The organism is Desulfuromusa ferrireducens, assembly GCF_055389805.1.
In genome coordinates this window covers 1,206,803-1,262,978 of the sequence record NZ_AP042415.1, presented here as the reverse complement: position 1 = coordinate 1,262,978, position 56,176 = coordinate 1,206,803, and the positions used below count along the sequence as shown (strand labels likewise).

Sequence of the window (56,176 nt, the reverse complement as noted above, 5' to 3'; positions counted from 1 at the left end):
CCAGATGAGTCGATTAATCTGCTACTGCTATAGTCACACTGAAGACGAGATTAAAAATGATGTGCGGCAGAACAACGGCCGTTCCCTGATTCTGGAAAAGATTGTACTGAAAAAGCAGCAGAAGGCCTGCCGATGTTCAACGACACATCCCGAGGGCAGATGCTGTCTCGCCGAGGTTCAGTCTATCGTCAACCAAACGAAAAGGGTTCTCAATGACTAAAGGACAAATCTTCCTTATTCTGATCATTGTCGTGCTGCTCGGTGCGATCATGGCGTTTACTCAGTACGACATGCTGCTGGGAATGCCTTGATCACCAGTCCTTGAACGGGTGTTTCACCAGACTGGCATTGTAATAACGCCGCTGATCCGAGACCTCAGTACCGACCCAATCAGGTAGCGTCACTTTTTGATCCTCCGCAGTTAACTCAATTTCGGCCACCAGCAGTCCTTCGTTGTCGCCGTGAAATTCATCAACCTCCCAGAGCTGGCCGGCATATTCAAGCCGATAACGGGTCTTCTCAATCAAAGGCTTCAAGCAGAGGCTATCGAGCAGCTCTAGTGCTTCATGCTGTGGAATTTCATATTCATATTCGCTGCGGCTGATCCCTTCCGTCTGCCCTTTGATGGTCAACTTGCCGATCTCTCCTTCCAGGCGCACCCGCACCGTCCGCTGCGGTTCGGTGCTCAAATAGCCCTGCCGGAACTGGGTACCAACGGCATTATTGCGCCAGGTATTATTGCGCAACAAATATTTTCGCTCTATCTCTACGGCCATAGCTCCCTCAGTATTTAACTGCAGTCAATTTCACCATCAAAATAATGCCAGCGGCCATCAAAACGGCGGAAGCGTGATAGTTCACGCATCTGCTTTATTTCTCCGTATTGACGATAATAGGCAATAAATTCTACCTTGCCGAGCTTATCATTAGACTGCCCCTGACGGCAGCCAAGGACTTCCAGCTTGACGAATTCCGCCCGCTGCGCCCAGGCGGACATCTGTTCTTTAAGATCAAAGGTCTGTTTATCGGGATGGGTGGTGGCATAGAGATAATCGATCAACTTCAGGAAATAAGCGGTATAGCGCGAACGCATCAGTTGTTCGGCGGTTTCGGCGCTGGCTTTCCCTGCGTGTAGCGGGGCACAACAATTTTCGTACTCTTTGCCACTCTGGCAAGGACATTTACTTGGCTGAAATAGCATAATTTTAGCGACTCTTAGCAGTCAGGCTGATTTCACCTGATTTCTTGACGGTGATTTTGGGGATGAACCTACCCACATCCAAACGGGCAGCGAAATTATATTGAAATTTTTCCCGCGGTTGATTCAGCAGATCAGTAAACAGCGTAATGGTGCTGAACAAATCGGGAGAGGCTTGCAACAACACATCCCCCTCCCCGTAGGCTCCAATCAACGGCAGCTCACTGGCAACACCGCTAAGGATGCGATGGCCCTCCAATTCGACGCTGTAAGCCATGCCAAGCAATTTCAACGGCGTTCGGTTGGGATTAATCACATGCAAACCAATCTCAAATTTTGGCACGACACTATTCGACGGCAAAACCCGAAAGCTGGTGACAGTGACACTTGGCGACTCAAAATCGGGACTCAAGGTCGCACAGCTCGGCAGTAAAAAGAGCAACAAAGCCAACAAAATATACCTGGTAAATGTCTGCATCAACAACCCTTTTACAGTTAATAAATGGTGGCTCTCCGCAGCCTTAGCTCCAAGCGACTGGCCAGCCACGAACAGCTATAGGTGAGGATAAAATAGAGCAGAGTCACAACAATCCAGACCTCAAAAGTCAGATAGGTAGCGGCCATCAGCTCCATGCCCTGAAAAGTCAGCTCCTGAATCGAGATCACCGAAACGATCGCCGAATCTTTGATCGTTGAAATCGCCTGTCCGGTCAGCGGCGGAATCATCCGCGCAAACGCTTGTGGCAGAACAATATGTTGCAACAATTGCCAGCGCCGCATGCCCAACGCCCGAGCGGCTTCCCATTGGCCCGATTCGATAGAGTTGATCCCGGCGCGGACAATTTCGCCAATGTAAGCGCCTTCAAACAGAGCCAGGGTGATGACGGCGGCGATAAAAGCTTCTAGCTGATCGGGCGCAGCCAAACTCCAAAAAACCAGCCCCCGTACCGTTTCTGGCAGAAAAGCCAACAGTTGGGGGATCTTCAGTAAGGGTAAAATCTGGTCACTGATGAAAAAATAGAAAATCAGCACCAAAACCAAGGGCGGCAGATTGCGCAACAGGGCAACGTAACTGCTACCAAGCAGACGATTTAACAGGTGCACGCTGGTACGCAACAGCCCAGCCAGCAAGCCAATCGGCAACGCTAGAAGGAGGCTCCAGAAACTTAAGCGAATGGTAGTGAACAGCCCCCGCAAGAGTAGATTCGGCACCCAACCGGCATTCTCATCAAAACGGAGTAAGTATTGAGGAATGACCTGCCAATTCCAGCGATACTCAAGACCGGATTCGACCCGGTAAGCGAGAAAACCGACCGCAGCAATAACCAGCAACAGCAACAGACTATCGAGTCGCCCCCAGCGCGTGCGCCGCTCCATGATCAACGGTAAAACTCCTATTCGACCTGGCTCTTCCACTCCTCAGTCGTAAACCAATAATTATAACGAGCCTGTAACCAACCATCGGCGTTACGCACCCGAATCCAATTGTTCAAAAAATTAAGAAAATCGGCATCCCCTTTGCGCAAGGCGAAACCGATTGGTTCCTTGGTAAAGGTTTTGCCACTTAAGGGCAAGAATAACTTTTGCGGGTATTTCTGTGCCTGAACCTTGGGAAAGGGCTGAGAAGAGACCATTGCCGCGGCGCGATTATTGAGAAGTTCCTGTAATGCCTGCCCTTCATCATCAAACAGTCGAACCTGGGCTTGCGGCAGAAAGTTTTTCGCGGCGGCAGCAGCGGTGGTGCCAATCCGCGCGACCACGGTAACTGCAGGATCATTAAACGCTTCCAGCGTCGACTTACCTGCGGCCAGTTTACTATTGGCAACGATCGACATACCGGTAAATTCATAGGGGTCGCTAAAATTAACCTTGAGATTACGCGCCGGTGTAATGCCCATCCCACCGATAATAATGTCAAATTTCCCAGTCAGCAGTGCCGGGATAATTCCCGACCACTTGGTCGGCACAAACTGAATATCCACCCCCATATCTGCTGCAAGCTTTGTTGCGACATCAATTTCAAAACCGGTGTAACCGCCCTTTTTGTCTTTCATCGCCCAAGGTACGAAAGTGGAAAAACCGACCCGTAATTTATTTTTATCGATCACTTGTTCCAGAGTGCTCTGTTGAACAAGCTCCCGGCGAACATCACTCGCCCACAAAGGCGAAACGAAAAGGGCAACGACCAGCAACAGGGAAAGTCCGATCCGCAATTTCATAAAGTCTCCTTTTATCATTAGATAACAGATTAATCAGTCGAGAGCGAAAGTTCCAGAAATTTTACCAGAAACGATAGGGATATGGTGACGACCAGATAAATGGCGGCAATGGTAAACCAGATTTCGAAGGTCAAAAAGGTCTCGGCGATAATCTCTTGTCCCCGCATGGTCAAGTCATAGATGGCGATGGTCGAAACCAGCGCCGAATCTTTTATCAACGAAATGCCCTGGCTGGTCAACGGCGGAATCATTTGGTGGAGCGCCTGCGGCAGAATAATATGGCGATAGCCCTGCGATTTTCTCAAGCCAAGGGAAGCCGAGGCCTCCCACTGGCCCATCGGAACCGCCAGAATACCGGCGCGAATGATCTCCGAAGCATAGGCCCCTTCAAACAGACTCAAAGCCAAAACAGCAGAGCTGAAACGGCCAATATCGAGGATCGGAGCAAAGACAAAGTAAATGATAAAAATCTGGATCAACAGTGGCGTATTGCGAATCGCTTCCAGGTAAAAGCGCGCAAGACCACACGCCATCGGGCTGCTCGACAAGCGCATCAGGGCACTCAACAGACCGATCAGCATCGAGAGCAACAGGCTGACCAAGGTGATCTCCAGCGTCAACCACAGGCCCTGCAACAGCGGCCCCGCTTGCCAGCCACTTTCCGTGCTCTGGATCAGGTAACGCGGTACCCGGTTCCACTGCCAGTTATAGCCGAGATTTTCCGCTCCCTGCAGTAAGCCCCAACAACAGCCGCCGACCACCAACAAGAAGGCCAGAATCTGCAGCAGATCGGCCAGGCGTGGTTTTTGTAGCGATGGTAATAGGCGGATCGCTCTACTCCTTTAAAGCCCGCGGCAAGCCGGTTTGTTTTTCAGCACGTACTGTTGATGGTGCTCTTCAGCCCGCCAGAATGACTCTTTAAGTGTGATTTCAGTCACAATGGGGTCTTCAAATTGTCTACTTACAGCAAGCGCTGCCTTTGATTGTTCGGCCTGCTGCCGCTGCTCATCGTTATGATAAAAAATTGCACTGCGATATTGGCTGCCGATATCCCAACCCTGACGGTTCAGCGTAGTCGGGTTGTGTTTGCGCCAAAAGACCTCCAACAGCTGCCGATAACTGATTCGTTGCGGATCAAACTGCACCTCGACCACTTCGGCATGCCCGGTCTCCCCACTGCAAACCTGCTGATAGGTCGGATCGGCCGTAGCACCACCCATATAACCGACGCTTGTTTGTAACACACCATCCAAAAGCCGGAAGGCCTCTTCGATTCCCCAGAAACAGCCCGCCGCAAAAGTCGCCTTCTCCATAACCTAGCTCCGTTTCAACAACTGCTGACCGACCCAGTAACGCGAGAACTGCAGCGCGGTTCGGCCGCAACGCTTACTCTTATCATGCGCCCACTTAAGAGCCGCTTTGTGTAACTCCCCGTCCCATTCTAGTGTAATTTTGCTCTCGGCAGAAAGGCGGGCCACAATCTGACGCACCAATTCCAAATACTGATCCTGACTAAACAGATGAAAAGGCACCCAAAGGCCAAAGCGATCGGAGAGCGAGCTCTTCTCTTCAACTCCTTCGCCGACATGCAGCTCGTTCTTAACCATCTTGAAGCCAAGATTGTCGGTTTCGTACTCGGGAAGCAGATGGCGACGATTAGACGTAACATAAAAGCGCACCGCTTCCGGGGCCGCATAGACCGATCCATCGAGGGCACTTTTGAGCATCTTATAACTCGACTCACCCGGTTCAAAAGAAAGATCGTCACAGAGAAAAATAAAGCGGTAGGGCTGTCCCTTGATGGCAGAAAAAATATCGGGCAGGTTGATCAGGTCGTCTTTATCGACCTGCACCACCCGTAAGCCCTGCGGGGCATAGGTATTGAGCAACGCCCGCACCAGGGTCGACTTGCCGGTGCCGCGGGTTCCCCAGAGCAGCACGTTGTTGGACGGATAACCAGCGACAAACTGGCGGGTATTTTCATCGAGAATCTGTTTTTGTTGATCAATGCCAAGCAGATCTTCCATTTGCACCGGATCGAGTTCGTCGACCGGTTCCAGATAGCCGGCAAAAGAATGCCGCCGCCAGTTAGCCGCGATGGTTTGACTCCAATCAACCGTGCCGATTGCTTTTGGCAACAGCTGTTCCACCGAAGCCAGAACCCGCCGTAACTGCCCCTTGAGATCTTCGTCGTTCAACATGATGGCCCTCCCTCCACGAAAGATTACATGACACGCAGCGCCAGCAGATTGATAAACCCGATCAGAAAACCGAGCAAGGCACCGAACAGGTTGATGTACTTAAATTGCTCCTGCATGATGCCCATCAGCAACCCTTCGACCTGCAGGATATCGAGACTGTTGACCTTCTCCTCAACCATCTTGCGCACATTCAGGGTTTCCACCAGCCGCGGCGCTTCCTTCTTCAACATCTCTTCGACCAGCTGACAGATGGCGCCCTCCAATTCCTGACGCAGATCACCCGGCAGTTTGGCCGAGAGCAGGCCGAGCGGCTTACGGTAGATCCAGTTTTCGCTCTGCTCTGTCAAAATTGTTTCCAAAGCCTTGCGAGCCTCAGGCGAGCGGATCACTTCCAGCAACTTGTCAGCCAATTGGTTACGGCTGCGCTCTAAGCCATCCTCTGGCAGCACGGTGCGCAGCAGATTGTCAAAAGAGCGATCCTTGATCCGGTCGATGGCACTCTCGGTCAGAATCAGTGCCGTATCGATGGTGCGGCGAGACTGGATGGTTTCAACCACCTGATTGCGGACAAACTGGCGCACCCCTGTAACCTTTTCGTAGGGCATCTTTTCCAGGTAACTGGACAGGGAACGATCGAGCAGACCATCGACCCGCTCACGCAACATTTTGGCCAACTGCTGCTGGGTCTTCTCTTCCTTCAGCCAGCCAGCGATCTCGTCGCCGGCCTTATCGAGAAAATCGGGGATCTTGTCGTAAATCTTGTTCAGATCTATAAAACCGCTCAGCAGACCGGTCAGGCCACCGAGCGAATCGAGGAAGGAGTCGATCGCCTTCTTACCCTTGGACACCAGTCGCTTGCGGAATTGGGGATCATAAAGCATACCGCCGAACTTTTCCACCAATGGTGGCAGCTCTTTTTCCAGTTGCGACAGCAGCATTTCGACCATATCGGCCGGCAACAGTTCGCGCAACGGTCGTTGACTGGCGAACAACTTGTCAGTTTTCTGATCGACGTAACCACCGATCGCCGCCGCAACCTTGGGCGAGCTGAAAAATTCAGCGTATTTGCCATCCAGATGCAGTTGCAGATCACGATAGCGTTCCGGAGTCAGGAAGCTCGATAAATCACGAGCCAGCAGCTGATCCCCCTGTCGCTGCAGGTATTCGCGAAGCTTAACGGCAAACGCCTCACTGTGCAGGTAATCAAACACCAGCGTAACCGACTTGCCACGCAACAGATCGACCAACTCACGAAAGCGCGGGCGAAAGCGTTCCGGCACCAAACTTTCCAGAGGTCCTAGTTGCCGATCAAGAAAATAGCCGAGTTTATCGGTGACCGCCAAACGCAGTTCGCGCTGGATCGAATCCTTACCGAAGGCACGACCGACATCGTCGACGGTCAGCAGATGTTCACCGACCATCTCGCCCATTTTTCTCGCCAGCTCATCCCGCTTGGAAGGGATAATCCCCGGCGTCAGCGGGATGCGCAAGCCGAGTAAGCGCCAGGCGCGTAGCGGTCGAAACAACATGCGGATGGCGATGTAATTGGTCACATAGCCGATCACCGCACCGAGCAGCGGCGGAATCAAATATGGGAGGTAGTGCGCATAGTCCATAAAAAAACTTTTCACTTATAAAACCAAAGTTACTGGGGCGGCTCAAAAGCCTGCAGATACGAGGCGCCCGAAAGTTTTGCCGCGAGGCGTAGCAAAGCTGCGTCGCAGCGACAAAAATTGAGGGGAACGAAGTAGATGGAGGCTTTTCAGCCGCCCCCCTACTGATCCATTTCGATGAGGGAATGATCACCTATATTCATCCGCCGCGGCGAACCAGCCAGGGTCACCGAATCGCCGAGCAGGGAATGATCGAGGATCTGATTGCTGACCTTATTATCGGCATTGATGATCGAATTACGGATCACACTATTTTCGATAACACTGCCGGCAGCAATCGAAACATAGGGGCCGATAATCGAATTTTTAACGCTCGCGCCACGGCCGACATGAACCGGCTCGATCAACACGCAATCGACCACTTCACCGTGACTATGATGCCGCCCCTTTAACAGGTAACGGTTGGTTTCAAGCAGGGTCTCCGGCTTGCCACAATCAAGCCAGGCATCAATTTCCGGTGCCTTCAATTTGAAGCCTTCAGCGATCATGCGCATAAACACGGAAGGCAGATAATATTCGCCCTTGACCGTTTCTCCCGCCTCAATGGTCTTTTCGATAGCGCGCAGAAAACCGGCGCCATCCTTAAGATAATAAAGCCCAACCTGCGCCAGCCGGGAAATGGGCGTATCCGGCTTTTCCACCATGTCGACAATATAATTATCACGCATCACGTTGACGCCGAAACGCTGGTAATCCTCAACCTCTTTCGAATAAATCAGGCCATCAGCATCGGCACAGAGTTCTGGAATTTTGCCCAGGTCGGTGACGAAAATGGTGTCGTTAAATACCACCAGCAGATCATCGCCGTCCTCAATCTGCGTTGCCGCCAGCCCCACAGCGTGGGCCGGACCAAGCCGCTCTCGCTGCACCAGGTAAGTGCATTTTAGCTGCGGAAATTTAAGATCCATGAAATCGGCAATCTGCTTGCCGTTATCATCGGTAATAAAGATATACTCTTCGACCTCAATCCCCTGCAGGCGTTGGATAATGTGTTCCAACACCGTCTTGCCAGCGACATTTACCAACGACTTGGCTTTGGTATGGGTGTGCGGACGTAGTCTGGTCCCTTTGCCGGCAACAGGTAGGATAACTTTCATTTTTAGCTCCGTTTTAAAGGCTATTGCTGCGCCGCTTGTTGCGGCTGATTGAGGGTAAAAACCAGCGCGTCCCCTGCTGCTGCCAGCGGGTGGAACTGTAAACCTCTCAAATCGACCTCTTTACTCAGCAGATAGGTGGCAAGCAGTTCACTCCGCTTTTCCGCCAGCGTCTGATCGTAATCAGGACCGTACTCGGTGTGCGTCTGAACATCAATTTTCCAGACCAGGCCGGGACTGCGCAAAAAGAAGTCCGCCAAGGGGTCAAGTAACTTAATCCCCCCCGGCAGCGGCAAAACGGCACCTTCGCCGAACATCGACTGATCAGGATAACTGAACTTGATCCCGCCCTCCTCGTCCACCACGGCACCAGGCAGCGAGGCAAGTTGTGCGGGCAAGGAGCCAAGGTCGAAGGTGGCGGGCTGCGGACGGCTTGCCGGCGCGCAAGACGCCAGCAACAGGAGAAACCATAAGCTCAGAACTCTCTTCATAACGCCTCTTTGCCAAGCATGCTACGTAAACGAGAAAACGCCGGATGTTTGAGCAATGATTCGATTAAATAATCGGCGGCTAATCCGTTAACCATACCACTGATCAGGGAAAAGAGCAGAAAGAACGGCAACATCATCCAGATCGCTGGATGCCGGACAATCAGCAGCCAGGCGACTAACAACTGCCCTCCGGCGTGACCGATGGCACCGAGCAGCGAAACCCCAACCGGCCCAATTTTGGGCCACCAAAGACGATAAGCGACGCTCATCAATAAGGTCGCCAACAGCCCGCCCGAAAGGGAAAGCAAAAAAGCCGGTGAAAACAGATTACCAAGCAGCAAGCTGCCGACCAGAATCCGCGCTAGGCTGACAATCCACAGGGCGCGAATTCCGTAGATAAACAGCGCTGTCAGAGCCAGAATATTGGCTAGGCCGAGACGAAACCAGGGCAAAGGATTCGGCAGAAACGCCTCAAAGGTATGCAGGGCAACCGCCAGAGCGATAAACAACGCGAGAAAAACGCGTTGCCGGACCACCTCTAACTCGGCCGGGTTAACGACTGATGAGGTCATAGTCGCGCTCCTTGTCCACGCCATCCCCATCGATTCTGATCACCAGACGGTTCGGCACACAGGCCAGCAAGTCGCCACGGTGGCGCGCCTTCCCCAGACCGATACAGATCTTCTGCCGACACGGCGAACTGAGCACCTGAGCAGCACCATCGGCAATCTGCAAAACGGTCGTCCCCAGCGGGCCACTTAACTCAACCTGTTGGTCCTGATTGAGAGCGGCGACAAAAACCGTTTTTTCACCCGAGGAAACCAACACCCGCGCCCCCATCCCCTGGCGCAGCGGCAATAAAAAAGAGAGTAAAACAACCAGCGTCAGAATGACGACCAACCTGCGGTCGAAAGGGGTCAAACGCTGCAACCAGTGACCCGGCTTCATCACTCGCTCCCCTGCAGACCGCTGGTCCGATGCAGGGTGCCATCGATGCCGACGATCAGGCCCTCGACATCCGCCAGGCGTTCAAGAAACGCCAAACCGGCCTGCGGACCAAGCACAAAAGCGGCCGTCGCCAACGCATCGGCACTGGCGGCATCTTTTGCCACCACGGTAACACTCTGACTCAAGCGCGCCGGTTGACCGCTTCGCGGATCGAAAATATGGTGGTAACGTCTGCCACCCTGTTCGAAAAAGCGCTCATAATCTCCAGAAGTGACCACTGCTCGGTTAACCACCGGCAGGGTGGTCAACAGTTCATCCTTTTGCCGGGGATGTTGAATACCGATGCGCCACGGCTGCCCCTGCCGGTCGCCCAGCAGGACAATGTCACCACCGGCATTGACCGCCGCCGAAGTAATTCCGCCCAGGCGCAAAACCTCCACCGCCCGATCTACTGCGTAGCCCTTGGCAATACCACCAAGATCGACCTCTAGCGCCGGGATGCTTTTTCGCACCCGCAGACCATTGATTTGCAAGGACTCGGGGCCGACGCCTTCAAGCGCAACCTGCAACTGCCCGGCCGTAGGAATCTGTGGAGTATCGCTTTCGATCGCCCAGAGCCTTTTCACCCCCCCAAGAGTCAGATCAAAAGCACCGTCACTCTGGCGCGCAATCTGCTGCCCGAGCGTCAGTAACTCTGCCGTTTCAGTGCTGACGTTGAGGGCGGTCGCCGCCGCCGAAAGGTGTGAGACTTCACTCTGCGGCAGATGCCGGGAGAGCAGCCGTTCCAGGCGGGACATCTCGGCAAAGGCGTCGTTGACAGCTATTTCTAGCTGCTTCTGGTCAGCACCGAGGGCCTTGATTTCGACCAGGGTTCCCATCACCAGTGCGGTGCGGGAAAACTGCTGCTCACCGGTCGGCAGACGCCACCAGACCAGCGCCGCAACCAACAGCAAAAGCAGAACAACCCATTGCGGCCGCCCAAGCATCTGTTACTCCTCGACGATTTCGCCGATCAAATCGTACTCGGAAGAATCGGTAATCTTCAACTGCACCAGCTGTCCGACATCAGCCTGCCCATCGGTAATGAGATAATGCCCATCAACATCCGGAGCTTGACGGGCACTGCGCCCTTTTAACAACAGGTCAGTCTCTTCGCTGTAACCTTCAACCAATACCGTTTCGACACGACCGATCAGAGCGCGATTCTTGTTAAAAGAGACAATCGCTTGCGCTTTCATCAACCGATTAAGACGACCCTTTTTGCTCTGCCCCGGCACCTGATTTGGCAGCTTAGCCGCTCCAGTTCCCTCTTCACGCGAATAACGAAACACCCCGACCCGTTCGAAATGCCCTTCTTTGACAAAATCGAGCAGCTTATCGTATTGCTCGCGTGTCTCGCCGGGAAAGCCGACGATAAAAGAGGTGCGCAGGGTCAGATCGGGAATTTTTTCTCGTAGTTTTTTGATCAGCGCCCGGATCTTCTGTTCACCAACCCGACGATTCATTTCAGCCAGAATCTGGTCATCGATATGCTGTAACGGGATATCCAGGTAGTTGCAGATTTTCTCTTCGGTGGCGATCAAATCGATCAGCTCATCGGAAACTCCGTCGGGATAAGCATAAAGCAGGCGGATCCAGTCGATCTCATCGACCTTAACCAGCTCCTTCAGCAATTTCTCGATCGTCGCGCCATCAGCTCGATCCATCCCATAGGCGGTGATATCCTGGGCAATCAGATTGATTTCCTTCACCCCCTTGCCAGCCAAGATCCGCGCTTCTTCCACCACCGAGTCGATACTGCGTGAACGCAGCGTGCCACGTAACTGCGGGATAATGCAGTATGAACAGTGGTTGGCACAGCCATCGGCAATCTTGATATAGCTGCTATAAAAGGGGGAGGAATTAACCCGTGGCGTGTCGTGATCATAAAGGTAGTCAGGCTCACCGATCTCGTGACTGGGAGTATCGAGTTGTAATTGTCGCTCAATCAGTTCAACAATCCGCGGCGCCTCGGCGGTGCCCATAAACAGGTCAACCTCCGGCAACTGCTCAGCCAACTTTTCTTTATATCGTTGTGGCAAACAACCGGTGACCACCAGCAGTTGACAGTTGCCGTTCTGCTTGTAATCGGCGACCTCAAGGATGGTATCGATCGACTCTTCCTTGGCGTCATTGATAAAGGAACAGGTATTGACCACGATGATATCGGCCTGACTTTCGTCGGTGGTGATTTCATAACGATCGAGGGGCAGATGACCGAGCATGACTTCAGCATCGACCAGGTTTTTCGGACAGCCGAGGCTGACCAGACTGACTTTAAATTTATCCACGAATTGTTTTCCTGATATAAAGAATTCTGTTTACGCCAACAGCTTCGAGGAGCGAGCCATTTTTTACGAGATCAAGGAAAACAAGAATCGGCAGCGGAGGCATACATCAGTATGCCGCACAAAGCAGATTCGCAGTTTAACGCCGAGCTCGTGAAAAAGGGCCGCTGCCTAAGACCTCATGTTTTCGAATTGTAATTCGATATCCAAATCTTTCCCTTTAAGAGTCTGCATCACTTCCTGCAGATCATCAATTTTCTTGCCGGTCACCCGCACCTGATCTTCCATGATCTGCGCTTGGACCTTCAATTTGGTTTCCTTGATCGCCTTGACGACCTCTTTGCCCTTTTCCTTGCTGATCCCCTGCATGATCGCTGCCTTGACCCTGACGGCACCACCGGAGGCTGGTTCTTCTTTGCCATAAACGAAGCACTTGGGCGAGACATTGCGCCGCACCAACTTGGCAATCAGAATATCTTTGATCGCCTGCAGCTTGTAATCATCAGCGGCAAGGATCGACAAGGCGTCATTTTCCAGCTTCACCTCGTTTTCGGTCCCTTTGAAATCGTAGCGCTGATCAACCTCTTTGATCGCCTGATTAACGGCATTGTCGACTTCCTGCATATCAACCTTGGAAACAATATCAAAACTGGGCATCTTACAACTCCTTATCAACAATCTAATTGGCGTGAGAATCCTCAGAGAATCAAAGCCTTATAACACAAAACCGCTCCGGCATCAAAGCACCGGAACGGTATAATCTGTTGTTGCAATCAGGCTTCGGGTCTGAATGCTTAAAAACCCATCGCTTCGCCTGTCGGGCGCACCACTTCAACTCCGGCTGGACGGTTGAAGTGGAAAAAACGTTCGGAGATATTTCGATTGACGCGAATGTCCTGAAACTCGATGGTCGTCCGGTTTCCGTTTGGATCGTTGACCGTGGTGGCCAGAATCGGAAAGATATCGCCAGTGCGGTTGTTTTCCACGTAGTCGCGGACCGCATCACGGTCGACAACGATTTGCAGCGTGTGGATCATCTGTGAAATCCGCCGCGGCTGTAGTTCGAGAACATAATTCCCCTGTCGATCGTTGTTGGGATTGGCCCAGCGGATATTGAAATCACGGGACAAATTGCCGAGACCGCTCAAAAATGTAACCGGATTGTCACTTTGCTGACGGCTGACCTGACTGATATCACTTTCGATCACCTGCCGGTTTTCCGGCAGATAAACCCACATGGTGCTGCCATCGGAAACAATTTCCTGGATGGTCGGCTCCCGGTATTCCCAGCGGAACATGGCCAGTGGGGTATCGGCAATACGCACCCGTTGAAATTTAAAGCTCACTTCACCGCGGCCGCGCTGGATCCGATCGATAGAAGCAATCTCCGACTCCTGAAAAAAGTCAGCCTGAAAATCGTAAATCCCCGAGGTCGCAGTCCCACGGTCCTTGGTTGCCGTTGACTTGAAGGGAATTTCCAACGTATTGATAACATCGTTTAAGCCGATAGTCGCCGCGAACGACAAGCTTGGCAGCAAACAGAATAGAAACAAAAGCAGAAATCTTGATCGCATGACAGAAACTCCCAAAATAGGATCGTTTTAAAAAGCTGATTTTAACAGTTTTTTGCTGGCTGGGATAGCGCACTCTTTAAACGGGCTTGATTCGGGCAAGCAGACTTTCCAGTGCCGCAGCCTCGGGAAACAGATAAATCGCGCCTTGCAGATTGCCTGCCGCATCGCCCGCTCCTTTGAGACGGGTCCGGACAATCAGGCAGGCATCGTCACAACTGGCGGGAAAACGCTCCAACAGTTCGTCAAGAGGAGCCCGACAAAGCAGCGGCGGAGCAGGCAAAGCACGCAAGCCAAGCTGAGTATCCAGGCTGGCCAAAAAAGATGATGCCATAATATTTCCGACCTCTTTGAGGGTCGAACTGGCCGGTTCCACCAGCAGATCTGCGATGACCGTTGTCCTCAGCAGCTGCTCGCTCAACCACTGTCCACAGGCATCGGAGAGCACGAGCAACAGACCACCGTTAATATCGCCACTCACCCCCATATAAATACCGAGACTGGGGTCGCCGGTCAACGGTTCCGGCGGCACCCGATCGGACATCCAGGCATCGGCCACCTCAACACTGACCGGTTGACGCAGCAAACGGGATAACATCTCCGCCGCCTGGATCATCCCTTGTTGGGAAATCCGACACAGCTCATCACGATACTGCAAGGCAACCTTATCTAGAGTCATGCGCGGTTCCTTTAGTCCGTCGTTTTTCCAACAACGACTGCAGATCAAGCAAAAACATGATCCGTCCATCCCCCAAGATGGCCCCACCGTTGTTCCCCCGCAGGCGATCAAAGGGGCTTGGCAGGGTCTGGACAAAAACTTCTTGCTGCCCTACCAGTCGATCAACAACCAGTCCAACCTTGCGACCGAAGACCTCGGTAATGACCAGTGGCAACGAGGTCGGAGCAGGCCCTTTCGGCTGCCGGAGGATCTTCCGCAGCGACAACATTGGCAGCAGCTCTCCATTTAAGGAGATCACCAGTTGCTTGCCGCTGGTCTGAACATCTTGCGGCGCAATCTCTACCGTCTGCAGCACCCGGGTGATCGGCATGCCCAATAAACTTCCGGCGCACTCAATCATCAGCACCCGGATGATGGCCACCGATAACGGCAGCTTCATGGTCATCCGCGAACCCTGCCCCGGCGTCGAATCGATGAGCAGCACACCGCCAAGTCGCTCAACGGCCGTCTTGACGACATCCATCCCGACCCCCCGGCCGGAGGTTTCGGTCACCTGTTCGGCAGTCGAAAAGCCGGGCTGGCAGATCAATTGAAAAATGTCATAATCACGCAGCGTCTGGCTTTGAGCCGGACTTATCAGGTCTTTTTTTAACGCCCGCTGGCGTATTTTCTCCGGATCGATGCCGCATCCATCGTCAGCCACCTGAATCAGCACCTGATCGCGCTCACGCCAAGCCTTAACCCGCACGCTGCCGCGCTGCTCTATCCCGTGATCAATGGCATTACGGATCATATGGATCAGCGGATCGGCCAGAGCTTCGAGAATCGTTCGATCCAGCTCTATTTCCGCCCCTTCGATATCAAACTGGACCTCTTTTCCGCTGCTGCGGCAAAGATCGCGAACCGCACGTGGCAAACGCCCGGTGACCGTCGCCAGAGGCATCATCCGCACCTGCAACACCTGATGATGGAGGTTTTTCACCAAGCGCGCCAACTGCCCCAAGCCTTCGTTCAGCTCCGACCAGTTTTTCTCGCTGGCGGCGCCCTGCAACATGTAACGATTGGTAATCAACTCACCGGTGAGATTAATAAACCGATCGAGCAGATCGGTATCAACCCGTACCGTCGTTGCTACCGAAGGGGACCGCTTGCGGTTCTGTTCTTCTGCCGCTGCAAGTGGAAAGGAAATTTCCGTCAATTCACTATGGCTCTGCAGCGATTGGCAAAGCTGCTCCTGCGATACCCCGGCGGCCAAATGCACCAACAGCGAACGGCTGATTTCACCTTGCAGAATCTGCTCTTCACTAGGAGTCGACTCAACAATCGTGCCGAATTCAGCCAACCGTTTGAGCAACACCAACAGGCGGGGTCCTGGGGCAACAACGGTGTCCGCTAAGCGTAGGCGGACCAGAAACCCTTCGCCGCAACTCTCGGGCCTCTCGACACTGGCGCTGTCCGTATCCGGGAGAATAAGTTCCAGTTCCGGACCAGCCGACTCATTGTCGATAAAGGCGTCAACCTCCCGCTCCGGTCGCTCGTTACGAACATCGTCCAACAAGCCTTCGAGCAGATCGACAGCAGCAAGCAATCGATCGATCATCTCGCAGGGAATCTTCCCCTGCTCGCGGCAATCGGACAATTTATCCTCAAGATGGTGAGCCAAACGAGCCGTCGCGTCAAAGCTCATCGTTGCCGCCATGCCCTTGATTGAATGTGCTTCGCGGAACAGCGCATCAATCCCCTCCCGGTTCTCCGGGTCGGACTCGACAGCAACCAACTGATCAGCCATATTCTGCAGATGCTCGGCCGCTTCGGTTATATACATCTTGCGAAATTTAGCGATATCCATCAACGATCCTGCCTGGTTCCTTTGTTTTTATCCGGCACAAACCCGTGCAACGATTTCCAGCACCTGACGGTCCTGAAACGGCTTGATAATAAAGTCTTTGGCCCCGGCATTAATCGCCTCCATGACCATACTCTCCTGCCCCAAAGCACTGCACATAACGATACAAGCCGCAGGCTGGTCGCTAAGGATTTTTTTCATCGCGTCGATGCCCCCCATTTCCGGCATGACGATATCCATGGTCACCAGGTCCGGCTGATGGGCAATAAACTGCTCAATCGCCTGCAAACCGTTTTCCGCTTCGGCAACCACTTCCCAGCCGGCCTCCTCAAAGATATCGCGTAACAGGTTGCGCATAAAAAGCGCATCATCAACAATCAGAACTTGTTTTGCCAACTCAGCCTCCACTGTCAGTACATAAGTGTTCAAGCACCCGGTGCAGCTGATCTAAATCAAGCAGACTAATCATCTCGCCATCCCGATTAAGAACGCCACGGATACAATCTTCTTCGGAATCACTCTGCGATAAGGTGCTATGAGCCAGATCAATACTGATAACCCGCTGCATTTTATCAACCATCAACGCTATCGGCCCATGCTCATCGGTCATGACGATCATGCGCCCGAAACGCGTGCTTTCGGGAAAGCCGAGCAACTGGGGCAAATCGACTGCCGGCACTATCCGCCCGTGAAAACTGATCGCCCCGACAAAGGCATCAGGGCCCCCGGGCAAAGCGTGGACGGTCTGATTCTCCACCACCTCCTGAACATCGGTCAGTTCCAGGGCGTAAATTTCAGCGCCGAGATTAAAAGGCAGCAACTGGCTCATTGCGGCCCTGTCGCCTGATCTGCACCGAGATTGAAGCGACTGACCGAGGTCAGCAATTCATCGGCCAATTTTGACAGGCGCTGCGAAGCGAAGGTCATTTCCTCCATCGAAGCCGACTGCTCTTCCGTTGCGGCCGAAACCTCTTCGGTCGAGGCGGCATTATCTTCCGCGACACGGGCAATTGCTTCGATCGCCTCAACAATCGACAGGGCGCCGACATTCTGCTTCCCGGTCAGCTCGGTAATTTCAGCGGCCTTGATCTGCGCCGTCTCGGCCTTATCGATGATCGCGGTAAAAGAATTGCTGGCGATATCGACCGCCTCCCGGCCGGCATCGATCGACTTGACACTATCAGCCATTGACAAGTGTACCTTCTGACTCTGTTCACGAGTTGCTTCAATCAGGCGGGTAATTTCACCGGCCGATTCGCTGGTGCTGTCGGCCAGCTTGCTGACCTCCTCGGCAACCACGGCAAAACCGTGACCGTACTCACCGGCACGCGCCGCTTCGATGGTTGCGTTAAGGGCCAACAGGTTGGTTTTCTGCGCAATATTGGTGATGACATCGGTAATTGAGCCGATTTTCTGCACCTGTTCACTAAAAGATACGATCAACTGACCATTCTCTCCCACCTGCGCCAGCACCCGCTTCATGTTGTCCAGCGCGGTAATCGCCATCTTTTCCCCCTGCCGGGCCGTCATGGTGGTCTCTTCCGCCGAAGAGGAGAGGTTACCGGCGGAGGAAGTAATCAACTCAAGCTCAGTTGCCATCTCCTTGATAACCTTCGAGACCCGCTCGACCATCTCAGCCTGGGTTTCGGCACCGCGGCTGATCTGTTCGATCGATCCGGCCACCTCGTGCGAGGTCGCGGTCATCTCTTCTGCGGTCGCCGCCAGGGCCAGCGAGGATTCATTGACGTTGACCGAGCTGTTACGGATCTGTCCGACCAGATTCCGCAGGCTGTCAACCACCAGATTCAGCGAGGTGGAGAGATCCTCGGTTTCATCGGAGAACAGGACTTTGCGCAAACGCAACTTGCGACTGAGATCGCCATCACTCAAGCGCTCTGCGCCTTCGGTCAGAATCCCAATATTGGCGGTAAAGGCCTTGGAAAAAAACCAACCGAAAATCAGGCCAACCAGCAGAGCACCGATAATCGTGATCCATTGATGGGTCCACTCGGGAATTTGCATCTGCGGCACCAGGATGTTCAACAACACCACCGATGCCACCACGACAATAAACCCGATGACAAACTTATAGCTGATCTCAACACGCATTATTCATCTCCTTCAGGGCGACAGCCTGATCCATTTAAATGCTCTCGAGCAGGGTCTGGTCCAGTTTTATGAGTATATCTAAAAGTCCTGCAACCGCTGGACAAAGGTTGTTGGCAGCAATTGCTCGTCAACCTCCAACCGCTGGTAGACCCGTTCAGCAGGATCGATGCAACGGAAAAGTTTCCGGCAGCAGGCAACCAGCGTTTCGGCGCGCCCCAAGACCAGAAATCCTCCCGGCGGCAACGCGGCGGCGAGAATCTGTAGAATTCGTTGTTGCTGCTCACGGGAAAAATAGATCAGCACATTTCGGCACAGAATCAGATCCGCACGATAGAAAGGCTGATCACTTAAAATATCGTGGCGAAAAAAGCGTACCGTCTGCTTGATCCGCTCGGTCAGATGATACTGCTCGTCCTGCCGGGAAAAATGCTCCTCGAGAATAGCTGCCGGAACCTCGCCCAGTCGACTGAGGGCGTAGCAGCCCCGTTTGGCGCGCTGCAGGGCATCGGGGCTTAAATCGGTGCCGATAATCGAAAACAGATCGTCAGCCCGCAACAGCTGCTGGCAGAGCAGCGCCAATGAGTAGGGCTCTTCACCGTTGGAACAACCGACGCTCCAGATCCTCAGTTTGCTGCGGGTTTCTCTGGAGCGTTGCAACAATTCGGGTAAAACCGTCTCTTCTAAAACCGCAAAGGTCGAAGGATTACGGAAAAAATGGGAAACATGGATGCTGAGAGCGGCGAGTAATTTTTTCTGTTCAGCGGCATTGTCCGCCAACAGTTCAACATAGGGCTCAGGATCATGCATTCCGACCGCCCTAATCCGCGCTGCGATACGCCGCTTGATACAAAGGTCCTTGTAGCCATCAAGGGAAAACTTCTGCTGGCGGAAGAGAATTTCGCTAATCTGCTGATAGACCGGTTCAGGAATATCGCCGCCGACAAAAGGGATCGCTGGAAACTCTTCAGACGGCTGCTCAGGGGCGTTGGCACGCGCGCTCTTCTCTTCAGGAGAAATGATCAAAACCACCTCGGGAACATTGGTAAAGGCTGTTATCACTACAGCGGATACGGAGCCATTTTTCCTGACAGATACTGCCGATTTTCGACACTAATGGGGAAAATTCGGTGATGTTCGCCAAAGTATGATCAGATGAGGTAAACAGCAGTTCGTAGTCCTCTCCCCCGCCCAGCGCTAGATCGATCAGCGTCGCGTCCTCTTGCAGGCCTTTGCGAAACGGCGTAGAAAGAGGAATGGCTGACAATTGCAGCTCCGCCCCGACGCCAGAGGCATCGAGAATATGTTGCAAATCAGATAAAATACCATCTGAGACATCAAGCATGGCGGTCGCCAATTGCTGTTTGGACAGTCGCAGCCCAAGGCCGACCCGCGCTTCCGGGGTATGGTGGCGCTGCAACAGCAGCGGATCAGCTTCTTTGTCGCGTTGCAACAATGTCAAGGCCAACGCGCTGTCTCCCAAGCTGCCCGAAACATAGATGGCATCGCCGAGCTGGGCGCCATCACGCCGGATCGCTTGACCCGCCGCAACCTCGCCCTGAACGGTGACTGAAATCATCAGCGGTCCAGAAGAAGCACAGGTATCACCACCAGCTAAAACCGCGCCGTAATTTTTTGCTTCAGCCAAAAATCCGCTGGTAAACTGTTCCAGTTCGGCAACAGAAATGGACGACGGACAGGCAACGCCAAGTAACAAGCTTTTCGGTAAACCGCCCATCGCGGCAATATCACTGATATTAACGGCAACCGATTTGCGCCCGAGCTGCTCCATACTGGTCCAGCGGCGATCAAAATGGACACCCTCGATCAACAGATCGGTACTGGTCAACAGTTCCTGCCCTGAGTCCTGGCGCTGGATGGCACAATCGTCGCCAATCCCCAAAACCAGATGCTCAGCCACTCCGGCCCGTTGTTGAATCTTGCGGATCAGGCCGAATTCCCCTATATCTTTCAACTTTTCTGTCATCATCAGAATTATACTCACATTTAATTTTTAGTCTTTAATTATTATTTTTCTTTCACGATCTGTCAAGTCTAGGCCAAAAAAAAGGCGACCAGCATATGCTGGTCGCCTGATAACGCTAAAACCGCTGCAGTTAGATCTGTGGACCAGCCTGCGTGAAGTCAAAATCATCATTGTCAGTGATGTATTTTTTGAAGTTGTTGACGAACATCCCGGCCAATTTATTGGCGGTCTGATCGAAGCTGTCCTTGTCCGGCCAAGCATTGCGCGGATTGAGCAGGGACGTTTCAACCCCAGACAGTTCCTTAGGAATATTCAGCTTGAAAAAACGGGTCCTCTCAAACTCAACATTATTGATACTGCCATCGAGGATTGCATTGATGCAGGCGCGAGTTGCCTTGATGCTCATCCGCTTGCCAACCCCGTAGCCTCCACCGGCCCAGCCGGTATTGACCAGATAAGCGTTGACGCCATGCTTTTCCATTTTCTCGCCGAGCAGCTTCGCATAGGCGGTCGGGTGCAGTGGCAAAAAGGCCTCGCCGAAACAGGCCGAAAAGGTCGCCTGCGGCTCGGTGATACCACGCTCGGTCCCTGCGACCTTGGCAGTGTAGCCAGAAAGGAAGTAGTACATCGCCTCCTCTTTGGACAGCTTGGAAACCGGCGGTAAAACACCAAAGGCATCACAGGTCAGGAAGATGATGTTCTGCGGCTGGCCGGCCTTGAGGGTCGGCTCGTGATTGTCGATATGCTCAATCGGGTAGGACACCCGGGTATTTTCAGTCTTGGAACCATCGGTGTAATCGATGTTGCCAGCGTCATCAGCGACGACATTTTCCAGCAGCGCATTGCACTTGATGGCACCAAAAATTTCCGGCTCACTGTCGGCAGACAGATCGATGGTTTTAGCGTAGCAACCACCCTCGAAGTTAAATATGCCGTCAGCATCCCAACCATGCTCGTCGTCACCGATCAGCTTACGCGCGGCGTCGGTTGAGAGGGTGGTTTTGCCGGTTCCGGAGAGGCCGAAGAAAAGGCAGACATCGCCGTCCTTACCGACGTTGGCCGAACAATGCATAGAGAGAATATTCTCCAGCGGCAGCCAGTAGTTCATCATGGTGAAGATGCCTTTTTTCATCTCACCGCCGTACCAGGTACCGCCAATAATAGCGATATTTTTTTCGACGTTAAAAACGACAAAGACTTCTGAATTCAGGCCATGTTCCTGCCACTTCGGATTAGTCATACCGGCGGCGTTATAGACGCGGAAGCCAGGAGCGAAGTTCGGCAGGTCGGCGGCATCCGGACGGATAAACATGTTTTTGACAAAATGAGATTGCCAGGCGATCTCCGTGATAAAACGGACATCCTTGCGGGTATCTGGGTTGGCACCGCAATAACCGTCGGTGACATAAACATCCTTACCGGACAGATAGTCGATGACGTCAGCGTAAAGCTCGTCAAAGATTTCTGCTGAGACCGGCTTATTGATGTTGCCCCAAGCTATATTCTCCTGAGAGGGGGACTGCTTGACAAAGTACTTGTCCTTCGGGGAACGGCCGGTAAATTTTCCGGTGTCGACCATCATGGTCCCGTTGGCCGAAACCTTACCCTCAGCGTTGTCGTTTTCATGGGAAAACAATTCCTCATAGCTGAGGTTGCGATAAACCTTACCCACACTTTTGAGACCCAGCACGTCTGCCGTCAGCTCACTCATCAATTCCTCCCTGGGAGATGCTTCTTCGCTCAGATTCTGTTATTTTTAGCCTGCCGCTAATTCGGAGGGGTCACCTCCTAAATTAACCGGCCGATCAACCGGCCGGACTATAGCTCAATTTAAGCGGTGCTGACAAGCCCAAATACTCAGTTTATTGGCTAAATTTGCTTTTTTTGTGGCACCAGACAGATTTTCAGCTAAGAGAAAATTTCCCTCTAAAACCGCTCTTTTTTTAGTTTAACTAAAAAAATTAGCGGTCTTTTTGTACGGAATTTCCTCGCTGGTTGTTTTTTCGCCGCGCGGTCTCCTGCTCGCGTACATACAAAGCATTCGCCACGCGCGATATCCACGAAAAGTCCGAACCAAGCTATTCCTTTTAGCACCCCCTAAAAAAAAAGCAAGAGCCTCCCGAGGATTGCTCTTGCTTTTATCGTTTCCCTTTTTCCTGCCGTTCAAGCAACCAGGGCTGGAACTTCCCCCCAGCGGCACAACTCTTCAACCACCGCGACGATCACTCGTTCCATGGCAGCAGTCACCGCCACTGTCATCTCCAGCCCCATTTCTATCGAACCGGACTGGGCACCCCAGACAACCAGCTGGGGCGGAAGGTGCCCCTGTAATTCTGCCACCGCCAACAGATCCTGCAAGCCCATCTGGTGAACCGAAAGCTTGTTGGCAAAGGCGCGCGGAACCTCTGCTCCCTGCAGGCGGAAACCTCTCCCGGCTCTGCCCCCATCTGCAACGCATCGATCACCAGCAGCTTTTCGATCCCCTCCAAGCGTGGCAACAGATCGAGGCCGAGAGTCCCGCCATCAACCAGGCTGACCTGTGGCGGAAACTGGTAACGCCTTTCCAATTCCAGAATGGTCCGGCTACCGAGCGCTTCATCGGTCATGACCAAATTTCCAAGTCCCAACACCAATACCGACATCAGCACTCCTCATCCGTGTCGATAAATTTGTAACCACTGAAGATAGAAGCCATGGTGCCGTTCTTCTCTTTGATTTCCATCATCCAGCTACTGTAGACATGCTGGATGGCAAAACCGATCAACAACCACATGATCAGGTGATGGGTCAGGCGCAAGCCTTGGCTGCCGAATAATACCAGTAACGATCCGAGGGTGCTGTCCCAAAAGCCCCCCGGCGAAAACTGCCCATAAAGTGCCAATCCGGACAGTATTTGAACAACAAACAGGACAAAAACCCCCGAGTATGCCACCACCGCCAAGGCGTTATGACCAACGCAGAACGGGGGCTTTCTTTTGACAAAGGTGTAATAGCCAAAGGTACCGAGCATATTTTTCCAGCCTTCGGCGGAGGCCCAGGGAGCAAAGGCCTTGAAGCGGGCGTACTGATTGCCGAAAAACATCCAGAGGATTCTGACCACAATGGAAATGGCGAACATGTAGCCAAAAACAAAATGCAGGTAACGCATCCAGCCCATCACATAGGCTTCGGGGTTCGGGACCGCAATAAAGGGGCTGCCGATGTAAAACCCGGTAACCGAAAGAACCAAAATCGATATGACATTGATCCAGTGGGTCAAGCGCACCGGCCACTCCCAGACGTAACGTATTTCGAGCGTGCTCATGGTACGTCCTCCTTCCAAGCTAAAGAGCCTTGACCTTGATTATTTCGTTACCCCGTCCGTCAAGCAGATGGACCGCGCAAGCCAGACAGGGGTCGAAGGAATGAATGGTGCGCAGAATCTCCAGCGGCTGCAGCTCGTCAGCGATCGGCGTCCCGATCAGCGCTGACTCGTAAGGACCCAGCTTTCCGGAGGCATCGCGCGGCCCGGCATTCCAGGTCGACGGCACCACCGCCTGATAATTTTTGATCGCGCCATTCTCAATCCGAATCCAGTGCCCCAACGCCCCGCGCGGCGCTTCGTGATAACCAAACCCCTGGGCCTCTTTCGGCCAGGTCGCAGGTTCCCATTTTTCACTGTTGTGGACTTCGAGGATCCCACGCCCCATATTGTCGGCCAGTTGTTGCAGCCACAGCTCGGTCTTTTGCGCCAGCATCAGACAATCGACCCCGCGAGCTGCGGTACGGCCCAGTGTCGAAAAGAGCGCAGTCGCCCCAACCCCGAGGGTCTTCAACACAAAGTCGACGGCGCCCCTGGCATCGGGGTTGCCCGCGACATAAGCGACCAGCACCCGCGCCAACGGCCCAACCTCCATCGGCTCACCGTTGTAGCGCGGCGACTTGACCCAGCTGTATTTCCCTTCGGTATCAAGAAAATCATAGGGTGGTTGCGGCCCGGTGTACTTCGGGGTGGTTTCTCCATCATAGGGATGACGGCCGGCATCGCCGCCGCTGCTGTATTCATACCAACTGTGGGTCACCTCTTCGGTGATCTTGCGCTCATCCACCTCCATCAGGTTAGAAAGGTCCTTGCTCATGATAATGCCGCGCGGGAAGTAGAGGTTGTCGATCCCACCGTCGTTATCCATCGGGAAATCGCCATAGCTGAGATAATTACCAACCCCTTCACCGATTCCGGCCCAGTCCTTATAGAAAGACGCCACGGCCAGCAAATCCGGGATATAGACTTGTTCGACAAAGATACGCGCCTTCTTCAACAACTTGCCGATCAGGGCAATTTTATCGGCGTTGATGGCATTCTGGCTGTCCGGATCAACCGGGATCGACATGCCACCGACCAGAAAGGTCTGCGGGTGCGGGTTTTTCGAGCCGAGAATGGCGTGAATCTTGATGACGTCTTTCTGCCACTCGAGGGCTTCCAGGTAGTGAGCCACCTCCATCAGATTCGCTTCGGCTGGCAGCTTGTAGGCGCTATGCCCCCAGTAGGCGTTGCCGAAGGGACCGAGACGACCGGTGCCGACAAACGCTTTGACCCGATCCTGCACCCCTTTAAAATAGGTTGCGCTGGACATCGGCCAGTTGGAGACCGACTGTGCCAGAGCGGCGGTCTTTTTGGGATCGGCCGACAGGGCGCTGACAATATCGACCCAGTCTAGGGCGTGCAGATGATAGAAATGGATCACATGATCCTGAACATTTTGAATCCCCATGATGATATTGCGAATCAAGCGGGCATTGTCAGGAATCTGAATCTTCAAGGCATCTTCAACCGCGCGGATGCTGGCCATCGAATGGACCGTAGTGCAAACCCCGCAAAAGCGTTGCGTAAAGTGATGGGCATCACGTGGATCGCGCCCCTTGAGGATCGTTTCGATGCCACGAAAGGCGGTCGAAGAACTCCAGGCGTTCTGAATTTTACCCGCCTCGATCTGCGCTTCAATCCGCAGATGTCCCTCAATCCGGGTGATCGGATCGACTGCTATTTTTCTGGCCATTGTCTAGTCCTCCTTCTCTTCCGGTGTCTCACCATCACCTTTGCGCAGGGCACTCGCGACACCATGAGCACCAAAAGCAACCGCCGTGGCAGCAGCCAGACCGAGGCCGATTTTATCTGCCGTGGCTTCAACACCAAAGCCGGGCACCTGTGGCAGGCGCCGATAGAAGGGGGTCATGCTGTCCCAGAACTGCGGTTCACTGCAACCGAGGCAACCGTGTCCGGCCTGAATCGGCCAACTGCTTCCCTCGTTGTAACGAATCGTCGGACAATTATGAAAAGTTTCCGGCCCCTTGCAGCCAAGCTTGTACAGACACCAGCCCTGGCGATGGCCAGCATCACCGAACTTTTCGGCATACTGGCCGGCATCAAAGTGACTGCGGCGCTCACAATTGTCATGAATACGCTTACCGTAAGCAAACCTCGGTCGGCCGAAATTATCGGTCGCTGGCAAGCGGCCAAAGGTCAGTAAATGGACAATAGCAGCCGTCAGGTTGTCTGCATTGAGCGGGCAACCGGGCATATTTAAAACTGTTGCACCAGGTACGGCTTCTGAAACCGAGGCCGCACCGGTAGGATTCGGCGCAGCGGCCGGCAGGCCACCATAGGAGGAACAGGAACCGACCGCAATCGTTGCTGCGGCATTACCACAAACCTTGCGGGCAATATTCAGTGCCGAGTCTCCCGCAATGGTGCAATAGACGCCATTTTCTGCCATCGGAATCGAGCCCTCGACAATGGCGATATATTTGCCTTTATATTTTTCCATGGTCGCATGCTTGGCTGCTTCAGCTTGGTGACCGGCCGCAGCCATAATGGTCTCATGGTAATCGATCGACAGGTAATCAAGAATCACCTCGGCAGCCGTCGGCTGATTGGAGCGCAAAAAGGCTTCCGAATCCCCGGTGCAGCCTTGAAACTCCATCCAGATAACCGGTGGGCGGTTATCCGCCTCCATCGCCTCGGCAATCTGCCCGACAAAGGTCGCTGGCAACGCCAGACTCGCGGTCATCAGCGAACAGAATTTGAGAAAATCTCGGCGATTACCCCCCCGCTTCTCCCAATTTTTTAAAATATTTTCCGCAACGCCACTCTCGTGCAGCATGCCTTCTGAATCTTGCATACCTCCTCCTTTCGTGATCACCACTATCACCTCTCCAGCACAACTGCTAAAATGGTAAACAGTGGTGATGCGACAATGGTACGACGAGCCACCGCAGGAGCATAACGGTGTTATTCTGTAGCGAAAAAAGTAAAGCCAAGTAAATCTAGGCACATAGTATGTACGACATAAACAACGGTTAACTGTTATTTATTGGACGCTTTTCAATACTAGCAAACAGAACATGTTAATAGAAATGGCGTTTTACCCTTACATTTTAGGACGATATTGCATGATTGAAAGGAGTTGCGATGAAAGTTTTTCTCACTGGCGTGAGCGGGTTTGTCGGACGGGTAATTGCGCAGCACCTACTGGACAACAGCCATGGCGTTCGTGCCCTCTGCAGGGATCAAAAATCCTTTAATAATTATCCGCAGATAGAAACCGTTACCGGAGACTCAACCAAGCCAGAGAGCTTGCGGGGATTACTGGAGGGTTGCGATGCGGTGATCAATCTGGTCGGCATTATCCGTGAGCGTCCGCGCCACAACATCACCTTTACGCGCCTCCATACCGATGCGACCAGAAACATACTACGGGCCGCAAAAGAACAGGGCGTTTCACGTTTTTTGCAGATGAGCGCCAATGGAAGCCGTATCGATGCCAGAACCAGCTACCACAAAACCAAGTGGGCGGCCGAGGAACTGGTTCGCCAATCGGGACTGGACTGGACAATTTTCCGGCCATCGCTGATATTTGGCCCCCAAGACCAGTTCGTCAACATGCTGGCAGGAATGATCCGCGCCCTCCCGGTGGTTCCGGTTATGGGGGATGGCAAGTACCGCATACAACCAGTCAGTGTCATCAATGTGGCCGAAGGATTCGTCAGGGCCTTGGAAAAAAAGGAGAGCATCGGACAGACCTACCACTGCGGTGGCCCACAGGATTACAGCTACGATGAACTGCTCGACTTAATCGCCGTCGCGCTAGGAAAAAAATCGCCGCCTTGCAAACTACACCACCCCCTGCTGCTGATGAACCCGGTCGTGACCCTGCTGCAATCGATTCCGCAATTCCCAATGACCAGTGATCAATTGCAAATGCTGCTCGAAGGAAACTGCTGTGATCCCGACCCGTGGCGCAACGCTTTTGATTTGAAGTTACAAGATTTTGCCAGCGGCATTGCCGAATATCTCAACTAGCCCTTACTACTCAGCAAACAGCAAAGGCCTCTGAATTTCTCCAGAGGCCTTTGCTGATACATCTATATAGAAGCGATCATGTCGCGAACATTCAAAGTTGGGTTAAACGTCAATCTGTTGCTGCAAAATTGATTTCTTGCCATTACCTCCTTCTGCCTGAGTCATACTTTCAAGGAGTAGTTTTCCGCCAATGGCGGCGGTCTTTTTTACCAGGCTCTCGGCCAGAATCCCATCATGCTTTCGGAACGCATCAAGCAGCTTATCGTGCTCTGCGACCGAGATCTTCATCCGTCCTTCAACCGAAAGCGATGCCATCCGCAAACGATTAAACTTCATGCCGAGCGACTGGATCAACTCATACAACTTGCTGTTACCCGCCGCCTTGAGAAACAGGTCATGAAATTCGTTGTGAACGCGGTAAAAAGCCTTCACATCGCCATCATCAGCCAACTTCTCCAAGCGAACATTGATCGTTTCAAGCTTTGTCAGCTCTTTGACCGAAAGCCGGACAGCGGCCAGTTCAGCAGCGTAACCTTCCAGGATACTTTTAATCGCATAGTATTCCTGCACATCCTGTTCGGACAATGCCGCAACCACAGCCCCCTTACGCGGGATAACGGTCAGGTAACCTTCGGATTCCAACTGCCGGAAAGCTTCGCGAATCGGTGTCCGACTGATACCAAAACGTTCAGCCAGTTCCGGCTCGGCGACTTTTTCCCCAGGCTTTAAGTGCCCCTTGAGGATTGCCTCACGGATCGTTTCGAGAATTTTCTCCCGCAACGTCTGGTGTCGTTCTATCGGTTTGCTTTTCACAGAAATTTCTCCTATTTATAATTTTTTAAATTGTATACAGTATACAGTACATGTCAATCCTTTTCTAAGGATTGCAGCTTTTCGATTCTTTCGTCTCGATTTCTTGTTTTTTCCCCGCCGGATAGCTATCATGTTCCCTCTTTACTTCTGGAGTACGGATGGATCCTCTACGCAAAGTCCTGTTTTCGCTCTCAACCCTTGTTATGTTAATCGGTGGCGGTACTGCCGGTTACGCCCTGATTGAAGGCTGGCCTGCCTTCGAATCGCTCTACATGACAATCATCACCCTGTCGACCGTCGGCTACAAGGAGGTTCACGAGCTCTCCTACGAAGGAAAAATTTTCACCATTATTCTGATTGTTTTCGGCACCGGAAACATTGCCTACGCAATCGGTTCAATGATTCAGTTTATGGTTGAAGGGCAGCTGCGTAAGCTGTTGGGGAGGAAAAAATTGCAGAAAAAAATCAGTAAGCTCAAAGGCCACTATATCATCTGCGGTTACGGTCGCATTGGTCACCTGGTCAGTCGCGAATTTGCCGCCAAGCCGCTCCCTTTTATCGTCGTTGAGCAGGATCCGCAGCGCTGCGAGCAAATCGAAGATGCTGGCCACCTATTCGTTCATGGGGATGCAACCCACGATGATGTGCTGGAAAGAGCCGGCATCCGCCAGGCCAAAGGACTGATTACCGTCGTCACGTCCGACTCAGCCAACGTCTTTATTACCCTGACGGCTCGCGGCATCAATGCCGACCTGTTTATCCTCGCCCGCGCCAGCGAGGATGGGGCCAAAATCAAACTGATGCGTGCTGGCGCCAATAAAGTGGTTTCACCCTATACCATCGGCGCATCGCGTATTGCCCAGGCGATCCTGCGTCCCTCGGTGGTTGATTTTATCGATATCGCCACCGGGACGGAAAACATTGAACTGCAACTCGAAGAGATCCTCGTTTCTCCGCAATCCCGGCTTGTTGGAAAAACATTAATATCCTCGGACATCCGCAAGGATTTCGGTCTGATCATCGTCGGCATCAAAAAAGATGCCCATATGAAATTCAACCCTGACCCAAGCACCGTCATCTGTGCAGAAGATATCCTTATTTCCCTCGGAGAATCGCCGGCCATCAAAAACCTTGAAAAGGTCGCTTCCGGTGCAAGGTGAAATCATGACCAATCGTCTTTTCGTTCACACGCCGGCACAATTACTTGCCGGCCGCATGCCTTTTTTGCTCAATCGCCGCCTGCAACCAGAGGTCGCCTGCCAGGAAGTCAGCGTCGAGCAGCTCGATTTGGGTTTGATGAAAAGCTGCGCCGAACAACTTGCCGCGGCGCAGCTATCAACAACCGTACACGCCCCCTTTAATGACTTTAACCCGGGCAGCACAAAAAAACGGCTGCGTAAAACAGCCCACCGGATGTGCCAGCAATCGTTGCTACTCGCAGAGGCGCTAAGTGCCCGCTGTATTGTGTTCCATCCGGGAATTCCCTATCAAGCCTCTCCTAAGGTTGTGGATAGCTGGCTGCACAACTGTCTCGATTTCTGGCCGAATTACATTGAGCAGGCCAAAACCATGGGGATAGTCATAACCATCGAAAATATCTATGAAAGTTCCCCTGAGATTTTCCAACGACTGTTTGCTGAGTTGGGCTCAGAATCATTCGGCCACTGTTTTGATGTCGGCCACTGGAATATTTTTGCCGAGCAGAGTGTAGAACATTGGTTCAAGCAGCTGGGGCCGCAGATAAAACACCTGCACCTGCATGACAATGACGGCCAAAGCGATCAACACCTGCCAATTAATAGCGGCGAAATCAACTTCCCCGTGTATTTCAACCAGGTAAAAAAGCTTCCTTCGGCCCCGAGCATGACCCTCGAAGCACATAAACTTGAGGACCTGGAAATATCACTAAAAAACTTGAATCGAATTATACACAAAGTCTGAATTGGGGGATTAATCTCAGAATCCGTCATCGTGGTTTTCCTTTTCTCATTTGGGTTAATGCTTCGCAACATCATTCTTACGAGATGAGGACCACGATGGCCTCATGGATTTACAGCAATATACGGGCTCGAATTGAAAACGTCGCCAGTAACAATTTACTGGCGACGTTTTCAATTCGAGGATGGGATTTATTCTTCTCTTATTACCATAATCTGTATTCTTACCGGCCCTCCCCACTCACTCCATTTCTTATCAAAGTTCGCAGATGGTCCGTTCTTTTCGCCCGACAGTTCTTCCACACTCTTCAAAACCGAAGACCCTGCAACCTCCACTTCATCGGGGAAGGTGATCGTCACGGTGACATCACCGTCGAGTAACGAAACATCATCCAAAAGACCGTCATCCAGCAGGTCGTCTGCAGTTGCCGTGTCATCTGTCACGAAGGTCAGCTCAGTCGTCAGTTCAGTCGTCATATCATCAATTATCGTGACGTGGGGTGTGTCTTGAAGCATCAGGTCAATTTCTGCATAAAGATCCTCATCAATCATATCTTCCGCCGGATGGTGAGCGAAGACCAGCGCTGTTACGCAAACCAGTAACAAGATTGTCAGACTTAAACTCTTCTTCATTTTGTCCCCCTTTTCTTCCCTGTTCCTGTTTGAAAAACCTTCCGCAAAGACTCAACAACAACGGAAGGAGAAGCCGAATCAACTGCACAAGGTAAAACTGCCCACCTCCTTTATCTGCGTCTGAAATTTTTGCGCACCTATTAGTAACAAACGAGGGATATCAGTATTGGTTGACAGGTTGAATGGCTTTGCTGAGGAAGAATATGGAACAGACCTGAAGGGCTTTATCTTTTGTTTGCCGCATAAAAAAAGGGTCCATCCCCTCTCCCAAGGATAGACCCTTTTTACGAAGCTTTGAGCTCAACTTAACGCTCGCCCAAAAGCTCCTTATCCTGATGTGCAACTCGGTTGCAGTAGGTCCAGATATGAACCTGCTCTACCCCATAGAGAAAGATTCCGATAAAGAAAACTGCCATGAAGTGGTTCACCAACGCCCCGGAAAGGGCATAAAAGAGATAAAAAAATGCCCGATAACCGAGGTGCGACCACTTAAGGGTCGGCTCGTCATCGTTGGCCATCTGGGTCAGGATAATGGTTAACACCGAAAAGCAGTAAGCTGCCAAGGCGATACTAACAAGATACGCTGGCGGCGGAGAACCGAGGAACTCCCTGACATTCTCGGAGACAGAACCAAGCAGGTTGAACTCCCTTAAGGAAAACGCCCCGATACTGAGCAGAACAAACAGCAGGATTTCCCAAAGACTGCGGCGCGATAAACCAAGAAGATCCTGAACCTTCTTTTGCCGCTTTTTTCCCAATGCTCTTTGGCGACTTATTTCCGTCTCCTGTTTGATCTGTCCAATCATGATCACCTCCATGCTTTCATTTAAGGATAAGAGGCTCTGCTTAATTCTGTTGTTCAAAAGTCCGGGTGATTGTTCACCCGGACTTAAGGTTAATCAATGTGTAGCATGCGATTCTGAATGATCTTCCTCTTCTTCCCAACCGGTCCACATCGGCTTGAAGTGAGCGAATGGAGTGTGTCCCAAGGTTGCCAGGTAAATATGGGTAAAGAGGAAGGCACACAGGGAACATGCGAGCAAAAAGTGCATGGCCATCAGAATTTTCAGTCCGCCGATCATGATAATCAGGCCGCGCAGAGGATCTACGTTGGTAAGCAGAATCCCGGACAGGCTGACCAAAGGTACGAGGACAAACATGATTGCCAGGTAGGCCGATTTCTGCAGCGGGTTAAACTTGTCATCCGGAGTCGGGTGGTGAGGGTTGTCCCAACCAAGGAAGTAGGTCAAGAAGTAGAACTTTGTCTGGCGCAGCAGACCAACCTTGATATCATCTACTTTCGGTACGTAGAGCTTACCCATGCTCCGAGCAACGAAGGCATAGTAGAAGAACCAGATCGAGAAGGAGATAGCGACCACGAACCCGGCGGTGTTGTGCAGCAGGATCGCAGATTTATACTCGCTGAACAGGCTGACATATTCGGGGAAGCGGATCTGCGCGCCGGTGACACACAGGGTGACGATCCCCAGGGCATTCAGCCAGTGCCAGATACGAACGGGCTTCGGTTGCAGATAGATCATTTTTTTATCAGCCATGATTATTCCCCTTTTCCAAGTCGGTTTTTACGGGTCAAGAAGCGCAGGGTTCCGTGTCCGATCGGCATCAGGGTGCCGCCGAAGATAATCAGCAGGCCGATGATATTCAACGAAGCGCTGCGGGTGGTGCCCATCATGTAAAAATCAGGTGTGCCGTTGAGGGCCTTGAGAATCGCTCCGCGTTCCACTTCGATCCTGGTAAAGGTGCCTTCGTTGTTCGGCAGAGCAATAAAGCTGGTTTGCATGTTTTCGGTACCGGAAGTGTGACAGAAGCTACAATCCCAACGGTTGTCAAGCGTTTCTACCGAGTGACTGGCCTCTTTCGGTGTAAATGTTCCCTGCAGGCGCATCGAGGCATAGGCCGGATTACGATTGAAGGTCCGCAATTCAGCCAGGGAAACAAAATCGTCGTTGTTCAGGTCGATTATGTTCTGAATTTCTTTATCACCGGCCAGGGCCTTGACGTCCTCATGACTTGAGAACCCAGAAGCACCGAAGGATGTAATGCGTTCACGTTCCCGTGGTGTCATATAGAGGATGATGACGTAATCTTCGGATGCAGTGTGACAGGAGATACAGGGTAATTTCGCGATGTGCAGATCAGCCTGTGGCAACCACTCGGTGTGGCTGGTCACGACTTCAGCACCGTCGTGGCAATTGGCACACTGCTGGTTCATGTCGAGTCCGGAAACCTCGTTCAAGCCATAAGCTCCGTGCGGATTATGACAGTCACCACAAACAGCATTTTCGGCATGGGCGCTGCCCATGTACTCTTCTTCGACCTCTTCATGACAGTCCAGGCAAGCAGCTCTGCTGATCGCCTCACCATCATCGGGATGATCTTCGCTGACCGACAGGTGACAAGAGGCGCAACCCATTTCGGAATGTGCCGTATGGTCATATTCGTCGGCATTGATAAACAGCTCTTCTCCAACGGTATCCATATCGCCGTGACAGCCCTGGCAATCTTCGCTCTCCATAGCGAAAACGCCCAGAGGAAGTAGCATTATCAGCAGAAGACAAAGCCACATTGATCTTGATTGATACGTAGTTTTCATTTTCCTATCCTTTGGCATGAGGGTCAGGTGGCTTCAGTTTCTGTTTCAAAAGCAACAGGGGGGGCGGTGAAGTTTTGCGTCCTTCTTTCCCGACTTGCCGCCACACACCAATGACACAAAGTATTCAATGTCGAAATCAGATGTGCCAGAACAATGATGCCGCAATAGGCAAGAACAAACAGTACAACCGGCAGGATAAAACCACCTAGCAGATCGGAGAGGGTAAACACCATCAGCAAAGTTGAGATATAGAGTGCCAAAATCGTTAATTTTAAAATTACCTGTTTCATTCTTGCCTCGCTCGCCTGATAAATATCGCTACAAATTAATAACTTCTACATCAGGTTTAGCTCACTCGAGCCCACTATTATTTACCGGTACTTACTGGTCACGGCTTCCAGGTCTTTGTCCAGATCTTCCTTCTTGCCACCGGTGATTCCCTTAACCAAACCATAGGTCAGAGAAAGAACTGGGACCAACTGGAGGAAAATTATCAAGCCACAAATCCCCAAAAAAGCCCAAACCAGAACGTTACTGCTGTCTTCTCTGCCACCTGCGGCAGCAAGAACTGGTGAACTGAGCAACACCATGGTACCGATCGCGGACAATAACCTTGCTGTAATTTTCATGATTTACTCCTTGTTTTGTTTAGATCGTTAAAGTTTCGTTATTATCAGGTCAGCAGCGCGTCTAAGCCGCCCACCGCACATTCCACGACAGATCGCAGTTCCTCATTGTCTTCGCGGTTGTGAGGCTTCAAAGCATGATAGAAAATTCCTTCTTCTCTGATGCGACGCAACATTTCCGGAGAGTTCTCATCAGAGATCAGGATGATACGCAAGCCCTTGTTGCATTCACGTAGCAGCGAGATGACATCGGCCGTACTAATTTTTTCTTCAAACTGGCTCCCCAACAAAACAATCGGTTCATTCTTCTGAATGATGCGTGCAACGACATAGGCTGCAGAACCGGTAGTTTCAACCTGATAGTTTGATTCCTGAAAAAAATCGGCCAGCTTCTGCCGTGCGGCTGGATCCTTATCTACAATGAGTATTTTCCGTGCCAACATAGTCTTATCCTAATCTGCTATAGCTGAGTGCTGTTATCGCCCTGGCTTTTAGCCAATGCTGTTTTTCTGCTCGAACCGAACAAAAGTTCCTTGATCATGCAACCGAACAACAACAGGGCTGGTATAATCTGCAATACGATGATGGCACCGAAAAAGACCAGAAAGAATTTAGCCATCGGAGTCGTTCCCTGACCAAGGTCCCAGGCCAGTAACGCAGCCATTGCTCCTGCCGCTCCCAGAACCGCGAGTAGGGTATAAACGACTTTTCTTTTCATATCGAACTCCTTTCATTTCGTAATGTTGTGGCTATGACATCCTTATAGAGCAACCTGTGTACCAACCTGTGCATTTATTGCAAAATAAGTTTTTATCGCCGTATTTTCAGTAGCTTGTCTATATACGCCTAAGTAAGACCCCGCCCTTACGCTCCTGCGAAACAAGAAACTTCCTGCGCGACAAGAAACTTCCTGTCGCGCGAGAATGGATATTTATCAAGGTCCATGTCTGCGGAAGACTCAACAAAACCAGCAGACAGAACTCTGCGACGACAACCAATGATTGCGAAGGGGATGATTTTGTTTTTCTAGAGAGGATTGTCCGCTACGAACAGGCCACCAAAGAACGTTTCTCGCGGTTCTTCTTCGTGTAATCTTTTCTTTTTATCAAAGGCAGATTTCATAACCTGGACGCGGATATGTGCAGGCAAGTCCTTTGGAAAGAGGGTTTTCTTGTTTTTAGCGGCAAGCAACGCCTGCTCTAAACTATTTTCCAACTCACGAACATTCCCCGGCCAAGGATATTTTTCCAATAAATCCATAAATTCGGGGGACCGGTCTTTATTCTCCATTTTTTTCGAGCGACAGTAGCGTTGCATGAAAAAATCAGTTAATGGATCGATATCTTCCAAACGCTCACGTAACGGAGGAACCTCGACCAGCAGTGGCTGCAACAGTGACAACAGATCGCGGCTGAACTTCCCCTGCGTAACCAATTTATCCAAATCCCGGTTGGTCGCGACAATCAAACGAAACGTAATAGCAACATCATCCACGCTGCCCACAGGTTTATAGGTTTTATTCTTTAGGAGCTTTTGAAACAATTTTTGCGTTGCTGGGGGAAGGTCACCGACTTCGTCCAGAAACAGGGTTCCGTATTCAGCCTGAGGAACTAAACCAGCAGGCGCGCTGGAGATGGCTTGCTGCTGCCCGAAGAGTAATTTTTCTGCTATAGATTCTGGTATGGAACGACAGTCAACAACGACAAACCTTTCATCTGCACGTCGACTGTTTTGATGAATTGCTCGTGCAAATAGCTCTTTGCCTGTTCCCGTTTCACCACAAATAAGGACACACTCATCGCTCCTCGCAGCGGTGACAACGGCGTTCAAGCAGGCATTAAGCCCACAACTTGGACCGACAATCTCCGGCCGCACTAGTGACGATATATCTAAGGGCAGCGTTTCTGCCTCTTTGATCGTCAATACATTACCGGCCAGACTGACATCCAACTCCTGATCGCCAACACCAGGAAGTTGCACCCAGACGACCAGATTACGTAAGAGATTTGCGCCGAGAGGCTCCTTCAATCTCAATTTATACTTGTCTCTAACACCTGCCATTTGGTTTGCTTTTTCCGTAGGTAAGAGATGCTTTAATTCCATGTCACAATCACCTTTCGATTGTTCCATTAGTCTGTTTCTACAACACAGAAGCATCTCTCGTGCCAAGCAGGTTGTTTTTATAAATGATGTGTGTTTTCGGGGAACTGCAAGTCTATGGTTAACTTTGTCCAGCCTTATACGGCAGGAACTTTCCTATTGTATAGGAATTTTCCTGCCGGGCTGGAAGTCTGGGGAGGGTTATGCTTGACGGGAAATCGAATATTTTTTCAATAACGCATACAGACGGGATTGGGACAAACCGGAGATACGACAGGCCTCCGGAATATCCTTGGCGGAGATTTCCATCAGATCCAGCAGGTATTGTTTTTCCGCCTGAGCATAAACGCTGTCTCGGAACTCCTGAAGCTTCGGTAATTGCTGCACCTTTGCGCTGCCAGAAGTAGGGTCCTGGGGAGCATTTTCCAGGGAGGACTGGGCAACCTGGACACGAATCTGACTCGGGAGGTGCTTTGGGAACAAGGTCTGTTCAAAACGAGCTGAGGCCAAGGTACGATCGAGGGTATTGACAAATTCACGAACATTGCCTGGCCATGAATAGCTGCTCAAAGTATCAAGAAATTCAGGCGAAAACCCCTTGAAGGGCAACCCGTAGCGTTCACAAAACTTGTCAATATGAAACCGCGTCAGCTCTTTGATGTCCTCGCGTCGCTCTCTCAACGGTGGAAGCTCGATAATGAAAGAACGAAGGCGAAACAACAGATCACTGCGGAACTTACCCTGTTTGACCATTTCATCAAGATCGCGATTGGTCGCGGCGACTAGCCGGAAATCGCTCTCCACTTCGCGATTACAGCCAAGCGGACGGAAACGGTGCTCCTGCAACACACGCAAAAACGCTTTCTGTAACACCAGCGGCAGTTCACCGACTTCATCGAGAAACAGAGTTCCCTTGTGTGCTTGCCGGACCAAACCGTCCTGGGCCTTTTCGGCACCGGTAAACGAGCCTTTTTCGTGCCCGAACAGCAGGCTTTCTACCAAGGTTTCCGGCAGAGAGGTGCAGTCAACAACGACAAAGTTTTCCTTACTGCGCCGACTGTTCTGATGCACTGCCCGGGCAAAAAGTTCTTTGCCTGTTCCTGTTTCTCCGGTAATAAAAACATTGGCATCGCTTTCTGCCGACTGCGCGATCAGATCAAGACACCCTTTGAGGCTGGAACTGTTCCCGATAATATCGGTTCGTATTAACGTCGCTGCTTTTCTGGCCTGATGGACTTCTTTTTTTTCTTTGCGGTATTGCAATGCACGTTCGAGAGAGAGGGTTATTTCCTTGATGGAAAACCCTTTTTCGATGTAATCCCAGGCGCCACTTTTAATTGCCAGTTCGGCTCCGTTGGGGTCACCGTAACCAGTCATGATAATAACTTCTGGAGAAGACGGGCTGGCTTCAATTTTTGGCAGTGCGTCGAGACCATTGCCGTCCGGCATCTTAACGTCCAGAAAAACGACATCAAAATCCTGCTCAACAGCCGTTGCAATCCCTTCTTGCAAGGTCATACAGCTGACAGCACAATGCCCTTTACGCTCAACCAATGTCGACAACGTTGTACACATCATGTCATCGTCATCAATGATAAGAATATTCGGCATACTCCCTCCGGGGCTTTTTGATTTCATTGTCATGCAGTTGGCGGCGTATCGCCTGGTTCATCTGCTGCTTATCGACCGGCTTAAGTAACACTTCACGGATTCCTATACCACGGGCTTTCTCAGGAGTAAGGGCAGAATTTGTCTCCGGAGAAGACCCTGAACAGAGGATTATCGGGATATCAGGACGGACTGCGAGCATTTCTCTAGCTAACATATCGCCTGTTAGCTGTGGCATGGTCTGGTCGGTTATGACTAAATCGAAGTCATCGGGTGCCGCGCTAAACAATTCCAACGTTTTTCGGCTATCCGTTTGAGCAACAACCTTATAGCCCATGCGCTCAAGCATCATAGCAATACCGACAACATAATCTTCTTCGTCATCGACAAGCAGAATCCGCTCTGACCTATTCCCCTGCAGAGCCACAACCTGCTCCTCTTTTACCTCTTCTTGGTTTTCTATCCGGGGAAACAGTGCAGAAAAGATTGTTCCCCGGCCAGGAACACTATCCACAGTAATTACCCCTCCATGGCTTTTTACGATCCCATGAACAACTGAAAGGCCTAAACCTGTTCCTTTGCCCTGTGTTTTGGTTGTGTAAAATGGATCGAATATCCGCTCCATAGTTTCACGATCCATTCCGTGACCAGAATCCGAGACCTGCAGTTCAATATATCTCCCTGGCAACAAACCTGGATATATTTTACTTGAATGAGCATCCAATTCGACTTCATCAAGAACAACATCCAAAATTCCACCATCGTCTCGCATTGCGTCGGCAGCGTTGGTACAGAGATTCATCACAACCTGGTGAATTTGCGTCGGATCCGCAGCGATCATTCCCAAATCATCCATTAAGCGCTGCTTGACCTCAATTGTTGTTGGTATCGAAGCTCGCAACAAATCAAAACATTCCGCAACAATCGCATCGATACGCACAGGCTGCCGCTCCTGCTCCGTTCGACGACTTAGCGTTAAAATCTGTTTAACCAAATCTTTACCGCGAAAGCCTGCCTTTAGGATGATCTCAAGGTGCTTTTTAAGCGGATCATCATCCATGACATCTTCCAGGGTCATTTCCGTATTGGTCACAATAACTGCCAGAATGTTATTAAAATCATGAGCAATACCACCAGACAAGGTCGCAATTGCTTCCAATTTTTGTGCCTGGCGCAGTTGTCTTTCGAGCTGAACCTCATGGGTTACATCGCGGACGATAACTGCATATCGAGTGACCACATCTGGGCTGCTCCAAACAGGAGAAATTCGCGCATTTATCTCATAACGGCTGTCATCACTATGGGTATTGATAAAGTGGCCACTATGCACCTCACCGGTATTGACCGTTTTTATAATTTCACGATAAAACCGCTCATTACGAATACAACAGTCGAAATCATGGATACTCTGACCGATAGATTTATCGGCATTTGACCCGCAAATTTCTTCAAATGATGAATTCATGTAATGAATGATACCGTCGGGATCGAAAGTAAGAATGCCATTGGATGCCTGTTCGACCACAGCTGCGAGCAACATCCGCTCTTCTAATGCCCGTTCCCGCTCCGTGTTCATACGGATCGTCTTTATTCCGTAGGATAGATCCGCAGCCAATTCTTCCATCCGGGTAATTTCATCAGCATCAAAAACATTTGTATCTTCAGAGAAGATGACGAGAGCCCCAAAAGGCTGCCCTGCGTCCCGCAGAGCTAAAGAAATCCCAGATGCATAACCGCAGCGAATCGCCCTATCCCGCCAGGGAAGATAATCCGGATTGGTTTTAAAATCTTGAAATACGGTTGTTTTTCCCGTTCTTATGGTTGTTCCCGCCGGGCCACGGCCTCTTTCACAATCAGCCCAAGAAGCCTGCATGGAATCGATAAAGTTATCTTCGTATCCCCACTGAGCGACGGGTCGAAGTGTCTTTTCATGATCCTGTTCAGCAAACCCGACCCAAGCAAACCGATAACCTCCGACGCTGACAAAAATACGACAGATCTCCTGCATCAACTCCTGCTCGTCAGTGATCCGGGTAATAGCTTTAGTACATTCGCTAAATCCTCGTAGTGCTCGGTTAACTTCTCGTAAAGAATCCTGTGAGTAGCTGATAGCAACATCCCAGAAACGCAACAGCCAATAGAGCAAGATGGCGGAAAAGGCGATGAAAAGCCAATGACTTAGAGCGACCGATTTGTGTGAGGTTTCAGGCTGATTGAGAAGAACGGCGAACAGGCTGTCGGAGAAAAAGGTCCACATCCCGCCGAGTGAGGCGTAGGAAATTGCTATTGTATAGCAGGTCAATTTTTCGGGTGTTTTGGGAGCAACCATTTAAAGCCTTCAGAACAAATGACTAATGCAAACCCGATAGAAAAAATCCATTACAAACTAAATCAAAACATTCTTTTAGTAATTTATCAGGATACCATCAAATAACTAAAGTTAACAACAGACCAACAAGGATGATTTATTTAGCAATTACAGTAATATATATACTGACGAATAACTACTTAATCTGTTACTTAATAACAGAAGAGCGTCCATGTCAACACCATATACAGCGGCAAAGCACTTTCACACAACTCAACATTAGTATCGCCTTAAATTTACGCCAATTTCAAACATAACTTAATGAACTTCCGCGCGATCTCGTTAGATAAAAGGGCAGATTATGGAGTTATTTAACAAAAAAAAGGCGCCTCATAACGAGACGCCTTTTTTATTAAAAAATACAGAAGCTATTTACTGCCAGCAACCTGAATACGAACCAGAGCGCGGGTAAGTGCTGCGTTCATAGTCGCAAAGCTCTTGTCTTCTTGTGACAAGTTCCGCAACGCATCTTCGGCCCGACCTAGGGCAGCTTGCGCCCTTGCTAGATCAATCTCGTCGGCCTTCTCTGCGGTATCGACCAACACGGTTACGGTGTCATCTTGAACTTCTAGATAACCCCAGTTGACCGCCACGTGAAAGATCTTATTCCCCACTTTATAGGTCAGTTCACCAACTTTAAGAGTGGTTAACAGTGGGGTGTGGCCCGGCAGCAGACCAAGTTCACCGACAAAACCGGGTGCAGTGATCTCGTCGACATCCTCAGCGAGGACCCGTTTATACGGGGTGACCATTTCAAGTTTCAGTTTTTCAGCCATCGCGACTGTCCTTTACGTTTGAATCTAAAGCTTCAGACCGATTAGGCCGCCATGCTTTTGGCTTTTTCAATTGCCTCTTCAATAGTCCCGACGAGGTAGAAAGCCTGCTCAGGCAGATCATCATGCTTACCAGCGAGGATCTCCTGGAAGCCCTTGATGGTGTCCTTAAGCTCAACGTACTTACCCGGGGCACCGGTAAAGACCTCGGCAACGTGGAACGGCTGCGAGAGGAATTTTTGGATTTTACGGGCACGCGCAACAACCAGCCTGTCTTCCTCGGATAGCTCATCCATGCCGAGAATGGCAATGATGTCCTGCAGGTCTTTGTAACGCTGGAGAACAAACTGAACCTCACGAGCAACGCCATAGTGCTCATCGCCGATAACCTGAGGATCGAGGATCCGGCTGGTGGAGTCGAGCGGGTCAACCGCAGGGTAGATGCCGAGTTCGGCAATCTGACGCGAGAGAACGGTGGTCGCATCCAAGTGAGCAAATGCAGTCGCCGGTGCCGGGTCAGTCAAGTCATCAGCAGGGACATAAATCGCCTGTACCGAGGTGATGGAACCCTTATCGGTGGTGGTGATCCGCTCCTGCAGCTCACCCATCTCGGTGGAGAGGGTCGGCTGGTAACCAACGGCCGAAGGAATCCGACCGAGCAGCGCTGAAACCTCAGAACCAGCCTGGGTAAAGCGGAAAATATTATCAACGAACAGCAGCACGTCCTGCCCTTCTTCGTCACGGAAATATTCAGCAACAGTCAGGGCCGACAGAGCAACACGAGCACGAGCACCTGGAGGCTCATTCATCTGCCCATAGACCAGAGCAGTCTTTTCCAGAACGCCTGACTCTTTCATCTCTTCCCAGAGATCGTTACCCTCACGAGTCCGCTCACCAACACCGGCAAAAACCGAGAAACCACCGTGTTGCTGGGCAATGTTGTTGATCAGTTCCATGATCAGAACGGTCTTGCCAACACCGGCGCCGCCGAACAAACCGATCTTACCGCCCCGGGAGTACGGAGCAAGTAAGTCAACAACCTTGATTCCGGTCTCGAAAGACTCTACCTTGGTCGACTGGCTAACGAAATCAGGAGCTGGACGGTGAATCGCCCAAGCCTTTTTATTCTCAATAGGACCAGCTTCATCGACCGGCTCACCAACAACATTCATGATGCGACCGAGTGTCTTGGGGCCCACCGGCATCAGAATCTGATCACCGGTATCGAGGACGTCCTGACCACGAACCAAGCCATCGGTGGAATCCATAGCAATGGTACGAACGGTGTTCTCACCGAGGTGCTGTGCAACCTCGCAAACCAGGTTCCACTCGCCCTCGCCCAGTGAGGGGTTGGTGATCTTAACCGCGAAGAAGATCTCCGGCAACTTACCCGGCTCGAACTGCACGTCAACGACAGGACCAATAACCTGTGTGATCTTTCCCTTGTTCATAACGCAACCTTTCCTTCTCATTCCGACGGAATAAGCTCTTTGTATGTCAAAAATCTTGTGATTATTTAATAGATTCGGAACCAGAGATGATTTCCATCAACTCTTTGGTGATCGCCGCCTGCCGCGCCCGGTTGTACTGCAGAGTCAGCTTACTGATCATATCTGCAGCATTTCGGCTGGCGCTGTCCATGGACGACATCCGCGCACCCTGCTCCGAAGCATTCGACTCAAGCATTGCCCGAAACAGCTGCACTTCAACCATCTTCGGCAACAACTGAGAAAGCACTTCTCCGCGGCTCGGCTCGTAGATGTAGTCGATGCTGTCTTGCTGAACATCTGCTGTCTCTTGCGGCTGAATCGGCAACACCTGCTCAACGGTCACAATCTGCTCGATGGCACTCTTGAAAGCGTTATAGATGACATAAACAGCGTCGTACTTCTCTTCACTGTAATCATCGACTACTTCCTGCCCGATCAACTGAGCCGTTTTGTAGGTCGCATCGCTGGTAATATCCTCGTGAACCTTAGTGATATGCTTACCAACACGGTTTTTGAGAAAATCACGCCCTTTACGACCGATGATCATCAAGTCGATGTCATCAAAACCCTTTTCGTTGCTGCGGATGATGCGCTCGGCCTCTTTCGAAACGTTGGCGTTAAAACCGCCACAAAGCCCACGATCAGCGGTCATCAGTACGATCAAAGCGCGTCCGGTGCTCCGCTGATTTAGCAGTGCATGGCCATCGCCCTCTTCGCGTTGAGCCAGGTTTGACATCACTGACTGCAGCTTTTCGGCATAGGGTCGAGCAGAAACGGCGGCCTCTTGAGCCCGGCGTAACTTAGCCGCAGCGACCATCTTCATCGCTTTGGTGATCTGCTGGGTATTTTTTACCGAGCCGATCCTTTTTTTTATGTCCTTCAGACTTGCCATCTGTCCAAACCTTTATCGAATCAGGCTACAAACTGACCTTTGAACTCATCCAGAGCCGACTTGATGCGACCTTCAAGATCGTCATCGATCTTGTTCTTCGCGGCCAGATCCTTGATGACGTCGGCATGTTGGGCTTCCATGAAAGTGATCATTTCACTCTCATAGCGCTGCACATCGGTAGCCGGGAAGTCATCACAGAAGCCGTTGTTGGCTGCGTAGATGGCTAGAACCTGGATTGCGACTGGTAGCGGCTTGTACTGCCCCTGCTTGAGAATCTCAACCAGACGGGCACCGCGGTTAAGCTGTGCCTGGGTGGCGGCATCGAGGTCGGAACCGAACTGGGCAAATGCGGCCATCTCGCGATACTGGGCAAGAGCCAGACGCAGGGTACCGGCAACCTGTTTCATCGCTTTAACCTGGGCAGAACCACCAACCCGGGAAACCGACAGACCGACGTTGATAGCTGGGCGCACACCGGAGTAGAACAGATCGGTCTCAAGGAAGATCTGACCATCGGTGATCGAGATAACGTTGGTCGGAATGTAAGCCGAAACGTCACCAGCCTGGGTTTCAATGATCGGCAGAGCGGTCAAAGAACCAGCGCCCTTGGCATCACTGAGCTTACAAGCCCGCTCGAGCAAACGGCTGTGCAGGTAGAAAACATCACCAGGGAACGCTTCGCGGCCTGGCGGACGACGCAGCAACAGTGAGAGCTGACGGTAAGCGACCGACTGCTTGGAGAGATCATCATAAATAATCAGCGCGTGCTTGCCGTTATCACGGAAGAACTCGCCCATAGTGACGCCGGTATAGGGTGAGATAAACTGCAGCGGAGCCGGGTCGGAGGCGGTGGCCGCAACGACGATGGTGTAATCCATGGCACCGTGCTGACGCAGCTTCGCAACAACCTGGGCAACAGTCGAACGCTTTTGACCGATAGCGACGTAGATACAAACAACGCCGTTACCCTTTTGATTGATGATGGTATCGGTAGCGACCGCGGTCTTACCGGTCTGACGGTCACCAATGATCAGCTCCCGCTGGCCACGGCCGATTGGAACCATGGCATCGATGGCTTTCAAGCCGGTTTGCATCGGCTCGTGAACCGACTTACGATCAACAATACCAGGAGCCTTGAGCTCAACTTGGCTGTAGGTGTCAGTTTGAATGTCACCCTTACCGTCGATCGGAATGCCGATACCGTTGACAACACGGCCAACCAGGGCATCGCCAACCGGAACCCGAACAATCTGTTCAGTCCGCTTAACCAGGTCGCCTTCTTTGATGTGCTCGGAGTCACCAAGGATAGCGGCACCAACGTTGTCTTCCTCGAGGTTGAGAACCATTCCCATGGTACCACCGGGAAATTCGAGGAGCTCGCCAGACATTGCTTTGTCAAGGCCGTGGATACGTGCAATACCGTCACCAACCGAAATGATGGTCCCAGTTTCGCTGACTTCTACTTCGCGACCGAAGTCTTCTATCTGCTTCTTGATGATCGCACTGATTTCTTCTGCTCTGATTTCCATGATATTCCTATCACCCCTTTGCTAAGGTATCTGTAATCCGTTTCAGCTGGGTTTTCACACTGCCGTCAAAAAGTTTACCGCCCATCTCTGCCTGCAGGCCACCGATCAGCGACTTATCCGTTTTTAAGCTCAGCACTACCTGCTTGCCGGTCTGTTGTTCCAGACCCTTTTTCAGAGCCTCGGACCGCGCCTTGGTCAACTTGCTGGCCGAGGTTATCTGCGCCCGAACTACACCCGACAGGTCATCGGCAAACTTACGGTAATTCTGATCAATCTGCGGGATATAAGCGACCCGGTCCTTTTCAAGGAGCAGACTGAGGAAGTTTCTCATCCCGTCGCTCAACTCAAGAAGACCACTGAGGTCACTCATAATCGCTTGTTTTTTGCTCAGCGGAAAGGTCGGGCTATCGAGCAACAATCGGAGCATATCTTCGCTCTTCAAAACCGACGCAACATTCGCCAATTGCTGGGCATAGGGCTCAACCTGCTCCTGTTCTGAAGCAATGTTGAGCAGCGCCTTGGCGTACCTTATCGAAATCGCACTGCTTCTCAATTTAACTCTCCCACCTTCTGCATATACTCGTCGATCAGACGGGCATCATCGTCCTTGGTGAAGTTTTTCTTCAGCAGGTCCTCGGCCAAGTCAACGGCTAATTGAGCCGCTTCTTGCTGGAGCTCCCTGCGAGCCTTGGCTACTTCCATTTCAGCAGCTTTTTCTGCATCCTGCTCGATCTTGATCGCCATCTGCTTGGCGTTTTCAATGATCTTCTGTTTTTCCAGCTCACCTTCGCGACGGATAGCATCGCTGATCTCAGCAATTTCATCAGTCGCCTGGGTAAGTTTACGATCATACTCGGCAAACTTTGCTTCCGCGTCTTCTTTAGCTTGTCTTGCTTCAGCTAGCGCTTTTTCGATTTCTTCGCTTCTGCCAGCAAGTCCTTTTTTCAGTGGCTTGCGCAGAAAGTAAACCAAAACAGCCACAACCAGACCAAAGTTCAAAGTCCGGTAGAGGAAATCTTTCAGCAAAACGCCACTATCCGCATGACCATCGCCGGAGGCAAACGCCACGCTGGTTAACAACAAAACCAGCAGAGATGTCAGCAGAATAGTTGTCTTAGACTTGTACATAATAAATTTCAACCCTTCCTGATCGATCTATGCCAACTCACGACCGAGAATCTTAGTCGCAATCTGTCCAGCTAAAGAATTAGCTTCGCTCTTAAGTGTCTTGCTCGCCTCAGCTGCCTCACCGGCAACCTGAGCCTTAATGACCTGCAGACGTTTTGCCGCATTCCCTTGAGCTTCGCCAAGAAGAACCGCTTCCTCTGCTGCTGCGGCTTTCTTCAACTTATTGCGCTCATCATTAGCGACAGCCTTAGCATCTTTCAACTGTTGCTGGTAACGCTGCATTTTATCTTCAATGTCCGCTTCGAGACCCTTGGCTCGATCGTGGGAACCCTCTATTGCTTGACGTCGTTCAGCGACGATTGCCATCAACGGGCGATAGAGTATTTTATTGAGGATTATCAGCAGGATAATAAAATTTACAAACTGCAGACCGAGAGTCCAGTTAACACTGATCACCTAAAACACCTCTTACGTATTGGTTAGCACTAAGTAGGGATATCTACATACAAGAATTGAAGCCTTTATAGCTCGGCTCCAGGGCTAAAGCGCAGCATTGATACCACAGCGACATATTTGTGTCAAGCATCATTGACACAGCAATACAACAGCGTTCCAATTCTAACCTGCTAAACGAGTTGTTTTTTTATTCTTATCCTCGTTTTCTTTCCAGGTCTATTTCACCAACTTTTTTACTTCTGCTTGACCAGCACCCTTCGTTGTCATCTTAATATCACCATTAAAAACGACTTTTTCTTCTATTTTCACGATTGGACTTTCAATAGACCCTTCAACCTGCGCCGGGGCCCGAAGTTCAACCATGGTGGATGCGGTAATTTTCCCCGTAAACTGACCACTGAGGACCAAAGCTCCAACCTGAATATCACCATCAACCACCGCTGTTTCGCCAACGATCAGGGTGTCACTCGATTTTATTTCTCCCGAAAAACTACCGTCCAACCGCACCATTTCATCGAAGCTTAACTTCCCTTCGAAGCGGCTTCCCGGACCGAGAAAGGCTTTAATATCAGCCTTATCTATTGCAACGGGCTTCTTCATCTGTGTTTGCTCCTTTTTTTTCCCACCAAACATCAGCTCACCATTTTAATAAGTAAAAGGATCAGACCGTCACCCCAAAAAGCTCCAACAAGCGCTCCAGTTCGACCTGGTCATGGTAGTTGATTTCTATTCGTCCACCCTGCCCCTTGGTTGTCAATTTGACCTGAGCCCCCAAGGTTTGTTTGAGTGACGACTCAAGTTCGAGCAAATTAGGATCGACCTCTTTAACGACAGGTGGCACAGTTTTTTTAACAGCGGTAAAGTTTTTTATTTTCTTTACCAGTTTTTCCGTTTCACGAACCGACAGTTTTTTACGAATGACCTCTTCACTGGCTTCGGCTATATCATCATCCGTTTCCAGTGATAAAAGGGCACGGGCATGTCCCATAGACAAACGACTGGCCAACAAGTCATCCTTCACCTTATTAGGTAAACGCAGCAGTCGCAAGGCATTAGCAACGGTAGAGCGTTCCTTGCCGACCCGTTTAGCGACCTCCTCCTGAGACAGATCAAAATTATCCATCAGATGACGATAGGCCGTTGCCTCTTCCAGCGGATTAAGATCTTCACGCTGGATATTTTCAATCAATGCAATTTCTAGAGCCCAATCCTCTGTTACATCCTGAATAACGACGGGGACACGTTCTAGGCCTGCTTTTTGTGCTGCCCGCCAACGCCGCTCACCAGCAATAATTTGGTAATGATCGCCCATTTGCCGAATAATTAACGGCTGGATAACGCCCTTCTCTTTGATCGAAGCAACCAATTCGGCCATTTTGCTATCATCAAAAGTTTTCCGAGGTTGCTGACTGTGTGGTTTTAATTCTTCAATCGGACAAGAAAAATATTTTTTTCCACCCTCCTGTGCAGCGGAGCTTAATAGTGCGCCGATACCTTTTCCCAAGGCGGGTCTTTTGGGCTTAACCATGGGCCCCTCCTGCTAATACTTCCTGAGCCAGAGCCATATAAGCCTGGGCACCACGAGAGGCAATATCATACATCAAAGCCGGTTGGCCATAAGATGGGGCTTCGGAAAGCCGAACATTGCGCGGAATGACAGAGTTAAAAACCTTATCCCCAAAGTGAGTCCTTATTTCGCCGCTGACCTGATGACAAAGATTATTTCGACCATCAAACATCGTCAGAAGAATACCACTGACGACCAACTCAGGATTCAACTCCTGCTGGACGAGACGGATAGTCTGCATTAACTGCCCCAAACCCTCCATGGCATAAAATTCACACTGCAAGGGCACCAAAACAGAATCGGCAGCACAAAGAGCATTAACGGTTAATAAGCTGAGGGAAGGTGGACAGTCGATAATAATATATTGATATTGATCGGCTATTTCACTTAAGGCTTGCTTCAACCGATTATTGCGATCGGGCGCCTCTATCAGTTCTATCTCTGCACCAATGAGATCGGTATTGGACGGCATGACATTCAGGTACTCAAGATCACTGCCATGAATAATGTCCGCAGCATCTATCTCCCCGAGCAAAACATTATAAACTGTTGATATAACTTCTGTTTTATCGATTCCTAGACCACTACAAGCATTAGCCTGTGGGTCCATATCGACCAACAATGTTTTCTTCTCTGCAGCCGCAAGGGATGCCGAGAGGTTAACAGCTGTTGTTGTTTTACCAACCCCGCCCTTCTGGTTGGCTACGGCGATAATAGTTGCCATTCTCGATACTCCTTATTGGCAGATGAACATCAGACATTATCATAGACGGGGAGTAAATTCAGCACCATTTATTCTGAATCAAAGTTCGTAAAACAAGGATTTCTACTCCGACTCGGCAGTTTTTTTCAAAACCACCAATTGGCGCTCTGAACCACTGATTGGCAAGCGATATTTAATCAACTCAACAAAACTGAAACCCTTTGACTTAGCCAGACTCTCGGCTGCTTGCCACTCTTTTTGGCCATCTGGCCCTTTCATTGCTAAAAGCCGCCCGCCAACGCTCAACCATTGGGCAGCAAACCCGAGAATAACATCAAAAGAAGAGAAAGCCCGCGCAGTGACCAAATCAAAAAGAGGTTCCCTATCAATATGTTCTGCTAAATCTTCAAGGCGAGTATGTATCGGTTGCAAATTTTTCAATCCGAGCTTTCGACTTACATGTTTTTGAAAATTTATCTTTTTTCCAACACCGTCAATAGAAACAACGTGCAAACCTGAAAGTGCAATGGCAAGAGGAATCCCAGGCAAACCGCCCCCAGACCCCATATCGAGAAGGCGAGTTGATGTGGAAATGTAGGGCAGGAGCAGAAGGGAGTCAATTAAGTGCTTTTCTACCGCACGACCTCGATCACAAATAGAAGTCAGGTTTACCTTTTTATTCCAATGCAAAAGTTCATCGAGAAAGGATTCTTCTTGCAAAAGAATATCAGCGGATAAAACTATCCCTGCTTTTTTTAAACCGACAGAAAAAGAACTATCAACCATGGCGGTATTTGCGCAAATAGATATGTAGAACTGCTATTGCGGCAGGGGTAATCCCCTGTATTCTTCCAGCCTGCCCGAGGGTTTCCGGCCTGATACTTGCGAGTTTTTCTTTAACTTCGGTTGATAGACTTTCTATTAAGGTAAAGTCCACACCTGCCGGAATTTTTATCAGCTCATATTCTTTAAATCGTGCAACCTGTTCTAATTGACGCTGAATATACCCTTCATACTTAATTGAAATTTCCAACTGCTCTAAAGCCTGCCCAGCCAGCAGGCCCAACTCCGGACAAAGTTCGAGAAACTGTGTTATTTCAATTTCAGGTCGTCGAAGCAACAACTCAAGACTCGCGCCATTCTTTAAAGATTCCAGAGACAATTTTGCAACAGCCGCTTTATTACTCGGCCTGACCATGTGCTGTCCGAGCAATTCTCGCCCCCGAGCAATCTGTTCTCGTTTTTTCTCGTAACGCTCCCAACGATCGTCTGAAACCAAACCAAGCTCTCTGCCGATAGGAGTCAAACGAAGGTCTGCATTATCCTCGCGCAACAACAGTCTATACTCTGAGCGCGAGGTAAACATCCGATATGGTTCCAATGTCGGTTGTGTTATCAGATCGTCAACCATAACACCCAAATAACCCTGATCCCGACCAATAGAAATAGGCTCACGGTCTTGACTGGCAAGTGCGGCATTTAAACCAGCCAGCAAACCCTGAGCCGCCGCTTCCTCATAACCAGAAGTTCCATTAATTTGCCCGGCATGATAAAGGCCTGTTATTTTTTTAGTCTCGAGTGTCGGCCGCAACTGGTTTGGTTCTACAAAATCATATTCAATAGCATAACCGGGGCGCATTATTTCAACAGCTTCAAAACCGACCATTGTACGGAAATATTGCAACTGCACATCAGGTGGTAAAGAGGTTGACAACCCGCTGGGATACATCTCACTACTATGTTGACCTTCGGGTTCGAGAAAAGACTGGTGTGAATCCCTATCCGGGAAACGCATAACCTTGTCTTCAATGGATGGGCAGTACCGTGGCCCTATCCCTTCAATAACGCCAGCAAAGAGTGCAGACTGGTGGATGTTTTCGCGGATTATCCGATGAGTCTCGGCGTTTGTATTCGCAATAAAACAATCCACCTGTTTTCTTTTAATTGAATCGGTCATAAAAGAAAAAGGCTTTATTTTTTCGTCGCCGGCCTGTTTCTCCAAGCGGCTAAAATCTATTGATCGCGCTGAAAGTCGTGCTGGCGTTCCTGTTTTCAAACGCCCTACGGTCAAGCCTAACTCGCGCAATCGCTCAGACAAACCCTCCGATGAAGGCTCCCCCGCTCGTCCGCCCGGGTAATTATTCAAACCGATGTGAATTAAACCGCGCATAAAGGTACCGGTTGTCAAAACAACAGAGCGCCCATAAAAAGAAAGGCCCTCCCTCGTCTTAACCCCAACAACAGAATTACCCTCAACCAAAAGATCAACAACGACCCCCTGCTTAAGATCCAGGCAAACCTGAGACTCAATTACCTTTTTCATGCGCGCACTATAGGCCATCCTGTCTGCCTGTGCTCGCGCGGCGCGAACGGCAGGACCCTTTTTCATGTTTAGTCGCCGGAACTGGATTCCGGTTGCATCAATATTGAGGCCCATCTCGCCACCCAAAGCATCAACCTCATGGACCAGATGCCCCTTAGCCAGACCACCTATTGCAGGATTACACGACATCTGTGCAACCGTGTCCAAACCAATAGTCAACAATAAGGTTTCACAACCTATTCGCGCAGAAGCCAGGGCCGCCTCACAACCTGCGTGACCAGCACCCACAACAATGACACCGTAATTTTTTCCGTAGCTCGACATATATACTTAAATCCTAAATAGAATGTTCCACGTGGAACATTCTATTTACCTATACAGAATTGTGAGAAAATCCCAGCCAAAACACTATCAGTAGTGGTTGTCCCAGAAATTAACCCAAGATATTGTAGTGAATCACGAATATCTATAGCTATAAATTCTAAAGAAGCATTATTAGAAAGGGCTGATTGCACAGAGAGCAAAAAACGCTTTGCGGCAATTAAAGCGTCATAATGTCTTTGCTCGGAAAGCATCACCGTGCTTGCATTTGGAATGTGATCACCAAGCAAAAAAGCAGAAATTGCGGCTTTGAGGGCGTCGACACCCAGTCCTTCTTTAACTGAAAGAGGAAAAGTAGGACTGTCGCAAAAAGAAGTGTCTGCCAAGGAATCCAGGTCTGACTTGGTACAGATCAAGAAAAAGTGAGAACCAAGACATTGCCTATAAGCGTAAAGATCTTGTTCATCGATAGGGACAGAACCATCAATCAAAAAAAGAACAAGGTCAGCTTGCTCAATTTTCTGCTTGGCTCGCCTTACACCTTCCATTTCCACAGGATCAAGAGACTGTCGCAATCCAGCGGTATCGAATAAGCGAATGGGGACCCCAGCGATAACCATTCCCTCTTCTATTATATCCCTGGTTGTCCCTGGAACATCTGAAACGATAGCTCTATTTTCACCTAAAAGAAAGTTTAATAAGGAACTCTTTCCAGCATTAGGCCTGCCTACGAGAAGAATAGAAGCACCCTCAGAAAGCACTTTTCCGGTATTGTAGGTATCTGTAATATCAGATATACCAACAATTATTTGTGATACTTTATGCTGAATATTTTCTATGTCTTGCAGGGGCAGATCTTCCTCGGGAAAATCTATCCACGCTTCAATAAAAATCTGAATATTTCGCAGTTGTTCAGTAAATTGATGAATAGACTGACTCAACTGCCCCTCTACTTGAGATAAAGCTATCTTCCGAGAAGAGTTGGTTTTGGAATGAATTAGGCGAGAAACTGCTTCAGCTTGGCTAAGATCAAGACGCCCATTTATAAAAGCACGATAAGTGAACTCTCCAGCCTCAGCCAATCTTAGTCCAAAAGACAAGTAAAGGCCGATGATAGACTTAACAACCTGTTGACTCCCATGACAGTGTATCTCAACAACCTCATCGCGGGTATAGGTATGTGGAGAAGCCATATAAACGGCCATAACCTCATCGATATGTTCCTTTGCACTGTCGACGAGTATGCCGTGGTAAAGATGGTGAGATTTAAAAGATTGGGTATTAGATGAGGATTTGAAAAAAGACTTCAGGGCAATTAAAGACCGTGGTCCGGAAATCCGGACCACGGCGATACCACCTTCACCAACAGCAGTAGCAGGCGCTATTATGGTGTCATTCGTATTCATTGTCGACCCGCTGTTAACTTCAGGCGGGTTGGCGACGAATCAAATACTGCTGTAAAATTGTCAGCAGATTGTTGACCATCCAGTAAACAACCAACCCGGAAGGAAAATTCAAGAATAAAAAAGTAAAAACAACAGGCATCATCAACATGATTTTGGCCTGATTTGGATCCATATTTGTCGGTGTCATTTTTTGTTGAATAAACATCGTTGCTCCCATTATTAAGGGAGTGATGTAATAAGGATCTTTAACCGACAAGTCAGTTAACCAGAAAATAAAAGGGGCATGCCGCAGTTCAATGGCGCCAAGGAGCACCTGGTAAAGGGCAAAGAAAACCGGAATCTGAATCAGCATTGGCAAACACCCACCCATGGGATTTACCTTGTTGTCTTTATAGAAAGACATCATCTCCTGATTGAGCCGCTGCTTATCACTGCCGTATTTTTCGCGCAATTTTTGCATTTCAGGCTGAAGGGTTTGCATGCCCTTCATTGACTTGTAACTTTTCTGCGTCAAAGGCCAGAAAATCAATTTAATACAAACAGTCAGAAGAATAATTGAAAAACCATAATTACCCAGAAATTTATAAAAGAATTTCAACACATGCATGAGCGGTTTGGCTAAGACACTGAAGAAACCATAATCCTTAGCTTCCTCAAATTGGTGACCGGCAGCCAAGAGCAAATCATAGTCTAGGGGACCAAAGTAAGAATCATATTCAAGTGAAACTGTTTGACCTCGATCTAAGGAAAGGTAGGGAGATACAAATTTGTTTTGTACATATCCCTCCTTTTTTTCAATCTGAACCTGTTTGGCTGAATCTCCAGGACTTAAAATAGTTAAAAAATATTTAGTAACAAATCCTGACCAAACTATACCATCACCGTAAATTTTGGCAGAGGTATCTAAATCTTCCAAATCTTCTTCAAGAAGTTCTTCACCATCGAAAGAAAGAGGGCCAATGAAGGTATACATATCCTGCATACCTTCTTCTTCCGGTTCTTCCAGAACAGAAATTAAAGATAAATTTAAATATCCATTTATTGGTGCTGCTGAACCATTTACAAGTTGAACACTCACTCCAATTTGATAATTATCAGCCGAGAACGTGTAGTTTTTTATAATTTTTAAACCAGAAGATGTTACTGCAGAAAAACTAATAGTCCTATTTGAAGAATCAATCTTTATTTTATCGCTCTGCTCACCCACGAGTTGAAAAGGCAAATCTGAAGGAATAGATATTCCTTCACTTCCACTCGTTTTAAAATTTGCCAAATTAGTTGGACTAAAAGTAATCAATTCATATGATTCAGAATTTTCCTGTTTAGATTTTTTAAATTTATTAAGTTTAACTGACCGTAAGGTTGCACCAATAGTCGATAATTTTATATCGTAATTATCTGAAACTACATTTATTATTTTTTCTTCGTGCTTTATATTTACAGTTAAATTTTCAATCTGTGATGTTTCAATTTGAGAAGTAACCAGTTTATTATTTTGCTGTTGAATTTGTTGTTCTTCTACTACTGGTTCTACGGGAGTCGGAATTGGCTGCTGAGATGGGAAAAAAATACTATAGCCAGACCAAAGAAGAATGATTAAGGCAACAGCTAATATAGTGCGGTTATTTTCCATTATTATTTATCCTGTTTATTTAAAGCAGGTACGGGATCAAAACCGCCCTGATGAAATGGATGACACTTTAATAGTCTTATTATAGTAAAAAAAATTCCGCGCAATAATCCATGTTTAATAATTGCTTCTCGTGCATAAGCTGAACATGTTGGATAAAATCGACAAGATTGTGGCAAAAGAGGTGAAATGGTATAGCGATAAAAATCGATGATCAATAAAAAAGGTTTTTCAACCATTTAATTTTACCTAGAATCAAAAACTCGTCTTAATTCGGTATGTACTTCAGAAATAGTTAAATTTGCAGCACCCTTTTTGGCGACAACAGAAAAATCTACATCAGATAGGAAATTTATCTTTTGCTGTCGAAAAAACTCGCGGATAAAACGTTTTATCCTATTACGTATGACCGCATTGCCCACTTTTTTACTTACAGTTAGGCCGAGCCTCGAATTGCCAGCGGTATTATCTGCCAGCAAAAGGATAAAATGGGGTGTATGTAATTTACACCCCATTTTCCAAACTCTTTGATATTCCCAGTTTTTACGTAAATGATAAACCTTGGGAAAGTCGTATAGCATGTAAAACTATTTCTGTGGTGTGGTTGCCGATAGTGATTTACGACCACGACCACGTCGGCGGTTAATAACCGAACGACCATTTTTCGTTTGCATCCGTTTACGGAAACCGTGGGTGCGCTTACGTTTAATACGACTCGGTTGGTATGTACGCTTAGACATAATTCTATCCTCCAATCTTTGTGCTGACAAAGTAGTCCATAAAGCACAGAAGAAAACATCAAGTCAAACAAAAAAAGGTGATCGGCCTTTATATTCTGAAATAAAAGATAATTTCACCTTTTAACAGAAAGTGATGATTGGCAACATAATTTTCTTGGAATCCGTTTGAAATAGCACTTTTCTGATATCTCTTTAGAGACTAACCACCAAAGCAAAGGGTATCCGCAATTTTTTAATAAACAGGTAACTGCTTATAGTCTTTTTAGTTTTTAATTTAGTAGTATATATATAGTAGCTGTTGGTAACGGTATAACAGTCTATATAGCTGAAATTTAAAAGTAATAGAGTGTTATCTTGATTGTCTATATATTGTTTATATGATAAGCAAATTGTTTATAAACCGGATTTTCTGGCAGATATGAACATCTGTCCCCAATTGGGTAAACAAGTTATATTTGAATAAATTAGAATTTTTTATATAAAGTGGGTCGTTTTTATAAAGCATTTCAAAGCTAAGCAGAAATATGGTAGTAAAACAGCATAAGTTGAGGTAGAAAAAATGTACTGGAGATATTCTTGCTATAAAAAAAACATTCTGTTAGCCTTATAGGCTTCGAAACTACCGAAATATATAAATTAATAGGTTTATACACAGCTGTTAATAAAGTGTGGGCAAATCAAAAAATGAATACAATTTGGCAAGAAACAATTAATAAAATTGAAAAAGAAGTGAGTCCACAAAACTTTTCGACTTGGATAAAGCCACTTAATTTTATTAATATTATTGATAATAGGGTCAGTTTAGAGGTCCCAAATCGTTTTATTAAAGATTGGTTGAGA

62 protein-coding genes and 1 pseudogene (1 of these 63 only partly in view) are annotated in these 56,176 nt (G+C 49.8%); 5 read left to right on the top strand and 58 right to left on the bottom strand.

Annotated features, from left to right (window positions below):
• Window positions 1-4 precede the first annotated feature (4 nt).
• On the top strand, window positions 5-220 hold the full coding sequence (locus ACZ5PT_RS05775) for a bacterioferritin-associated ferredoxin (protein ID WP_464265856.1): 216 nt from the start codon (window positions 5-7) through the stop codon (window positions 218-220).
• 91 nt (window positions 221-311) lie between these two features.
• On the opposite strand, the gene ACZ5PT_RS05770 is transcribed toward ACZ5PT_RS05775, so the two are convergent.
• The 29 genes and pseudogenes from ACZ5PT_RS05770 to ACZ5PT_RS05630 form a co-directional block, all read right to left on the bottom strand.
• Entirely contained in the window at window positions 312-776 is a 465-nt protein-coding gene (locus ACZ5PT_RS05770; RefSeq protein WP_464265855.1) for a CYTH domain-containing protein, read from the bottom strand.
• 14 nt (window positions 777-790) lie between these two features.
• Window positions 791-1,201, bottom strand: a complete 411-nt coding sequence (locus ACZ5PT_RS05765) for a YchJ family protein (protein WP_464265854.1) — start codon at window positions 1,199-1,201, stop codon at window positions 791-793.
• Window positions 1,202-1,205: 4 nt separating this feature from the next.
• Window positions 1,206-1,676, bottom strand: coding sequence for an LEA/WHy family protein (locus ACZ5PT_RS05760; protein ID WP_464265853.1), 471 nt, complete (start codon window positions 1,674-1,676; stop codon window positions 1,206-1,208).
• 17 nt (window positions 1,677-1,693) lie between these two features.
• Complete coding sequence (locus ACZ5PT_RS05755; protein ID WP_464266711.1) at window positions 1,694-2,575, bottom strand: amino acid ABC transporter permease; 882 nt, start codon at window positions 2,573-2,575, stop codon at window positions 1,694-1,696.
• 17 nt (window positions 2,576-2,592) lie between these two features.
• Window positions 2,593-3,417 (bottom strand): transporter substrate-binding domain-containing protein, encoded by an 825-nt coding sequence (locus tag ACZ5PT_RS05750; RefSeq protein WP_464265852.1) that lies wholly within the window; start codon window positions 3,415-3,417, stop codon window positions 2,593-2,595.
• 29 nt (window positions 3,418-3,446) lie between these two features.
• Window positions 3,447-4,178 (bottom strand): amino acid ABC transporter permease, encoded by a 732-nt coding sequence (locus tag ACZ5PT_RS05745; RefSeq protein ID WP_464266710.1) that lies wholly within the window; start codon window positions 4,176-4,178, stop codon window positions 3,447-3,449.
• 81 nt (window positions 4,179-4,259) lie between these two features.
• A complete protein-coding gene (msrA, locus tag ACZ5PT_RS05740; protein WP_464265851.1) occupies window positions 4,260-4,730 on the bottom strand; it encodes a peptide-methionine (S)-S-oxide reductase MsrA in 471 nt (156 codons plus the stop codon).
• A gap of 3 nt (window positions 4,731-4,733) precedes the next feature.
• The gene (locus ACZ5PT_RS05735) at window positions 4,734-5,618 is read right to left on the bottom strand and encodes an ATP-binding protein (RefSeq protein ID WP_464265850.1); all 885 of its coding nucleotides are present in this window, start codon (window positions 5,616-5,618) and stop codon (window positions 4,734-4,736) included.
• 23 nt (window positions 5,619-5,641) lie between these two features.
• Window positions 5,642-7,249, bottom strand: coding sequence for a DUF445 family protein (locus ACZ5PT_RS05730; protein WP_464265849.1), 1,608 nt, complete (start codon window positions 7,247-7,249; stop codon window positions 5,642-5,644).
• Between the two features lie 143 nt (window positions 7,250-7,392).
• Entirely contained in the window at window positions 7,393-8,388 is a 996-nt protein-coding gene (locus tag ACZ5PT_RS05725) for a sugar phosphate nucleotidyltransferase (protein WP_464265848.1), read from the bottom strand.
• 20 nt (window positions 8,389-8,408) lie between these two features.
• Window positions 8,409-8,876 carry a hypothetical protein gene (locus ACZ5PT_RS05720; RefSeq protein ID WP_464265847.1) on the bottom strand — a complete coding sequence of 156 codons (468 nt, stop codon included), beginning with the start codon at window positions 8,874-8,876 and terminating at the stop codon, window positions 8,409-8,411.
• Complete coding sequence (locus ACZ5PT_RS05715) at window positions 8,873-9,448, bottom strand: Gx transporter family protein (RefSeq protein WP_464265846.1); 576 nt, start codon at window positions 9,446-9,448, stop codon at window positions 8,873-8,875. The genes ACZ5PT_RS05720 and ACZ5PT_RS05715 overlap by 4 nt, the downstream gene beginning before the upstream one ends.
• On the bottom strand, window positions 9,429-9,824 hold the full coding sequence (locus ACZ5PT_RS05710; protein WP_464265845.1) for a NusG domain II-containing protein: 396 nt from the start codon (window positions 9,822-9,824) through the stop codon (window positions 9,429-9,431). Before ACZ5PT_RS05710 ends, ACZ5PT_RS05715 begins: the two co-directional genes overlap by 20 nt.
• Complete coding sequence (locus ACZ5PT_RS05705; protein ID WP_464265844.1) at window positions 9,824-10,810, bottom strand: FAD:protein FMN transferase; 987 nt, start codon at window positions 10,808-10,810, stop codon at window positions 9,824-9,826. Before ACZ5PT_RS05705 ends, ACZ5PT_RS05710 begins: the two co-directional genes overlap by 1 nt.
• Window positions 10,811-10,813: 3 nt before the next feature.
• Window positions 10,814-12,154 (bottom strand): 30S ribosomal protein S12 methylthiotransferase RimO, encoded by a 1,341-nt coding sequence (rimO, locus tag ACZ5PT_RS05700; RefSeq protein ID WP_464265843.1) that lies wholly within the window; start codon window positions 12,152-12,154, stop codon window positions 10,814-10,816.
• Between the two features lie 168 nt (window positions 12,155-12,322).
• Window positions 12,323-12,808 carry a YajQ family cyclic di-GMP-binding protein gene (locus tag ACZ5PT_RS05695; RefSeq protein WP_464265842.1) on the bottom strand — a complete coding sequence of 162 codons (486 nt, stop codon included), beginning with the start codon at window positions 12,806-12,808 and terminating at the stop codon, window positions 12,323-12,325.
• A gap of 137 nt (window positions 12,809-12,945) precedes the next feature.
• Window positions 12,946-13,725: a LolA family protein gene (locus ACZ5PT_RS05690; RefSeq protein WP_464265841.1), complete on the bottom strand. Its 780-nt coding sequence runs from the start codon at window positions 13,723-13,725 to the stop codon at window positions 12,946-12,948.
• Between the two features lie 76 nt (window positions 13,726-13,801).
• The gene (locus ACZ5PT_RS05685) at window positions 13,802-14,401 is read right to left on the bottom strand and encodes a chemotaxis protein CheC (protein ID WP_464265840.1); all 600 of its coding nucleotides are present in this window, start codon (window positions 14,399-14,401) and stop codon (window positions 13,802-13,804) included.
• The gene (locus ACZ5PT_RS05680; protein ID WP_464265839.1) at window positions 14,388-16,250 is read right to left on the bottom strand and encodes a chemotaxis protein CheA; all 1,863 of its coding nucleotides are present in this window, start codon (window positions 16,248-16,250) and stop codon (window positions 14,388-14,390) included. Before ACZ5PT_RS05680 ends, ACZ5PT_RS05685 begins: the two co-directional genes overlap by 14 nt.
• 27 nt (window positions 16,251-16,277) lie before the next feature.
• Window positions 16,278-16,643, bottom strand: a complete 366-nt coding sequence (locus ACZ5PT_RS05675; RefSeq protein ID WP_464265838.1) for a response regulator — start codon at window positions 16,641-16,643, stop codon at window positions 16,278-16,280.
• Window position 16,644: 1 nt separating this feature from the next.
• Entirely contained in the window at window positions 16,645-17,076 is a 432-nt protein-coding gene (locus ACZ5PT_RS05670; protein WP_464265837.1) for a chemotaxis protein CheW, read from the bottom strand.
• The gene (locus ACZ5PT_RS05665; RefSeq protein ID WP_464265836.1) at window positions 17,073-18,356 is read right to left on the bottom strand and encodes a methyl-accepting chemotaxis protein; all 1,284 of its coding nucleotides are present in this window, start codon (window positions 18,354-18,356) and stop codon (window positions 17,073-17,075) included. The genes ACZ5PT_RS05670 and ACZ5PT_RS05665 overlap by 4 nt, the downstream gene beginning before the upstream one ends.
• A gap of 78 nt (window positions 18,357-18,434) precedes the next feature.
• Window positions 18,435-19,379, bottom strand: coding sequence for a CheR family methyltransferase (locus ACZ5PT_RS05660; protein ID WP_464265835.1), 945 nt, complete (start codon window positions 19,377-19,379; stop codon window positions 18,435-18,437).
• A complete protein-coding gene (thiL, locus tag ACZ5PT_RS05655; RefSeq protein ID WP_464265834.1) occupies window positions 19,363-20,343 on the bottom strand; it encodes a thiamine-phosphate kinase in 981 nt (326 codons plus the stop codon). Before thiL ends, ACZ5PT_RS05660 begins: the two co-directional genes overlap by 17 nt.
• A 127-nt stretch (window positions 20,344-20,470) precedes the next feature.
• Window positions 20,471-22,051 carry a phosphoenolpyruvate carboxykinase (ATP) gene (gene pckA / locus ACZ5PT_RS05650; protein ID WP_464265833.1) on the bottom strand — a complete coding sequence of 527 codons (1,581 nt, stop codon included), beginning with the start codon at window positions 22,049-22,051 and terminating at the stop codon, window positions 20,471-20,473.
• Window positions 22,052-22,599: 548 nt separating this feature from the next.
• Window positions 22,600-22,946 (bottom strand): annotated as a pseudogene (locus ACZ5PT_RS05645) (hydrogenase maturation protease); the annotation flags it as partial.
• 35 nt (window positions 22,947-22,981) lie between these two features.
• Window positions 22,982-23,644, bottom strand: a complete 663-nt coding sequence (cybH, locus tag ACZ5PT_RS05640; protein ID WP_464265832.1) for a Ni/Fe-hydrogenase, b-type cytochrome subunit — start codon at window positions 23,642-23,644, stop codon at window positions 22,982-22,984.
• A gap of 19 nt (window positions 23,645-23,663) precedes the next feature.
• Window positions 23,664-25,376, bottom strand: coding sequence for a nickel-dependent hydrogenase large subunit (locus ACZ5PT_RS05635; RefSeq protein WP_464265831.1), 1,713 nt, complete (start codon window positions 25,374-25,376; stop codon window positions 23,664-23,666).
• Between the two features lie 3 nt (window positions 25,377-25,379).
• Window positions 25,380-26,498, bottom strand: a complete 1,119-nt coding sequence (locus ACZ5PT_RS05630) for a hydrogenase small subunit (protein ID WP_464265830.1) — start codon at window positions 26,496-26,498, stop codon at window positions 25,380-25,382.
• Between the two features lie 290 nt (window positions 26,499-26,788).
• Here ACZ5PT_RS05630 and ACZ5PT_RS05625 point away from each other — a divergent pair, with 290 nt between their 5' ends.
• Complete coding sequence (locus ACZ5PT_RS05625) at window positions 26,789-27,679, top strand: complex I NDUFA9 subunit family protein (RefSeq protein ID WP_464265829.1); 891 nt, start codon at window positions 26,789-26,791, stop codon at window positions 27,677-27,679.
• Between the two features lie 102 nt (window positions 27,680-27,781).
• Here ACZ5PT_RS05625 and ACZ5PT_RS05620 read toward each other — a convergent pair whose 3' ends face one another.
• Entirely contained in the window at window positions 27,782-28,492 is a 711-nt protein-coding gene (locus ACZ5PT_RS05620; protein ID WP_464265828.1) for a GntR family transcriptional regulator, read from the bottom strand.
• 158 nt (window positions 28,493-28,650) lie between these two features.
• Here ACZ5PT_RS05620 and ACZ5PT_RS05615 point away from each other — a divergent pair, with 158 nt between their 5' ends.
• Window positions 28,651-29,652 (top strand): potassium channel family protein, encoded by a 1,002-nt coding sequence (locus ACZ5PT_RS05615; protein WP_464265827.1) that lies wholly within the window; start codon window positions 28,651-28,653, stop codon window positions 29,650-29,652.
• Window positions 29,653-29,656: 4 nt separating this feature from the next.
• Entirely contained in the window at window positions 29,657-30,433 is a 777-nt protein-coding gene (locus tag ACZ5PT_RS05610; RefSeq protein WP_464265826.1) for a sugar phosphate isomerase/epimerase family protein, read from the top strand.
• Between the two features lie 188 nt (window positions 30,434-30,621).
• Here ACZ5PT_RS05610 and ACZ5PT_RS05605 read toward each other — a convergent pair whose 3' ends face one another.
• The 28 genes from ACZ5PT_RS05605 to rpmH all read right to left on the bottom strand — a co-directional run bounded on the left by ACZ5PT_RS05605 (window position 30,622) and on the right by rpmH (window position 55,336).
• Window positions 30,622-31,062, bottom strand: coding sequence for a hypothetical protein (locus ACZ5PT_RS05605; RefSeq protein ID WP_464265825.1), 441 nt, complete (start codon window positions 31,060-31,062; stop codon window positions 30,622-30,624).
• 305 nt (window positions 31,063-31,367) lie between these two features.
• A complete protein-coding gene (locus ACZ5PT_RS05600) occupies window positions 31,368-31,868 on the bottom strand; it encodes a hypothetical protein (protein WP_464265824.1) in 501 nt (166 codons plus the stop codon).
• Window positions 31,869-31,961: 93 nt separating this feature from the next.
• Complete coding sequence (locus tag ACZ5PT_RS05595) at window positions 31,962-32,618, bottom strand: cytochrome b/b6 domain-containing protein (protein ID WP_464265823.1); 657 nt, start codon at window positions 32,616-32,618, stop codon at window positions 31,962-31,964.
• A 2-nt stretch (window positions 32,619-32,620) separates the two neighbouring features.
• Entirely contained in the window at window positions 32,621-33,598 is a 978-nt protein-coding gene (locus ACZ5PT_RS05590) for a cytochrome c3 family protein (protein ID WP_464265822.1), read from the bottom strand.
• Between the two features lie 101 nt (window positions 33,599-33,699).
• Complete coding sequence (locus tag ACZ5PT_RS05585) at window positions 33,700-33,966, bottom strand: hypothetical protein (RefSeq protein ID WP_464265821.1); 267 nt, start codon at window positions 33,964-33,966, stop codon at window positions 33,700-33,702.
• An 81-nt stretch (window positions 33,967-34,047) separates the two neighbouring features.
• Window positions 34,048-34,305 carry a hypothetical protein gene (locus ACZ5PT_RS05580; RefSeq protein ID WP_464265820.1) on the bottom strand — a complete coding sequence of 86 codons (258 nt, stop codon included), beginning with the start codon at window positions 34,303-34,305 and terminating at the stop codon, window positions 34,048-34,050.
• Between the two features lie 44 nt (window positions 34,306-34,349).
• Complete coding sequence (locus ACZ5PT_RS05575) at window positions 34,350-34,745, bottom strand: response regulator (RefSeq protein WP_464265819.1); 396 nt, start codon at window positions 34,743-34,745, stop codon at window positions 34,350-34,352.
• A gap of 17 nt (window positions 34,746-34,762) precedes the next feature.
• Window positions 34,763-35,020, bottom strand: a complete 258-nt coding sequence (locus ACZ5PT_RS05570) for a hypothetical protein (RefSeq protein WP_464265818.1) — start codon at window positions 35,018-35,020, stop codon at window positions 34,763-34,765.
• Window positions 35,021-35,328: 308 nt separating this feature from the next.
• Complete coding sequence (locus ACZ5PT_RS05565; RefSeq protein WP_464265817.1) at window positions 35,329-36,405, bottom strand: sigma 54-interacting transcriptional regulator; 1,077 nt, start codon at window positions 36,403-36,405, stop codon at window positions 35,329-35,331.
• Window positions 36,406-36,603: 198 nt separating this feature from the next.
• Window positions 36,604-38,013 carry a sigma-54-dependent transcriptional regulator gene (locus ACZ5PT_RS05560; protein WP_464265816.1) on the bottom strand — a complete coding sequence of 470 codons (1,410 nt, stop codon included), beginning with the start codon at window positions 38,011-38,013 and terminating at the stop codon, window positions 36,604-36,606.
• On the bottom strand, window positions 37,991-40,339 hold the full coding sequence (locus ACZ5PT_RS05555; RefSeq protein WP_464265815.1) for an ATP-binding protein: 2,349 nt from the start codon (window positions 40,337-40,339) through the stop codon (window positions 37,991-37,993). The genes ACZ5PT_RS05560 and ACZ5PT_RS05555 overlap by 23 nt, the downstream gene beginning before the upstream one ends.
• A 407-nt stretch (window positions 40,340-40,746) precedes the next feature.
• Complete coding sequence (locus tag ACZ5PT_RS05550) at window positions 40,747-41,154, bottom strand: F0F1 ATP synthase subunit epsilon (RefSeq protein ID WP_464265814.1); 408 nt, start codon at window positions 41,152-41,154, stop codon at window positions 40,747-40,749.
• A 41-nt stretch (window positions 41,155-41,195) separates the two neighbouring features.
• Window positions 41,196-42,602: a F0F1 ATP synthase subunit beta gene (gene atpD, locus ACZ5PT_RS05545; protein ID WP_464265813.1), complete on the bottom strand. Its 1,407-nt coding sequence runs from the start codon at window positions 42,600-42,602 to the stop codon at window positions 41,196-41,198.
• A 61-nt stretch (window positions 42,603-42,663) separates the two neighbouring features.
• Window positions 42,664-43,533 carry an ATP synthase F1 subunit gamma gene (gene atpG, locus ACZ5PT_RS05540; RefSeq protein ID WP_464265812.1) on the bottom strand — a complete coding sequence of 290 codons (870 nt, stop codon included), beginning with the start codon at window positions 43,531-43,533 and terminating at the stop codon, window positions 42,664-42,666.
• A gap of 20 nt (window positions 43,534-43,553) precedes the next feature.
• A complete protein-coding gene (gene atpA / locus ACZ5PT_RS05535; RefSeq protein ID WP_464265811.1) occupies window positions 43,554-45,062 on the bottom strand; it encodes a F0F1 ATP synthase subunit alpha in 1,509 nt (502 codons plus the stop codon).
• A 10-nt stretch (window positions 45,063-45,072) separates the two neighbouring features.
• Window positions 45,073-45,615 carry an ATP synthase F1 subunit delta gene (atpH, locus tag ACZ5PT_RS05530; protein ID WP_464265810.1) on the bottom strand — a complete coding sequence of 181 codons (543 nt, stop codon included), beginning with the start codon at window positions 45,613-45,615 and terminating at the stop codon, window positions 45,073-45,075.
• Window positions 45,612-46,190, bottom strand: coding sequence for a F0F1 ATP synthase subunit B (gene atpF, locus ACZ5PT_RS05525; protein WP_464265809.1), 579 nt, complete (start codon window positions 46,188-46,190; stop codon window positions 45,612-45,614). Before atpF ends, atpH begins: the two co-directional genes overlap by 4 nt.
• A 27-nt stretch (window positions 46,191-46,217) precedes the next feature.
• Window positions 46,218-46,646 (bottom strand): F0F1 ATP synthase subunit B family protein, encoded by a 429-nt coding sequence (locus tag ACZ5PT_RS05520; protein WP_464265808.1) that lies wholly within the window; start codon window positions 46,644-46,646, stop codon window positions 46,218-46,220.
• Between the two features lie 216 nt (window positions 46,647-46,862).
• Window positions 46,863-47,279 (bottom strand): bactofilin family protein, encoded by a 417-nt coding sequence (locus ACZ5PT_RS05515; protein WP_464265807.1) that lies wholly within the window; start codon window positions 47,277-47,279, stop codon window positions 46,863-46,865.
• A 28-nt stretch (window positions 47,280-47,307) separates the two neighbouring features.
• Complete coding sequence (locus tag ACZ5PT_RS05510) at window positions 47,308-48,174, bottom strand: ParB/RepB/Spo0J family partition protein (RefSeq protein WP_464265806.1); 867 nt, start codon at window positions 48,172-48,174, stop codon at window positions 47,308-47,310.
• Window positions 48,167-48,937, bottom strand: coding sequence for a ParA family protein (locus tag ACZ5PT_RS05505; RefSeq protein WP_464265805.1), 771 nt, complete (start codon window positions 48,935-48,937; stop codon window positions 48,167-48,169). The genes ACZ5PT_RS05510 and ACZ5PT_RS05505 overlap by 8 nt, the downstream gene beginning before the upstream one ends.
• 102 nt (window positions 48,938-49,039) lie before the next feature.
• Window positions 49,040-49,702 (bottom strand): 16S rRNA (guanine(527)-N(7))-methyltransferase RsmG, encoded by a 663-nt coding sequence (rsmG, locus tag ACZ5PT_RS05500; RefSeq protein WP_464265804.1) that lies wholly within the window; start codon window positions 49,700-49,702, stop codon window positions 49,040-49,042.
• Window positions 49,695-51,563, bottom strand: coding sequence for a tRNA uridine-5-carboxymethylaminomethyl(34) synthesis enzyme MnmG (gene mnmG / locus ACZ5PT_RS05495; RefSeq protein ID WP_464265803.1), 1,869 nt, complete (start codon window positions 51,561-51,563; stop codon window positions 49,695-49,697). The genes rsmG and mnmG overlap by 8 nt, the downstream gene beginning before the upstream one ends.
• Before the next feature lie 41 nt (window positions 51,564-51,604).
• Window positions 51,605-52,966, bottom strand: a complete 1,362-nt coding sequence (gene mnmE, locus ACZ5PT_RS05490; protein WP_464265802.1) for a tRNA uridine-5-carboxymethylaminomethyl(34) synthesis GTPase MnmE — start codon at window positions 52,964-52,966, stop codon at window positions 51,605-51,607.
• A gap of 19 nt (window positions 52,967-52,985) precedes the next feature.
• Window positions 52,986-54,599 (bottom strand): membrane protein insertase YidC, encoded by a 1,614-nt coding sequence (yidC, locus tag ACZ5PT_RS05485; protein ID WP_464265801.1) that lies wholly within the window; start codon window positions 54,597-54,599, stop codon window positions 52,986-52,988.
• A 2-nt stretch (window positions 54,600-54,601) separates the two neighbouring features.
• On the bottom strand, window positions 54,602-54,835 hold the full coding sequence (yidD, locus tag ACZ5PT_RS05480) for a membrane protein insertion efficiency factor YidD (RefSeq protein WP_464265800.1): 234 nt from the start codon (window positions 54,833-54,835) through the stop codon (window positions 54,602-54,604).
• A 6-nt stretch (window positions 54,836-54,841) separates the two neighbouring features.
• Window positions 54,842-55,177, bottom strand: coding sequence for a ribonuclease P protein component (rnpA, locus tag ACZ5PT_RS05475; protein WP_464265799.1), 336 nt, complete (start codon window positions 55,175-55,177; stop codon window positions 54,842-54,844).
• A gap of 6 nt (window positions 55,178-55,183) precedes the next feature.
• The gene (gene rpmH, locus ACZ5PT_RS05470; RefSeq protein ID WP_464265798.1) at window positions 55,184-55,336 is read right to left on the bottom strand and encodes a 50S ribosomal protein L34; all 153 of its coding nucleotides are present in this window, start codon (window positions 55,334-55,336) and stop codon (window positions 55,184-55,186) included.
• A 684-nt stretch (window positions 55,337-56,020) separates the two neighbouring features.
• On the opposite strand from rpmH, the gene dnaA reads away from it, so the two are divergent.
• A protein-coding gene (gene dnaA / locus ACZ5PT_RS05465; protein WP_464265797.1) for a chromosomal replication initiator protein DnaA crosses the window boundary here: on the top strand, window positions 56,021-56,176 show its 5' portion. 1,194 nt of this gene lie beyond the right edge of the window; the window shows 156 of its 1,350 coding nt (coding positions 1-156); its start codon is at window positions 56,021-56,023; its stop codon lies off the right edge, out of view.

Excerpts from the sequence above, each read along its gene's own strand:
- ACZ5PT_RS05565 (WP_464265817.1), bottom strand. The coding sequence starts at position 36,405 with ATGGAATTAAAGCATCTCTTACCTACGGAAAAAGCAAACCAAATGGCA.
- ACZ5PT_RS05680 (WP_464265839.1), bottom strand. The coding sequence starts at position 16,250 with ATGGATATCGCTAAATTTCGCAAGATGTATATAACCGAAGCGGCCGAG.
- yidD (WP_464265800.1), bottom strand. The coding sequence starts at position 54,835 with ATGGTTGAAAAACCTTTTTTATTGATCATCGATTTTTATCGCTATACC.
- ACZ5PT_RS05665 (WP_464265836.1), bottom strand. The coding sequence starts at position 18,356 with ATGCGTGTTGAGATCAGCTATAAGTTTGTCATCGGGTTTATTGTCGTG.
- ACZ5PT_RS05630 (WP_464265830.1), bottom strand. The coding sequence starts at position 26,498 with ATGCAAGATTCAGAAGGCATGCTGCACGAGAGTGGCGTTGCGGAAAAT.
- ACZ5PT_RS05625 (WP_464265829.1), top strand. The coding sequence starts at position 26,789 with ATGAAAGTTTTTCTCACTGGCGTGAGCGGGTTTGTCGGACGGGTAATT.
- ACZ5PT_RS05685 (WP_464265840.1), bottom strand. The coding sequence starts at position 14,401 with ATGACTCTAGATAAGGTTGCCTTGCAGTATCGTGATGAGCTGTGTCGG.
- rnpA (WP_464265799.1), bottom strand. The coding sequence starts at position 55,177 with ATGCTATACGACTTTCCCAAGGTTTATCATTTACGTAAAAACTGGGAA.
- ACZ5PT_RS05670 (WP_464265837.1), bottom strand. The coding sequence starts at position 17,076 with ATGAGCCAGTTGCTGCCTTTTAATCTCGGCGCTGAAATTTACGCCCTG.
- ACZ5PT_RS05515 (WP_464265807.1), bottom strand. The coding sequence starts at position 47,279 with ATGTTTGGTGGGAAAAAAAAGGAGCAAACACAGATGAAGAAGCCCGTT.
- ACZ5PT_RS05720 (WP_464265847.1), bottom strand. The coding sequence starts at position 8,876 with ATGAAGAGAGTTCTGAGCTTATGGTTTCTCCTGTTGCTGGCGTCTTGC.
- ACZ5PT_RS05550 (WP_464265814.1), bottom strand. The coding sequence starts at position 41,154 with ATGGCTGAAAAACTGAAACTTGAAATGGTCACCCCGTATAAACGGGTC.
- rsmG (WP_464265804.1), bottom strand. The coding sequence starts at position 49,702 with ATGGTTGATAGTTCTTTTTCTGTCGGTTTAAAAAAAGCAGGGATAGTT.
- ACZ5PT_RS05575 (WP_464265819.1), bottom strand. The coding sequence starts at position 34,745 with ATGTTGGCACGGAAAATACTCATTGTAGATAAGGATCCAGCCGCACGG.
- yidC (WP_464265801.1), bottom strand. The coding sequence starts at position 54,599 with ATGGAAAATAACCGCACTATATTAGCTGTTGCCTTAATCATTCTTCTT.
- ACZ5PT_RS05710 (WP_464265845.1), bottom strand. The coding sequence starts at position 9,824 with ATGAAGCCGGGTCACTGGTTGCAGCGTTTGACCCCTTTCGACCGCAGG.
- ACZ5PT_RS05510 (WP_464265806.1), bottom strand. The coding sequence starts at position 48,174 with ATGGTTAAGCCCAAAAGACCCGCCTTGGGAAAAGGTATCGGCGCACTA.
- ACZ5PT_RS05560 (WP_464265816.1), bottom strand. The coding sequence starts at position 38,013 with ATGCCGAATATTCTTATCATTGATGACGATGACATGATGTGTACAACG.
- ACZ5PT_RS05635 (WP_464265831.1), bottom strand. The coding sequence starts at position 25,376 with ATGGCCAGAAAAATAGCAGTCGATCCGATCACCCGGATTGAGGGACAT.
- ACZ5PT_RS05580 (WP_464265820.1), bottom strand. The coding sequence starts at position 34,305 with ATGAAAATTACAGCAAGGTTATTGTCCGCGATCGGTACCATGGTGTTG.
- ACZ5PT_RS05770 (WP_464265855.1), bottom strand. The coding sequence starts at position 776 with ATGGCCGTAGAGATAGAGCGAAAATATTTGTTGCGCAATAATACCTGG.
- ACZ5PT_RS05775 (WP_464265856.1), top strand. The coding sequence starts at position 5 with ATGAGTCGATTAATCTGCTACTGCTATAGTCACACTGAAGACGAGATT.
- msrA (WP_464265851.1), bottom strand. The coding sequence starts at position 4,730 with ATGGAGAAGGCGACTTTTGCGGCGGGCTGTTTCTGGGGAATCGAAGAG.
- ACZ5PT_RS05600 (WP_464265824.1), bottom strand. The coding sequence starts at position 31,868 with ATGATTGGACAGATCAAACAGGAGACGGAAATAAGTCGCCAAAGAGCA.
- ACZ5PT_RS05590 (WP_464265822.1), bottom strand. The coding sequence starts at position 33,598 with ATGGAGAGCGAAGATTGCCAGGGCTGTCACGGCGATATGGATACCGTT.
- ACZ5PT_RS05760 (WP_464265853.1), bottom strand. The coding sequence starts at position 1,676 with ATGCAGACATTTACCAGGTATATTTTGTTGGCTTTGTTGCTCTTTTTA.
- thiL (WP_464265834.1), bottom strand. The coding sequence starts at position 20,343 with ATGATGACAGAAAAGTTGAAAGATATAGGGGAATTCGGCCTGATCCGC.
- ACZ5PT_RS05705 (WP_464265844.1), bottom strand. The coding sequence starts at position 10,810 with ATGCTTGGGCGGCCGCAATGGGTTGTTCTGCTTTTGCTGTTGGTTGCG.
- ACZ5PT_RS05750 (WP_464265852.1), bottom strand. The coding sequence starts at position 3,417 with ATGAAATTGCGGATCGGACTTTCCCTGTTGCTGGTCGTTGCCCTTTTC.
- atpD (WP_464265813.1), bottom strand. The coding sequence starts at position 42,602 with ATGAACAAGGGAAAGATCACACAGGTTATTGGTCCTGTCGTTGACGTG.
- mnmG (WP_464265803.1), bottom strand. The coding sequence starts at position 51,563 with ATGTCGAGCTACGGAAAAAATTACGGTGTCATTGTTGTGGGTGCTGGT.
- ACZ5PT_RS05765 (WP_464265854.1), bottom strand. The coding sequence starts at position 1,201 with ATGCTATTTCAGCCAAGTAAATGTCCTTGCCAGAGTGGCAAAGAGTAC.
- ACZ5PT_RS05755 (WP_464266711.1), bottom strand. The coding sequence starts at position 2,575 with ATGGAGCGGCGCACGCGCTGGGGGCGACTCGATAGTCTGTTGCTGTTG.
- ACZ5PT_RS05615 (WP_464265827.1), top strand. The coding sequence starts at position 28,651 with ATGGATCCTCTACGCAAAGTCCTGTTTTCGCTCTCAACCCTTGTTATG.
- ACZ5PT_RS05715 (WP_464265846.1), bottom strand. The coding sequence starts at position 9,448 with ATGACCTCATCAGTCGTTAACCCGGCCGAGTTAGAGGTGGTCCGGCAA.
- ACZ5PT_RS05585 (WP_464265821.1), bottom strand. The coding sequence starts at position 33,966 with ATGAAACAGGTAATTTTAAAATTAACGATTTTGGCACTCTATATCTCA.
- ACZ5PT_RS05605 (WP_464265825.1), bottom strand. The coding sequence starts at position 31,062 with ATGAAGAAGAGTTTAAGTCTGACAATCTTGTTACTGGTTTGCGTAACA.
- atpA (WP_464265811.1), bottom strand. The coding sequence starts at position 45,062 with ATGGAAATCAGAGCAGAAGAAATCAGTGCGATCATCAAGAAGCAGATA.
- ACZ5PT_RS05725 (WP_464265848.1), bottom strand. The coding sequence starts at position 8,388 with ATGAAAGTTATCCTACCTGTTGCCGGCAAAGGGACCAGACTACGTCCG.
- ACZ5PT_RS05505 (WP_464265805.1), bottom strand. The coding sequence starts at position 48,937 with ATGGCAACTATTATCGCCGTAGCCAACCAGAAGGGCGGGGTTGGTAAA.
- atpG (WP_464265812.1), bottom strand. The coding sequence starts at position 43,533 with ATGGCAAGTCTGAAGGACATAAAAAAAAGGATCGGCTCGGTAAAAAAT.
- ACZ5PT_RS05735 (WP_464265850.1), bottom strand. The coding sequence starts at position 5,618 with ATGTTGAACGACGAAGATCTCAAGGGGCAGTTACGGCGGGTTCTGGCT.
- ACZ5PT_RS05695 (WP_464265842.1), bottom strand. The coding sequence starts at position 12,808 with ATGCCCAGTTTTGATATTGTTTCCAAGGTTGATATGCAGGAAGTCGAC.
- ACZ5PT_RS05595 (WP_464265823.1), bottom strand. The coding sequence starts at position 32,618 with ATGGCTGATAAAAAAATGATCTATCTGCAACCGAAGCCCGTTCGTATC.
- mnmE (WP_464265802.1), bottom strand. The coding sequence starts at position 52,966 with ATGAATACGAATGACACCATAATAGCGCCTGCTACTGCTGTTGGTGAA.
- pckA (WP_464265833.1), bottom strand. The coding sequence starts at position 22,051 with ATGAGTGAGCTGACGGCAGACGTGCTGGGTCTCAAAAGTGTGGGTAAG.
- cybH (WP_464265832.1), bottom strand. The coding sequence starts at position 23,644 with ATGAGCACGCTCGAAATACGTTACGTCTGGGAGTGGCCGGTGCGCTTG.
- ACZ5PT_RS05555 (WP_464265815.1), bottom strand. The coding sequence starts at position 40,339 with ATGGTTGCTCCCAAAACACCCGAAAAATTGACCTGCTATACAATAGCA.
- ACZ5PT_RS05690 (WP_464265841.1), bottom strand. The coding sequence starts at position 13,725 with ATGCGATCAAGATTTCTGCTTTTGTTTCTATTCTGTTTGCTGCCAAGC.
- atpF (WP_464265809.1), bottom strand. The coding sequence starts at position 46,190 with ATGTACAAGTCTAAGACAACTATTCTGCTGACATCTCTGCTGGTTTTG.
- ACZ5PT_RS05570 (WP_464265818.1), bottom strand. The coding sequence starts at position 35,020 with ATGAAAAGAAAAGTCGTTTATACCCTACTCGCGGTTCTGGGAGCGGCA.
- ACZ5PT_RS05610 (WP_464265826.1), top strand. The coding sequence starts at position 29,657 with ATGACCAATCGTCTTTTCGTTCACACGCCGGCACAATTACTTGCCGGC.
- rpmH (WP_464265798.1), bottom strand. The coding sequence starts at position 55,336 with ATGTCTAAGCGTACATACCAACCGAGTCGTATTAAACGTAAGCGCACC.